General features: G+C 69.9%; 52 protein-coding genes and 3 tRNA genes (2 of these 55 running past the window's edge). 34 read left to right on the top strand and 21 right to left on the bottom strand.

Annotation, left to right across the window (positions count from 1 at the left end):
* The 12 genes from dusB to clpX form a co-directional block, all read left to right on the top strand.
* On the top strand, positions 1-190 hold the 3' end of the coding sequence (gene dusB / locus J4H91_RS05610) for a tRNA dihydrouridine synthase DusB (protein ID WP_208045269.1). 1,007 nt of this gene lie to the left of the window's left edge; the window shows 190 of its 1,197 coding nt (coding positions 1,008-1,197); the start codon falls outside the window, past its left edge; it ends in the stop codon at positions 188-190.
* Complete coding sequence (locus tag J4H91_RS05605; RefSeq protein ID WP_341783452.1) at positions 183-1,442, top strand: deoxyguanosinetriphosphate triphosphohydrolase; 1,260 nt, start codon at positions 183-185, stop codon at positions 1,440-1,442. The genes dusB and J4H91_RS05605 overlap by 8 nt, the downstream gene beginning before the upstream one ends.
* A gap of 193 nt (positions 1,443-1,635) precedes the next feature.
* On the top strand, positions 1,636-3,489 hold the full coding sequence (gene dnaG / locus J4H91_RS05600; RefSeq protein ID WP_208045267.1) for a DNA primase: 1,854 nt from the start codon (positions 1,636-1,638) through the stop codon (positions 3,487-3,489).
* 94 nt (positions 3,490-3,583) lie between these two features.
* The gene (locus J4H91_RS05595) at positions 3,584-4,432 is read left to right on the top strand and encodes an ATP-binding cassette domain-containing protein (protein ID WP_208045266.1); all 849 of its coding nucleotides are present in this window, start codon (positions 3,584-3,586) and stop codon (positions 4,430-4,432) included.
* A gap of 124 nt (positions 4,433-4,556) precedes the next feature.
* Positions 4,557-4,629, top strand: a tRNA-Asn gene (locus tag J4H91_RS05590).
* Positions 4,630-4,682: 53 nt separating this feature from the next.
* Entirely contained in the window at positions 4,683-5,303 is a 621-nt protein-coding gene (locus tag J4H91_RS05585; protein WP_208045265.1) for a DapH/DapD/GlmU-related protein, read from the top strand.
* A gap of 76 nt (positions 5,304-5,379) precedes the next feature.
* Positions 5,380-5,453, top strand: a tRNA-Gly gene (locus J4H91_RS05580).
* A 109-nt stretch (positions 5,454-5,562) separates the two neighbouring features.
* A tRNA-Pro gene (locus tag J4H91_RS05575) sits at positions 5,563-5,640 on the top strand.
* A 53-nt stretch (positions 5,641-5,693) separates the two neighbouring features.
* Complete coding sequence (gene tig, locus J4H91_RS05570) at positions 5,694-7,049, top strand: trigger factor (RefSeq protein ID WP_208045264.1); 1,356 nt, start codon at positions 5,694-5,696, stop codon at positions 7,047-7,049.
* Positions 7,050-7,205: 156 nt separating this feature from the next.
* Positions 7,206-7,793, top strand: a complete 588-nt coding sequence (locus J4H91_RS05565; protein ID WP_208045263.1) for an ATP-dependent Clp protease proteolytic subunit — start codon at positions 7,206-7,208, stop codon at positions 7,791-7,793.
* 27 nt (positions 7,794-7,820) lie between these two features.
* Positions 7,821-8,459 carry an ATP-dependent Clp protease proteolytic subunit gene (locus J4H91_RS05560; protein WP_208045262.1) on the top strand — a complete coding sequence of 213 codons (639 nt, stop codon included), beginning with the start codon at positions 7,821-7,823 and terminating at the stop codon, positions 8,457-8,459.
* Positions 8,460-8,625: 166 nt separating this feature from the next.
* Positions 8,626-9,900, top strand: a complete 1,275-nt coding sequence (gene clpX, locus J4H91_RS05555) for an ATP-dependent Clp protease ATP-binding subunit ClpX (protein WP_208045261.1) — start codon at positions 8,626-8,628, stop codon at positions 9,898-9,900.
* A 29-nt stretch (positions 9,901-9,929) separates the two neighbouring features.
* Here clpX and J4H91_RS05550 read toward each other — a convergent pair whose 3' ends face one another.
* From J4H91_RS05550 to J4H91_RS05540, 3 genes are read right to left on the bottom strand one after another with little or no spacing between them, the layout of a single operon-like run.
* Positions 9,930-10,832: a PfkB family carbohydrate kinase gene (locus J4H91_RS05550; RefSeq protein ID WP_208045260.1), complete on the bottom strand. Its 903-nt coding sequence runs from the start codon at positions 10,830-10,832 to the stop codon at positions 9,930-9,932.
* Positions 10,829-11,851, bottom strand: coding sequence for a class II fructose-bisphosphate aldolase (gene fbaA, locus J4H91_RS05545; protein ID WP_208045259.1), 1,023 nt, complete (start codon positions 11,849-11,851; stop codon positions 10,829-10,831). Before fbaA ends, J4H91_RS05550 begins: the two co-directional genes overlap by 4 nt.
* Before the next feature lie 14 nt (positions 11,852-11,865).
* Complete coding sequence (locus J4H91_RS05540; RefSeq protein WP_208045258.1) at positions 11,866-12,873, bottom strand: LacI family DNA-binding transcriptional regulator; 1,008 nt, start codon at positions 12,871-12,873, stop codon at positions 11,866-11,868.
* Positions 12,874-13,041: 168 nt separating this feature from the next.
* Between J4H91_RS05540 and J4H91_RS05535 the strand changes: the two genes are divergently transcribed.
* The 5 genes from J4H91_RS05535 to J4H91_RS05515 all read left to right on the top strand — a co-directional run bounded on the left by J4H91_RS05535 (position 13,042) and on the right by J4H91_RS05515 (position 17,566).
* Positions 13,042-14,073: a substrate-binding domain-containing protein gene (locus J4H91_RS05535; RefSeq protein ID WP_208045257.1), complete on the top strand. Its 1,032-nt coding sequence runs from the start codon at positions 13,042-13,044 to the stop codon at positions 14,071-14,073.
* 79 nt (positions 14,074-14,152) lie between these two features.
* Positions 14,153-15,157, top strand: coding sequence for an ABC transporter permease (locus J4H91_RS05530; RefSeq protein ID WP_208045256.1), 1,005 nt, complete (start codon positions 14,153-14,155; stop codon positions 15,155-15,157).
* Positions 15,158-15,167: 10 nt separating this feature from the next.
* A complete protein-coding gene (locus J4H91_RS05525; RefSeq protein ID WP_208045255.1) occupies positions 15,168-15,995 on the top strand; it encodes an ATP-binding cassette domain-containing protein in 828 nt (275 codons plus the stop codon).
* Complete coding sequence (locus J4H91_RS05520; protein ID WP_208045254.1) at positions 15,988-16,887, top strand: PfkB family carbohydrate kinase; 900 nt, start codon at positions 15,988-15,990, stop codon at positions 16,885-16,887. Before J4H91_RS05525 ends, J4H91_RS05520 begins: the two co-directional genes overlap by 8 nt.
* Positions 16,888-16,900: 13 nt before the next feature.
* Positions 16,901-17,566, top strand: coding sequence for a nucleoside/nucleotide kinase family protein (locus J4H91_RS05515; protein WP_208045253.1), 666 nt, complete (start codon positions 16,901-16,903; stop codon positions 17,564-17,566).
* 13 nt (positions 17,567-17,579) lie between these two features.
* Here the strand turns inward: J4H91_RS05515 and J4H91_RS05510 are convergent, their stop codons facing one another.
* The 3 genes from J4H91_RS05510 to valS are packed head-to-tail and all read right to left on the bottom strand — an operon-like array spanning position 17,580 to position 20,953.
* Positions 17,580-18,086 (bottom strand): hypothetical protein, encoded by a 507-nt coding sequence (locus J4H91_RS05510; protein ID WP_208045252.1) that lies wholly within the window; start codon positions 18,084-18,086, stop codon positions 17,580-17,582.
* Positions 18,087-18,119: 33 nt separating this feature from the next.
* Positions 18,120-18,314 carry a hypothetical protein gene (locus J4H91_RS05505; protein ID WP_341783451.1) on the bottom strand — a complete coding sequence of 65 codons (195 nt, stop codon included), beginning with the start codon at positions 18,312-18,314 and terminating at the stop codon, positions 18,120-18,122.
* 50 nt (positions 18,315-18,364) lie between these two features.
* The gene (gene valS / locus J4H91_RS05500; protein ID WP_208045250.1) at positions 18,365-20,953 is read right to left on the bottom strand and encodes a valine--tRNA ligase; all 2,589 of its coding nucleotides are present in this window, start codon (positions 20,951-20,953) and stop codon (positions 18,365-18,367) included.
* 200 nt (positions 20,954-21,153) lie between these two features.
* Between valS and J4H91_RS05495 the strand changes: the two genes are divergently transcribed.
* Positions 21,154-22,659, top strand: a complete 1,506-nt coding sequence (locus tag J4H91_RS05495) for an APC family permease (protein WP_341783450.1) — start codon at positions 21,154-21,156, stop codon at positions 22,657-22,659.
* A gap of 63 nt (positions 22,660-22,722) precedes the next feature.
* On the opposite strand, the gene J4H91_RS05490 is transcribed toward J4H91_RS05495, so the two are convergent.
* From J4H91_RS05490 to J4H91_RS05475, 4 genes are all read right to left on the bottom strand, one after another.
* Positions 22,723-23,208 carry a GyrI-like domain-containing protein gene (locus tag J4H91_RS05490; protein WP_208045249.1) on the bottom strand — a complete coding sequence of 162 codons (486 nt, stop codon included), beginning with the start codon at positions 23,206-23,208 and terminating at the stop codon, positions 22,723-22,725.
* 92 nt (positions 23,209-23,300) lie between these two features.
* Entirely contained in the window at positions 23,301-24,200 is a 900-nt protein-coding gene (locus J4H91_RS05485) for a glycine betaine ABC transporter substrate-binding protein (protein ID WP_208045248.1), read from the bottom strand.
* 59 nt (positions 24,201-24,259) lie between these two features.
* Complete coding sequence (locus J4H91_RS05480) at positions 24,260-25,144, bottom strand: ABC transporter permease (protein WP_208045247.1); 885 nt, start codon at positions 25,142-25,144, stop codon at positions 24,260-24,262.
* Positions 25,144-26,502 carry a quaternary amine ABC transporter ATP-binding protein gene (locus J4H91_RS05475; protein ID WP_424960828.1) on the bottom strand — a complete coding sequence of 453 codons (1,359 nt, stop codon included), beginning with the start codon at positions 26,500-26,502 and terminating at the stop codon, positions 25,144-25,146. The genes J4H91_RS05480 and J4H91_RS05475 overlap by 1 nt, the downstream gene beginning before the upstream one ends.
* A gap of 621 nt (positions 26,503-27,123) precedes the next feature.
* Here J4H91_RS05475 and ileS point away from each other — a divergent pair.
* From ileS to ndk, 4 genes are all read left to right on the top strand, one after another.
* The gene (gene ileS, locus J4H91_RS05470; RefSeq protein WP_208045246.1) at positions 27,124-30,465 is read left to right on the top strand and encodes an isoleucine--tRNA ligase; all 3,342 of its coding nucleotides are present in this window, start codon (positions 27,124-27,126) and stop codon (positions 30,463-30,465) included.
* Positions 30,462-31,835 (top strand): bifunctional folylpolyglutamate synthase/dihydrofolate synthase, encoded by a 1,374-nt coding sequence (locus tag J4H91_RS05465; protein WP_208045245.1) that lies wholly within the window; start codon positions 30,462-30,464, stop codon positions 31,833-31,835. The genes ileS and J4H91_RS05465 overlap by 4 nt, the downstream gene beginning before the upstream one ends.
* A complete protein-coding gene (locus tag J4H91_RS05460) occupies positions 31,832-32,296 on the top strand; it encodes a DUF4233 domain-containing protein (RefSeq protein WP_341783449.1) in 465 nt (154 codons plus the stop codon). The genes J4H91_RS05465 and J4H91_RS05460 overlap by 4 nt, the downstream gene beginning before the upstream one ends.
* A 100-nt stretch (positions 32,297-32,396) precedes the next feature.
* Positions 32,397-32,813 carry a nucleoside-diphosphate kinase gene (gene ndk / locus J4H91_RS05455; RefSeq protein ID WP_208045243.1) on the top strand — a complete coding sequence of 139 codons (417 nt, stop codon included), beginning with the start codon at positions 32,397-32,399 and terminating at the stop codon, positions 32,811-32,813.
* A 62-nt stretch (positions 32,814-32,875) separates the two neighbouring features.
* Here the strand turns inward: ndk and ilvD are convergent, their stop codons facing one another.
* Positions 32,876-34,735: a dihydroxy-acid dehydratase gene (gene ilvD, locus J4H91_RS05450; RefSeq protein ID WP_208045242.1), complete on the bottom strand. Its 1,860-nt coding sequence runs from the start codon at positions 34,733-34,735 to the stop codon at positions 32,876-32,878.
* 73 nt (positions 34,736-34,808) lie between these two features.
* Here ilvD and J4H91_RS05445 point away from each other — a divergent pair, with 73 nt between their 5' ends.
* Positions 34,809-35,621, top strand: coding sequence for a helix-turn-helix transcriptional regulator (locus tag J4H91_RS05445; RefSeq protein WP_208045241.1), 813 nt, complete (start codon positions 34,809-34,811; stop codon positions 35,619-35,621).
* Positions 35,618-36,832 carry a winged helix-turn-helix domain-containing protein gene (locus J4H91_RS05440; protein WP_208045240.1) on the top strand — a complete coding sequence of 405 codons (1,215 nt, stop codon included), beginning with the start codon at positions 35,618-35,620 and terminating at the stop codon, positions 36,830-36,832. Before J4H91_RS05445 ends, J4H91_RS05440 begins: the two co-directional genes overlap by 4 nt.
* 126 nt (positions 36,833-36,958) lie before the next feature.
* On the opposite strand, the gene J4H91_RS05435 is transcribed toward J4H91_RS05440, so the two are convergent.
* Complete coding sequence (locus J4H91_RS05435; RefSeq protein ID WP_208045239.1) at positions 36,959-37,516, bottom strand: dihydrofolate reductase family protein; 558 nt, start codon at positions 37,514-37,516, stop codon at positions 36,959-36,961.
* A gap of 205 nt (positions 37,517-37,721) precedes the next feature.
* Between J4H91_RS05435 and J4H91_RS05430 the strand changes: the two genes are divergently transcribed.
* The 9 genes from J4H91_RS05430 (at position 37,722) to J4H91_RS05390 (ending at position 47,417) form a co-directional block, all read left to right on the top strand.
* Complete coding sequence (locus tag J4H91_RS05430) at positions 37,722-38,483, top strand: SDR family NAD(P)-dependent oxidoreductase (RefSeq protein WP_208045238.1); 762 nt, start codon at positions 37,722-37,724, stop codon at positions 38,481-38,483.
* A 127-nt stretch (positions 38,484-38,610) separates the two neighbouring features.
* Entirely contained in the window at positions 38,611-40,149 is a 1,539-nt protein-coding gene (locus J4H91_RS05425; protein ID WP_243752648.1) for a CoA-acylating methylmalonate-semialdehyde dehydrogenase, read from the top strand.
* Positions 40,150-40,154: 5 nt separating this feature from the next.
* Positions 40,155-41,297, top strand: coding sequence for an acyl-CoA dehydrogenase family protein (locus J4H91_RS05420; RefSeq protein ID WP_208045237.1), 1,143 nt, complete (start codon positions 40,155-40,157; stop codon positions 41,295-41,297).
* A gap of 5 nt (positions 41,298-41,302) precedes the next feature.
* A complete protein-coding gene (locus J4H91_RS05415) occupies positions 41,303-42,355 on the top strand; it encodes an enoyl-CoA hydratase/isomerase family protein (RefSeq protein ID WP_243752647.1) in 1,053 nt (350 codons plus the stop codon).
* Entirely contained in the window at positions 42,352-43,257 is a 906-nt protein-coding gene (mmsB, locus tag J4H91_RS05410) for a 3-hydroxyisobutyrate dehydrogenase (RefSeq protein WP_208045235.1), read from the top strand. The genes J4H91_RS05415 and mmsB overlap by 4 nt, the downstream gene beginning before the upstream one ends.
* Positions 43,258-43,311: 54 nt before the next feature.
* Positions 43,312-44,088, top strand: coding sequence for an enoyl-CoA hydratase (locus J4H91_RS05405; protein WP_208045234.1), 777 nt, complete (start codon positions 43,312-43,314; stop codon positions 44,086-44,088).
* Positions 44,089-44,133: 45 nt separating this feature from the next.
* Positions 44,134-44,955, top strand: a complete 822-nt coding sequence (locus J4H91_RS05400; RefSeq protein WP_208045233.1) for an electron transfer flavoprotein subunit beta/FixA family protein — start codon at positions 44,134-44,136, stop codon at positions 44,953-44,955.
* A 34-nt stretch (positions 44,956-44,989) separates the two neighbouring features.
* Positions 44,990-46,009 (top strand): electron transfer flavoprotein subunit alpha/FixB family protein, encoded by a 1,020-nt coding sequence (locus J4H91_RS05395; protein WP_208045291.1) that lies wholly within the window; start codon positions 44,990-44,992, stop codon positions 46,007-46,009.
* Positions 46,010-46,013: 4 nt separating this feature from the next.
* Positions 46,014-47,417, top strand: coding sequence for a cytochrome b/b6 domain-containing protein (locus J4H91_RS05390; RefSeq protein WP_208045232.1), 1,404 nt, complete (start codon positions 46,014-46,016; stop codon positions 47,415-47,417).
* A 19-nt stretch (positions 47,418-47,436) separates the two neighbouring features.
* On the opposite strand, the gene J4H91_RS05385 is transcribed toward J4H91_RS05390, so the two are convergent.
* From J4H91_RS05385 to J4H91_RS05360, 6 genes are all read right to left on the bottom strand, one after another.
* Entirely contained in the window at positions 47,437-48,444 is a 1,008-nt protein-coding gene (locus J4H91_RS05385) for an ABC transporter ATP-binding protein (protein ID WP_208045231.1), read from the bottom strand.
* Positions 48,444-48,665: a helix-turn-helix domain-containing protein gene (locus J4H91_RS05380; RefSeq protein ID WP_208045230.1), complete on the bottom strand. Its 222-nt coding sequence runs from the start codon at positions 48,663-48,665 to the stop codon at positions 48,444-48,446. Before J4H91_RS05380 ends, J4H91_RS05385 begins: the two co-directional genes overlap by 1 nt.
* A 2-nt stretch (positions 48,666-48,667) precedes the next feature.
* Entirely contained in the window at positions 48,668-49,081 is a 414-nt protein-coding gene (locus tag J4H91_RS05375; RefSeq protein ID WP_208045229.1) for a hypothetical protein, read from the bottom strand.
* Positions 49,078-49,962, bottom strand: coding sequence for an ABC transporter permease (locus J4H91_RS05370; protein WP_208045228.1), 885 nt, complete (start codon positions 49,960-49,962; stop codon positions 49,078-49,080). Before J4H91_RS05370 ends, J4H91_RS05375 begins: the two co-directional genes overlap by 4 nt.
* A 97-nt stretch (positions 49,963-50,059) precedes the next feature.
* Positions 50,060-50,740: a hypothetical protein gene (locus J4H91_RS05365; RefSeq protein ID WP_208045227.1), complete on the bottom strand. Its 681-nt coding sequence runs from the start codon at positions 50,738-50,740 to the stop codon at positions 50,060-50,062.
* Complete coding sequence (locus J4H91_RS05360) at positions 50,727-51,179, bottom strand: MarR family winged helix-turn-helix transcriptional regulator (RefSeq protein ID WP_208045226.1); 453 nt, start codon at positions 51,177-51,179, stop codon at positions 50,727-50,729. Before J4H91_RS05360 ends, J4H91_RS05365 begins: the two co-directional genes overlap by 14 nt.
* Before the next feature lie 127 nt (positions 51,180-51,306).
* On the opposite strand from J4H91_RS05360, the gene uvrB reads away from it, so the two are divergent.
* Positions 51,307-53,397: an excinuclease ABC subunit UvrB gene (gene uvrB / locus J4H91_RS05355; protein WP_208045225.1), complete on the top strand. Its 2,091-nt coding sequence runs from the start codon at positions 51,307-51,309 to the stop codon at positions 53,395-53,397.
* A 187-nt stretch (positions 53,398-53,584) separates the two neighbouring features.
* Here uvrB and J4H91_RS05350 read toward each other — a convergent pair whose 3' ends face one another.
* The 3 genes from J4H91_RS05350 to J4H91_RS05340 all read right to left on the bottom strand — a co-directional run.
* The gene (locus tag J4H91_RS05350; RefSeq protein ID WP_208045224.1) at positions 53,585-54,007 is read right to left on the bottom strand and encodes a VOC family protein; all 423 of its coding nucleotides are present in this window, start codon (positions 54,005-54,007) and stop codon (positions 53,585-53,587) included.
* 60 nt (positions 54,008-54,067) lie between these two features.
* On the bottom strand, positions 54,068-54,730 hold the full coding sequence (locus J4H91_RS05345) for a GyrI-like domain-containing protein (RefSeq protein WP_208045223.1): 663 nt from the start codon (positions 54,728-54,730) through the stop codon (positions 54,068-54,070).
* Positions 54,731-54,839: 109 nt separating this feature from the next.
* On the bottom strand, positions 54,840-56,272 hold the 3' portion of the coding sequence (locus tag J4H91_RS05340) for an HNH endonuclease signature motif containing protein (RefSeq protein WP_208045222.1). It continues 259 nt past the right edge of the window; only the last 1,433 of its 1,692 coding nucleotides appear in the window; the start codon falls outside the window, past its right edge — the gene reads right to left on this strand; its stop codon occupies positions 54,840-54,842.

Raw genomic sequence — 56,272 nt, 5'->3', positions numbered from 1 at the left:
GATCTTCGCCACCATGGACGCCTCGATGCCCTACCCCGGCGAGGGCGCCGAGGGCCAGCGCGGCCGGGCGGGCAGTCCGAAGCGCGTGGTGCTGCCCGACGGTTGGCTGAACAGCCGCACGAGCGACAGCGCCGACCGTGCCGCGGTCGCCGAGGGCGAGCGGGTCGACGGTGGCTCCGACGGTGGCTGAGCCGGGGTACGGGCCGCGCGACGCGGAGCGCTTCGTCCCCGAGCACCATCGCGGGCCGCGCAGTGATTTCGCGAGGGATCGGGCGCGCGTGCTGCACTCGAGCGGTTGGCGGCGCCTCGCGGCGAAGACGCAGGTGCTGAGCCCCACGGCCGGCGTCGACTTCGCGCGGAACAGGCTCACGCATTCGCTCGAGGTCGCGCAGATCGGCCGTGAGCTCGCCGCCTCGCTCGGCCTGTCGCAGGACGTCGTCGACACCGCGTGCCTCGCGCACGACCTCGGCCACCCGCCGTTCGGGCACAACGGCGAGAAGGCGCTCGACGAGTGGGCGGCGGGCATCGGCGGCTTCGAGGGCAACGCGCAGACGCTGCGCATCCTCACCCGCCTCGAGCCGAAGCACTTCGGACCGTCCGGGGAGAGCGTCGGGCTCAACCTCACTCGCGCGACCCTCGACGCGAGCTGCAAGTATCCGTGGGCGCTCGAGGAGGCGCAGGCTGGCGGCGCGTCGGGCGGCACCAAGTTCGGCTACTTCGCCGACGACGCGCCCGTGTTCGAGTGGCTCAGGCAGGGCGCTCCCGCGCGGAGGAAGTGCGTCGAGGCGCAGGTCATGGACCTCTCCGACGACATCGCCTACTCGGTGCACGACTTCGAGGACGCGATCGTCTCCGAGCACATCGACCCCGAGCTGCTGACCTCGCGCTCCGGTCACGCCGTGCTGATCGGTTCGGTCGCCGAGTGGGCCGACGGGCGCTTCACCCCCGACGACCTCAGTGCCGCCTACGACCGCATGTCGGCGAGCGAGACCTGGCTGACGCGCTGGGACGGATCCCGCCGCGACCAGGCCAAGCTCAAGAACTTCACGAGCGAGATGATCGGCCGATTCGCGCGCGCGGCGATCGCCGCGACGCTCGAGGAAGCGGACGGGCGGCCGCTCGCGCGCTACGGCGCCGACATCGTGGTGCCGCGCGAGATCCAGGCGGAGATCGCGGTGCTCAAAGGGATCGTCGCCGCCTTCGTGATGCAGAGCGGGCGGCGCCAACCCACCTACCGCAGGCAGCGCGGACTGCTCATCGAACTGCTGCACACGCTGTGGGAGACGGGGCCGTCGGAGCTCGAACCTGCCTATGCGGCCGACTTCCGCTCCGCCGCCTCGGAGGCCGCCGCCCGACGTGCCGTGCTCGACCAGGTCGCCTCGCTCACCGACCAGTCGGCGATCGCCTGGTACCGCCGTCTGTGCGATGTACCTCTGGTCTAGGGGAAAACGCGTCAGCGTTTTCCGACCGGAGGTAGCGGCGCCACTGCGCCGGCTGGTCTAGGGGAAAACGCGCCCTGGATTTCGACTCGCTTCGCTCGATCAATCGGCGGGTGGGCTCGCTCAATCGGCGGGGCCGCTTCGCTCGTTCGACCGGCGGACGGGTGCACCGCCGATGCGGGTAGAGTAGAACGCTATGGCAGGCCGGATCCGAGCGAGCGACGTCGAGGAGGTCAAGCGCCGCACGAATCTCGCGGATCTGGTGGGCGACTACGTCACCCTGAAGAACGCGGGCATCGACTCGATGAAGGGCCTCTGCCCGTTCCACGACGAGCGCAGCCCGAGCTTCCACGTGCGACCGGCGCTCGGCTACTACCACTGCTTCGGCTGCGGCGAGTCGGGCGACGCGTTCACCTTCCTGCAGCGCATGGACCACCTCACCTTCGCGGAGTCGGTTGAGCGTCTCGCCGCTCGCATCCACTACCCGCTCACCTACGAGGAGGGCGGCTTCCAGCGCGAGGACGGGCCGAACCGTGCGCGTCTGCTGGCGGCGAATCAGGCGGCCGCCGCGTTCTTCGTGGAGCAGCTGGCGGGCGACGAGGGGGCGGCGGGGCGGCAGTTCCTCACCGGTCGCGGCTTCGACGCTGCCGCGTGCGAGCGCTTCGGGGTCGGCTACGCGCCGCGCGGCTGGGACGGGCTCGTGAAACACTTGCGCGGCGAGGGCTTCACGCCGCAGGAGCTCGCGCAGGCCGGCCTCGTCTCCGAGGGCCAGCGAGGCGTGTACGACCGCTTCCGGGGACGCGTGGTGTGGCCCATCCGCGACACGAGCGGGCAGACCCTCGGCTTCGGTGCGCGCAAGCTGTACGAGGACGACAACGGTCCGAAATACCTGAACACCCCCGAGTCGCCGGTCTACCACAAGTCGCAGGTGCTCTACGGGCTCGACCTCGCGAAGCGCGCGATCTCGCGCGGCAGGCGCGCGGTCGTGGTCGAGGGCTACACCGACGTCATGGCCTGTCACCTGGCGGGCGTCGAGACGGCGATCGCGACCTGCGGCACGGCCTTCGGCAAGGACCACATCTCGGTGCTGCGCCGCATCATGAGCGACGACGCCGCGGCTGAGGTGATCTTCACCTTCGACCCCGACGAGGCCGGTCAGAAGGCGGCCCTGCGCGCGTTCAGCGAGGAGAAGCGCTTCACGGCGCAGACCTACGTCGCGGTGGCCCCCGACGGGCTCGATCCCTGCGACCTGCGACTGCACCGCGGCGACGAGGCCGTGCGCGAGCTCTTCACGCGCAAGACGCCGCTCTTCGAGTTCGCGCTGCGGCAGGCGGTGTCGCGCTTCGACCTCAACTCCGTCGAGGGCAGGCTGAACGCCCTGCGCGCGGCGGCTCCGATCATCGCCGAGATCAAGGATCCCTCGCTCCGCCCGGGGTACACGCGCGAGCTCGCGCGCATGCTCGGCAGCGACCTCGCAGAGGTGCAGCGGGCGGTGAGGGCCTTCGCGACGCGGCAGCCCTCGCGCGATGCGGTGAGGGATCCCTCGCCCGAGCAGGCGCAACAGCCCGCGCCGGCGCGCATCGGCCTGTCGTCCTTGCCCGCGAACCCGACGACCTGGCTGGAGCGCGACGCCATCATGGCGATGCTGCAGCAGGGCGACGCTGTCGGTATCGAGCTGCTGCAGCAGGCGGTGACGGCGCAGGTGTCGACGCCGGCGCTCCGGGTGGTGCGCGACGCGCTCGCAGCGGCGTTGCCCTCGCTCGGCGCTCCCACGTGGCTCGACGACGTGCTCGCCGCCTCGCCCGAGACGCACCGCGGTCTCGTGCGCGAGCTCGCGATCGCGCCCATGCCCCAGCGGCGCCCCGAGCTGCTCGCCGCATACGCCCGAGACGTGATCGTGTCGCTGCTCGATCGCGATCTGCTCGGGCTGAAGCAGGAGCTGCTCGCGCGCATGCAGCGCATCGGCGACCCGAGCGACGAGGGATCGCGCCGCATCCAGCAGCAGGTCGCCGCCCTCGAGGCCGCCAGGCGGGGGCTCCGCGAAGAGTGAGCCCGCATCGTCTAGGCTGAGTGAGGCCGACGGTGAGGTGGCGGGCGGGAGCGCCGGTCGCCGAGCTCTCGGCGGCAGGCGACGAGGAGGACTGATGGCATACCCCGTGATCGACGCTGACCCCGTGGTCAGCGTCTCCGATCTCTCGCTGTCGTACCCGGCCCACGCCGGGGGGCGCGCCTTCCAGGCGGTCGAGGGGGTCTCCTTCGAGCTGCCCCGAGGCGGCATCACGGCGCTGCTCGGCGAGAGCGGATCGGGGAAGTCGACCCTCGCGAAGTTCCTCGCGGGGCGCGGCTCGGAGGCCGGGCAGAAGGCGGCGCGCGTGAAGTTCGCGGGTGGCGAAGCCCGGGTGATGGATCTGAGCATGCGTCGGCTGGGGCGCCGGGCGCGCGCCAGGCTCACCGCATATGTCGGCCACCTCGCGCAGGACGCGGGTGCGACCCTCACCCCCGAGCTCAATGTCGGCGATATCCTCTTCGAGCCGATCGCCGAGCGTTCGAAGCGCTTCGACCGCGAGGAGCTCGGCGAGCGCATCGCCGAGATGATGGACATCGTTGCCCTCCCGCTCAGCAAGCTGCAGGAGTACCCGTACGAGCTGTCGAAGGGGCAGCGCCAGCGCATCGCGGTGATGCGATCGCTCATGCTCGACCCGGCGCTGCTCATCGCCGACGAGCCGACGCTCGGAGTGGACGCGAACAACCGTCCGCGCATCGTCGAGCTGCTGAAGTGGTACCGGGAGCGCACGGGTGCGTCGATGATCCTCATCAGCCACGACATCGGCATGCTCGAGGCGCTCGTGCAGGATGTGCTGGTGATGCAGCAGGGTCGGCTCGTCGGCGAGGGCGATATCAACGAGATCTTCCGCAACGCCGATCACGGCTACGTGCAGCTGCTCGCGCAGGCGCTCAGAGCGACGGCCTACGACGAGATCGCGGACGAGTAGGCGCCCCGGATTCGGCGCCGACGGGAGACGCGCCCGGGTGGCGGAAGCCGATTTGCGCCGCTTCGAGAGCGCTTGTTAGCATGGAGGGGTTGTCGCGAGACAATGATCTGCCGCAAGGCGATGATCCCCTGTAGCTCAGTTGGCAGAGCGCTTGACTGTTAATCAGGATGTCGCTGGTTCGAGCCCAGCCGGGGGAGCGGCCTGGCCCCCACCTTCGGGTGGGGGCCTTCTGCTATCCGAAGGGGGATTCGTGAGCGAGCAGCGGTCCGCACCTCGGCACGGGGGCTCTCAGCGCCCCGATCCTCAGCGCCCGCCCGCCCCTCGGCACCCCGACCACCACGGCGCGCTCATCGCGGTCGAGCCCTACGGCGCTCCGCGCGTGCACGAGAGCGCCTGGATCGCGCCGGGCGCCATCGTGGTGGGCGACGTGGTCATCGGGGAGGAGTCGAGCGTCTGGTACAACGCGGTGGTGCGCGGCGACTCGGGCGCCGTGCGCATCGGCGCCCGCAGCAACGTGCAGGACGGCGTGGTGATCCACACCCAGCGCGGCGAGGGCGGCGCGGCCGTGATCGGCGACGACGTGTCGATCGGCCACAACGCCGTGGTGCACGGCGCGACGGTGGAGAACGGCTGCCTGATCGGCATGAACTCTACGGTGCTGAGCGGCGCGGTCGTCGGTGAGGGATCCCTCGTCGCCGCCGGTGCGCTCGTGCCGCAGGGCGTCGTGATCCCTCCGCGCTCCCTGGTCGCGGGCATCCCGGGGCGCGTGGTGCGCGAACTGCGCGATGCCGACCGCGAGGCGGTGCGGCAGAATGCCGAGGTGTACGCCGACTACACCGACAACCACCGTGCCGCCACGCGCGAGGCGTGAGCAGAAATACGCGACGGTCCGGGGAATGCACTATGATCGTGGAGGTGCTCAGGCACCGCCCGGCTGTCCGCAGCTCGGGGCTGTAGCTCAATGGTAGAGCCCCAGTCTTCCAAACTGGTTACGCGGGTTCGATTCCCGTCAGCCCCTCCAGGGAAACCCCTCTCCGCAAGGAGAGGGGTTTCGTGCTTCACCGACAGTTTCGGCTAGACTTGCTCGGGTTGCGCGTCACCCGCGCTTCGTTGGTGAAACCCACGGGTTTCGGGGCATAGCTCAGCTTGGCTAGAGCGCCCGCTTTGGGAGCGGGAGGTCGCAGGTTCGAATCCTGTTGCCCCGACCAGGGTCATCAGACCCGAACGGGCAGTAGCACGAACCGACTCATGAGAGGCCAAATTGCCGAAGATCAACGCTGAGAAGCTCACCCCGACCCGCGCCAAGCTGAGCGTCACCGTCGCTCAGGCCGAGCTGGAGCCCTACCTGAAGCAGGCGTACAAGACCATCGCCGAGCAGGTTTCGATCCCCGGCTTCCGCAAGGGCAAGGTGCCTGCGCCGATCATCGACCAGCGCGTGGGTCGCGAGGCCGTCATCCAGGAGGCGGTCAACGCTTCGCTCGACGACTTCTACCGCGCCGCGCTCGACGAGTCGGGCGAGCGCCCGATGGGCCGCCCCACGGCCGATGTCGAGGCGTGGCCCGATGCGAAGGACGCCGACAGCGAGCTCGTGCTCGTCTTCGAGGTCGAGGTGCGCCCCGAGTTCACGCTGCCCGACTACGACGGCATCGAGATCACCGTCGACGACGCCGAGATCGACGATGACGCCGTCGAGGCCGAGCTGACCAAGCTGCGCGAGCGCTTCGGCACCCTCGTCACCGTCGATCGCCCTGCCGCGAAGGGCGACTTCGTCGAGCTCGATCTCATCGCGAAGATCGACGGCGAAGAGGTCGACCAGGCCTCGGGCGTCTCCTACGAGGTCGGCGCGGGCAACCTGCTCGAGGGCACCGATGAGGCCGTCGAGACCCTCACCGCAGGCGAGACCACCACCTTCACCTCGCAGCTGCTCGGCGGCGAGCACGAGGGCAAGGATGCCGAGGTCGAGCTGACCCTCACCGCGGTCAAGGAGCGCGAGCTGCCCGAGGCCGACGACGAGTTCGCCCAGCTCGCGAGCGAGTTCGACACGATCGCCGAACTGCGCGAGAGCCTCAAAGAGCAGGTCGCGCGCGGATCGGTGTTCGCGCAGGGCCAGCAGGCGCGCGACATCTTCACCGAGACCCTCATCGAGCAGGCGGGCATCCCGATCTCGGAGGAGCTCGTCGAGGAGGAGGTGCACCGCCACCTCGAGGGCGAGGGCCGTCTCGAGGACGACGAGCACCGCGCCGAGGTGCGCAAGCAGGCCGAGCAGCAGATCCAGCTGCAGCTGCTGCTCGACGCGATCGTCGAGGCCGAGGGCGTCACCCCCACCCAGAACGAGCTGTCGCAGTACATCTTCCAGTCGGCGCAGCAGTACGGCATGGAGCCCGCGCAGTTCCTGCAGGCGATCAGCCAGGGCGATCAGATGGGCGTCATCCTCGGCGAGGTCACCCGCAACAAGGCCCTGGCCGTGGCGCTCGGCAAGGCGAAGGTCTCCGACAAGTCGGGCAATGCCGTCGACCTGAGCGAGTTCACCGCCGTCGACTCCGATGCCGCGGAGACCGAAGAGGTCGAGGTCGCCGAGGAGGCCACCGAGGCCGAAGAGGCCGCCGAGGAGAAGTAACTCCCGTCGACTCCCGATCCCTCGCCTTCTCGAACGCATCGAGGAGGCGAGGGATCTCGTCGTTTCACGGCCCCCGTGTCGCCGTCAGCGAACACGGCCGCGCCGGTCGCCGCGAGTCGATAGCCTCGAACCAGGTAATGAGGAATGGAGTGCCGCATGGCAGAACAGACGCCGCAGCCGAACCAGGTGTTCGATCGGCTGCTCAAGGATCGCATCATCTGGCTGGGCTCGGAAGTGCGCGATGAGAACGCGAATGAGATCTGCGCGAAGATCCTGCTGCTCGCGGCCGAGGATCCCGAGGCGGACATCTACCTCTACATCAACTCGCCCGGCGGCTCGATCACCGCGGGCATGGCGATCTACGACACCATGAGCTTCGTGCCGAACGACATCGTGACGGTCGGCATCGGCATGGCCGCGTCGATGGGGCAGTTCCTGCTCACCGCCGGCACCAAGGGCAAGCGCTACATCACACCCAACGCCCGGGTGCTGCTGCACCAGCCGCACGGCGGCTTCGGCGGCACCGCGAGCGACATCCAGACGCAGGCGCAGCTCATCACCTCGATGAAGAACCGCCTCGCCGAGATCACCGCGGCGCAGACCGGCAAGACGGTCGAGCAGATCAACGCCGACGGCGACCGGGACCGCTGGTTCACCGCCGACGAGGCGCTGGAGTACGGCTTCGTCGACTTCATCCGCGATTCCGCGAGCGACGTCGTCGGCGGCGGCGGAACGAACAAGTAAGGGCCAGAGAAAGTGAATCAGGGTCAAATGAAGATCGACATGCCCAGCGCCCGCTACGTGCTGCCCTCGTTCGAGGAACGCACGGCGTACGGTTTCAAGCGCCAGGATCCCTATGCGAAGCTCTTCGAGGACCGCATCATCTTCCTCGGCGTGCAGGTCGACGACGCGTCGGCCGACGACGTGATGGCGCAGCTGCTCGTGCTGGAGAGTCAGGATCCCGAGCGCGACATCACCATGTACATCAACTCTCCCGGTGGCTCGTTCACCGCGATGACGGCGATCTACGACACGATGCAGTACATCCGCCCGCACGTGCAGACCGTATGTCTCGGCCAGGCCGCCTCGGCGGCCGCGGTGCTGCTCGCGGGCGGCACCCCGGGCAAGCGTCTCGCACTGCCCAACGCCCGCGTGCTCATCCACCAGCCCTCGACCGGTCAGGCCGGCCACGGCCAGGCATCGGACATCGAGATCCAGGCGCGCGAGATCATGCGCATGCGCGAGTGGCTCGAGGAGACGCTGGCGAAGCACTCGAAGCGCACGCCGGAAGAGGTCAACCGAGACATCGACCGCGACAAGATCCTCAGCGCCCAGGAGGCGCTGGAGTACGGCCTCGTCGACCAGGTGCTGACGAGCCGCAAGAATCCGCAGGCCGCGATCGGCTCGTAGCCGCCGGTCCGGAACGCGCGGCGCAGGATCCCGGGCATCATCGACCCGGATCCGGCGCCGCGCGTTCCGCTCAATCGGAGAGTCTGGGCGCGCCCCGTCCGAGAATGTCGGAGGGTGCGGTTAGGCTCAATGCAGTTGTTCGCATCGAGCGTGAAGGAGCACCGGAGTGGCGAAGATCGGCGAGAGCAGTGAGCTGTTGAAGTGCTCGTTCTGCGGCAAATCGCAGAAGCAGGTGCAGCAGCTCATCGCGGGCCCGCAGATCTACATCTGCGACGAGTGCGTCGCGCTCTGCAACGAGATCATCGAGGAGCGCTTGGCCGAGCATCAGACGGCAGAGCCCGCGGATTTCACGCTGCACAAGCCCCGCGAGATCGCCGACTTCCTCGATCAATACGTGATCGGCCAGGACCGGGCGAAGCAGTCGCTGGCCGTCGCTGTCTACAACCACTACAAGCGGGTGCGCGCGATGTCGGCCCTCACGAGCGCCGAGGCCGCGTCCGAACAGGTCGAGATCGCGAAATCGAACATCCTCATGCTCGGTCCCACCGGCTGCGGCAAGACCTATCTCGCGCAGTCGCTCGCGAGGCAGCTCGGGGTGCCCTTCGCCGTGGCCGACGCGACGGCGCTGACCGAGGCGGGCTACGTCGGCGAAGACGTCGAGAACATCCTGCTCAAGCTGCTGCAGGCCGCCGACTTCGACGTGCAGCGCGCCGAGACCGGCATCATCTACATCGACGAGATCGACAAGATCACCCGCAAAGCCGAGAACCCCTCCATCACCCGCGACGTCTCGGGCGAGGGCGTGCAGCAGGCGCTGCTCAAGATCCTCGAGGGCACGGTCGCCTCGATCCCGCCCCAGGGCGGCCGCAAGCACCCCAACCAGGAGTTTATCCAGCTCGACACCACGAACGTGCTGTTCATCGTGGCGGGCGCATTCGCCGGACTCGAGGACATCATCGCCTCGCGTCTCGGCAAGGGCGGCATCGGCTTCGGCGCTCCCGTCGCGAACAAGCGCGGCGGCGAGGAGCTGATCGCCGAGGTGCAGCCCGAAGACCTGCACAAGTTCGGCCTCATCCCCGAGTTCATCGGTCGCCTGCCGGTCGTGGCGACGGTCAGCCCGCTCGACGTCGAGGCGCTCACCCGCATTCTCACCGAGCCGAAGAACGCCCTCGTCAAGCAGTATCAGCGCATGTTCGAGCTCGACGGCGTCGGCCTCGAGTTCGAGGCGGCGGCGCTCGAATCGATCGCGGAGCAGGCGGTCGCCCGCAAGACGGGCGCGCGCGGCCTTCGCGCTATCATGGAAGACGTGCTCGGGCCGGTGATGTTCGAGGTTCCCTCGGCCGGCGACGTCACGAAGGTCATCGTGACGCGCGAGTCGGTGCTCGGCGAGGCCCCTCCGCGCGTGCTGCAGTCCCCTGCGCGCACCGAGCGCAGCGCCTGAACGCCGCCCTCCGGAGCCTCGAACCCTGCTCAGGCTTCGAGATCGGCGCGGCGCGGCGGGTTCGCGCCGGCGTGCGACACCGCGAATGCGGCGGCCGCGACCGCGCGTTCGAGCACCGGCTTCGCGTCGGCGAGCACGGCGGCCGGCCCTGACTCGAGGAGGCTCGAGGCCACGCTCGCCATGAACGAGTCGCCCGCGCTGATCGTGTCGACGACGTCGACCCGGCGGGCGGGCACCGAGTGCACCGCCTCATCGGTCACTGCCAGCGCGCCCTCGGCGCCGCGGGTCACGATCACGGCACGGGTGCGGCCGCTCTCGCCGAGTGCGAGGATGCGGTGCGCGGCGTCCTCGGGCGGCAGCCCGGGGTAGAGCCACTCCGCGTCCTCGTCGCTCAGCTTGACGAGATCGCTCAGGCCGACCGCGCACTCGAAGCGGGCGATCGCGCGATCCCGGTCCGGGATGAGCGAAGGGCGGATGTTCGGGTCGAGGGTCACGATCGTGCCGCGGTCGGCGCGGCGCATGATCTCGACGACCTCCGTGCCGCCCGGCTCCAGGAAGAGTCCGATGGAGCCCACGTGGAGCAGTGCGAACGGCGAGGGATCGACGCCGCCGGGCACGCGCCACTCGATGTCGAAGCGGTAGCTCGCCGAGCCGTCGGCGGCGAGCCGGGCCAGGGCGGTCGCGGTTCGCGCTCCCGGTTCGGGGGAGACGTGCAGCGCGACGCCCTCCGCCGCGAAGTGCGCGGCGATCCGTCGGCCGCGCGGGTCGTCGCCGAGGTGCGCGAGCAGCCGGGTGCGGTGCCCCAGCCGCGCGAGCCCCATCGCGATGTTCGCGGGCCCGCCGCCGACGAATTCCCGCGCGCCGTCCGCGTCCTCCACGATGTCGATGAGCGCCTCGCCGATGACGAGGGCCTCGGCCGCGTCCGTGCTCATGCCAGCGACCGGCCTGCGGACCCGAGCCGCTCCGCGGCCTCGACCACGCGGGCCGCCATGGCGGTCTCGGCGGGCTTGCCCCAGGCCCTGGGGTCGTAGGCCTTCTTGTCGCCGTAGCCGCCGTCGACCTTCAGCACCCGGTTCCAGTTCGACATCATGTGCCCGGCGATGGAGCTCGTGAACGCGTATTGCGTATCGGTGTCGATGTTCATCTTGACCACGCCGTGAGAGACGGCGGCCGCGATCTCCTCGGGGGAGGAGCCCGACCCACCGTGGAACACCAGGTCGAAGGGCCGGTCGCGCCCCGTCTCGGCGCCGATCTCCGCCTGGATCTCGCCGAGGATCTCCGGTCGCAGGTGCACCGATGCGGGGTTGTAGACGCCGTGGACGTTGCCGAATGTCAGCGCCGTGAGGTAGCGACCGCGCTCGCCGAGCCCGAGTGCCGCGACGGTGGCGCGCGCGTCGTCGACGGTGGAGTAGAGCTCGTCGTTGATCTCGTGCGAGATGCCGTCCTCCTCACCGCCCACGACCCCGATCTCGACCTCGAGAATGGTGCGGGCCCGATGGCTCAGTTCGAGGAGTTCCTCGGCGACGCGCAGGTTCTCGGCGAGGGGGAGCGCGGATCCGTCCCACATGTGCGACTGGAAGAGCGGGTCGAGCCCGCGCTCGCGCCGCTCGATCGCGTCGGCCAGAAGCGGGCGCACCCAGTCGTCCAGGTGTTCGGCGGCGCAGTGATCGGTGTGCAGGGCGACGGTCACGCCGTAGTCGGCGGCGACCTCGTGCGCGTAGGCGGCCAGCGCCTTCGAGCCGCGGGCGCGATCCTGCACCCGCGCCCCCGAGAGGTAGAGCGCGGTGCCGAGCGAGACCTGGATGATGCCGTCGCTCTCGGCATCGGCGAAGCCCTGCAGCGCGGCGTTGAGGGTCTGCGAGCTCGTGACGTTGATCGCGGGGAGGGCGAAGCCGTGCTGCTTCGCGTTGTCGATCATCTCCGCGTAGCGTTCGGGGGTGGCGATGGGCATGGGGATCCTTCCGATCAGGTCGGTGCGTGGCACCCGCAGGAGGTGCGGCGGTGGAACATGGTGTCGATGACGCGGTGCTCGAAGGGCCGGTCGTCGCCAGCGATGCGCGTCATGAGGAGGTCGACGGCTTCGGCGCCCATGCGCGCGACGTCCTGAGCGATCGCGGTGAGGCCCGGCCGGAAGAGATCGCTCCACTCGAAGTCGTCGTAGGAGGCGAACGCGAGATCGTCGGGGATGCGCTTGCCCGCGCGCTGGAGTGCGCGCAGCGCGCCGATGCTCATCGCGTTGTTGAGCGGGATCAGCGCGTCGGGCGTCTCTCCCCGGCCCAGCATCTCGGAGACGGCGCGCTCCGCGTCCTGCTCGTTCGACTCGCCCCGCAGGATCAGCCTCTCGTCGACGGGGATGCCGTTGGCCTCGAGCGCGTCCCGGTAGCCCTCCTCGCGCTGCGTCGTCGAGTCGAGGCCTGCCAGCCCGGTCACGGCCGCGATGCGACGGTGGCCGTGCGAGATGAGGTGCTCCGTCAACGCGCGAGCCGATTCCCGGTTCTCGGGCGTCAGCCGGTCGCAGGGGAACTCGAGGCTGCGGTCGATGAACACGAGCGGCGCGCCGGCCGCGGCGATCAGTCGGCCGGATTGCTCGAGGAATCCGCTCGAGGGGGCGACGATGAGGCCGTCCACCCGCTGATCGAGGAGCGATTCGACGACCCGCCGCTCCATGACCGCCTCATCGTGGGTGTCTCCGAGCACCAGCACGTACCCCGCCGCCGAGACGTGGCGCTCGATCGCGTGCAGCAACGGGCCGAAATAGGGGTGCGTGAGACCGGAGATGGCGAGGCCGACGGTGCGCGAGCTGCCGCCGGCGAGGGTGCGCGCGACGGCGTTCCGGCGGTACCCGAGTTCGGCGACGGCGCGCTCCACGCGCTCTCGGGTGTCGGCGTTGACGCGTCGCGTCCCGTTGAGCACGTGGGAGACGGTGCTGGAGGAGACGCCGGACAGGCGCGCGACGTCCGCCATAGTCGCCATCTCGAGCCTCCCGGAAGGTCCGCCGGGTCGCAGCCCGTCTGGGGTCACGATAACAGATCGGTCACAGCCGGGGAAAGTGCGTACAAGCGCTTGCGCAAGCGCTTTCGCGATGCATATGGTGTGTGCGGACGCAGTCGTCCGCACACACGAGATCGAAGGAGCTCTCACATGAATGCCAAGCCCTCGCAACGACTCCTGCTTCGCGCAGCCGCGATCACGGCCACAGCACTGCTGCTCGGCACCACGGCGTGCAGCAGCGGCGACTCCTCGGGGGACGAGGGATCCGGTGGCTCGGGCGAGGACATCAAGATCGGCCTCATCACGAAGACCGACTCCAACCCCTTCTTCGTGAAGATGCGGGAGTCCGCGCAGGAGGCCGCCGAGGAGAACGGCGCCGAGCTCATCGCCCTCTCCGGCGCTTTCGACGGCGACAACGAGGGCCAGGTGGCCGCGATCGAGAATCTCGTGAGCCAGGGCGTGCAGGGCATCATGATCACGCCGAACTCGTCCTCGGGCATCCTTGCGGCGATCAAGCAGGCGCGCGATCAGGGAGTGCTCGTCGTCGCGCTCGACACCGCGACCGATCCCGAGGACGCGGTCGACGCGACCTTCGCGACCGACAACTTCGCGGCGGGCGTCGCGCAGGGATCCTGGGTGAAGGCCAGCCTCGGCGATACCGAGCCGAAGGTGGTGATGCTCGACGGCACCCCGGGCGGCACCGTCGACACCTTCCGCCACGACGGCTTCCTCGAGGGCATGGGCCTGAAGGAGGACGCGCCCGAGGTGCTTGGCATGGAGAACACCAACGGCGATCAGACCAAGGCGCAGACCGCCATGGAGAACCTGCTGCAGCGCGCCCCCGAGGCCAACGCGCTCTACACGATCAACGAGCCGGCCGCCGCGGGCGGATTCGCCGCCATCAAGGCCGCGGGCAAGGAGGACCAGATCGTGATCGGCTCGATCGACGGCTCCTGCACGGGCGTCGAGAACGTCAAGAACGGCGTGATCGGAGCGACCGTGATGCAGTTCCCGACGAAGATGGCCTCCCAGGGCGTCGAGGCGATCGTCGCCTACGCGAAGGACGGCACGAAGCCCAAGGCGGGCTTCAACGACACCGGCTCGGAGCTCATCACCGACAAGCCCGTCGAGGGTCTGCCGTCGAAGGACACGACCTGGGGCGCGGAGAACTGCTGGGGCTGACCCCTCCGTCGCACAGCGCCGGGAGAGTGCGGGCCGTCGACGCATCGACGGCCCGCATCCGGCAGAAAGACGATCTCTCATGACGACAACACCCACCCAAGCGAGTTCGGTCCCCTCGAAGAAGGGGACGGCGCCCGGCATCTCGCGCATCGTGCAGATGCCGCTCTTCGGATCGACGGTCGCGCTGATCCTGGCCATCATCGTGTTCAGCATCCTCTCGCCGCGGTTCCTCACCCCGGCGAACTTCTCCCTGATCCTGCAGCAGTCCGTCGTGATCGGCATCCTCGCCGTCGCGCAGACGCTCATCATCCTCACCGCGGGCATCGACCTGTCCATCGGGGCGATCGCGGTTCTCGGCACGATCGTGCTGGCGATCTCGGGGGGAGAGACGGGAGCCATCGTCGGTCTGCTGCTCACACTGCTCGTGTGCGTCGCGCTCGGATCCCTCAACGGCGCGCTCGTCACGCTGCTGAAGCTGCCGCCGTTCATCGTGACGCTCGGAGCGTTCACGGCGATCGTCGCGGCGACGCGGCTGTTCGCGGGGTCCCAGACCTTCCCGGTCTCAGACCCTGTGCTGACCTTCCTCGGCACGTCGTTCAAGATCGGCAGCTTCGTCACCACCTACGGGGTCGTCGCGATGCTGCTCGTCTACCTGGTGGTCGGCTACGCGCTGACGCAGACGGCGTGGGGCAAGCACGTCTACGCCGTCGGCGGCAATCCGGTCGCGGCGCGCCTCTCCGGCGTCAAGAGCGACCGCGCGATCTTCTCGGTGTATCTCGTGGCCGGAGTCATCGCGATGATCGCGGCGTGGGCGGCGCTCGGCCGCATTCCGAACGCCGATCCGAACGCGTACCAGAACGCCAACCTCGAGACGATCACCGCGGTGGTCATCGGCGGTACGAGTCTCTTCGGAGGCCGGGGCGGCGTGCTCGGCACGCTCATCGGCACGCTCATCGTCGGCGTTCTCCGAAACGGACTGACGCTCGCGGGCGTCGACAACCTGTATCAGAACATCGCCACCGGCATCCTCGTCGTCGCGGCCGTCGCCGCGGACCAGTTCATGCGCCGGAAGAGCGCCAGGTAGGAGAGGGATCATGAACGAAACCTCAGCAGCAGCGGCCCCCGCAGTCGGGGCGCCCGCTCAGCCGCTCGCGCTGCAGGCGCGCGGGCTCGTGAAGCGCTACGGAAGCGTGACGGCCATCAACGGCGCCGACTTCGATCTCCGCTCGGGCGAGGTGCTGGCGGTGATCGGGGACAACGGCGCAGGCAAGTCGAGCCTCATCAAGGCGCTCGCCGGTGCCGTGGTGCCCGACGAGGGCGAGATCAGGATGAAGGGAGAGGTCGTCCACTTCCGCAACACGGGCGACGCGAGAGCGCACGGCATCGAGACGGTGTACCAGGATCTCGCGGTCATCCCCGCCCTCGACATCGCCTCAAACCTCTACCTCGGTCGCGAGATCCGACGCAAGGGCATCATGGGCAGCCTCTTCCGCCGCCTGGACATGCCGGCGATGCGCGAGGAGGCCTCGAAGCACCTGTCCGAGTTGAAGATCGGCATCAAGTCGGTCAACCAGGCAGTGGAGACGCTCTCGGGAGGGCAACGCCAGGGCGTCGCGGTGTCGCGGGCGGCGGCCTTCGGCAAGGGCGTCATCATCATGGACGAGCCCACGGCCGCGCTCGGCGTGCGCGAATCGGGGCAGGTGATCGAGCTGATCAAGTCGATCAGGGATCGCGGCATCCCCGTAGTGCTGATCAGCCACGACATGCCCCACGTGTTCGAGGTCGCCGACCGCATCCACGTGCACCGTCTGGGGCGCCGCGCCGCCGTGGTCGATCCCAAGCAGCGGTCGATGTCCGAGGTGGTGGCGCTCATGACCGGCGCCGAACGGCCGACGGATCTCGAGGCGGCCGGCGGTGCCTGAGGCGCCTCGCGGAGTCTTCGTAGGCCTCGCGACGCTGGATGTGATCCATCGCGTGCGCGAGCTCCCCGGCCCCAACGAGAAGATCACGGCGACCGCGCAGTTCGTCGCGGCCGGCGGCCCTGCGGCGAACGCCGCGGTGACGTTCGCTGCGCTCGGAGGCGCGGCGACGCTCGTGACCGCTCTGGGACGCGGCCGCGTCGCCGAGACCATCGCGGCCGAGCTCGAGAGCGCGGGCGTCACCGTGATCGACGTCGCCCCGGATCTCGCGGAGATCGCCCCGGTCTCCTCCGTCTCCGTCATCGAGGCCTCGGGCGACCGCTCGGTGGTCGGGGGCGACGCCGCCTCCATCGCCGTCCCCGCCCCCGCCGGCGACGAGCTGCGGAGCATCCTCGCCGACGCCGACGTCGTACTCCTCGACGGGCACCACCCCGAACTCTCGCGAGCGGCAGCGGCGATCGTCGCCGCCGCAGGCCTGCCGTCCGTCGTCGACGCGGGCCGCTGGAAGCCGATCATGCCCGATGTGATCGCAGCGGTGAGCGACGTGGTGGCGTCGGCGGACTTCCGCGTGCCCGGGGCACAGACATCGCACGAGACCGCGCGATCCCTCATCGCATCGGGCACGCCGGTCGTGGTCACCACGGCGGGCGGCGAGCCGGTACGCTGGTCGAGCGGAGGGATCTCTGGCGAGACCCCCGTGCCCGCGGTGGACGTCGCAGACACGCTCGGAGCCGGAGACGTGTTCCACGGCGCCTACGCCTTCGCTCTCGCCACGGGGGCCGCGATCGCCGATCGCGTCGCATTCGCGGCCGAGGTCGCCGCGACGCGCTGCGCCCGCATCGGCCCGAGAAGCTGGCTCGCCGCCATCGCCGAGATCCCGAAACCAGGACGTTGAGAACAGGACGAACATGACCGCCGCCCCCATCGCCGACGTGTCGTACGCGCAACTGCTCGAACGCGCGCGGGGACTCGCCGTGCCCGGACGCCGCACGATCCTCGGGATCACCGGAGCCCCGGGAGCGGGAAAGTCGAGCCTGGCCGAGAGACTGGTCGCGGAGCTGGGCCCCGAGCGCGCGGTGCTCGTGCCCATGGACGGCTTCCACCTCGCAGAATCCGTGCTCCAAGACCTCGGGTGGCGCGACCGCAAGGGCGCCGTCGACACCTTCGACGCAGGCGGTTACGTCGCGCTCCTGCGGCGCATCAGGGAGCAGACCGCGGAGGGCGGGGAACAGGTGATCTACGCGCCGATCTTCCGCCGCGACCTCGAGGAGCCGATCGGCTCGGCGATACCGGTGCGCCGCGAGGTTCCCCTCGTCGTGACCGAGGGCAACTACCTGCTGCACGACTCCGATCCCTGGCCGCGCGCGCGCGAGGCCCTCGACGAGTCGTGGTTCCTCGCCCCGGGCGAGGAGCAGCGGCTCGCCTGGCTGATCGAGCGCCACATGCGCTTCGGCCGCTCCGAAGACGAGGCGCGGGAGCGCTCGCTCGGCAGCGACCAGCGCAACGCCGAGGTGATCGCCGCGACCGCCGGGCGCGCCGACCTCGTGCTCCGGCTCGCCGTGGAGGAGGTCTGAGCCCGCCCGACGCTCAGCTCACCGTGCGCGAGAGCTCGTAGCTCAGCAGCGTCGACGATCCTTCGGCCAGCGACAGCAGCTCGACGCGGAGCCCCGGCTTCGTCAGCACCGTCAGTCCGCTCGCCTCGTCCACGCCCTCGGACTGCAGGTGGTTGAGCGAGCTCACCTGCTCGGAGAGGGCATCGGCCCGCTTCTCGGAGTCGGCGCGGAGCACCACGAACCACTGATCCGGCCCGCGCTCTCCGGTGTCGTCGATGACGGCGCCATCCGGCAGCGCGAACTCCTCCTTCGGGAAGCTCGCGGGCAGCTCGGTGTTCTTCTTCGTGGCCTCCGCGGGCGGCTCGGGGTGACCCGACTCGCCTTCCTCCAGGGTGTTGCCGCCGTGCGTATCGGAGCCGGTCGGGGCCTCTGAGGTGTCGGGCTCGGGGGCGCACGCGGCGAGCGGCAGGGCGAGCAGCAGGGTCGCGGCCAGCGCGAGGCCGCGAGGGATCGCGCTCCGTGAGCGGGGTGTCGGCGCCATGACGGCTCCTCTCGGTAATTACGACTGTGCCCGTCAGTCGAGCCAGTCGTCTTCGGAACTCTCGCTCTCGCTCTCGACGATGGCGAGGCCCGCCCCGTCGAGGGTGACGATCACGAGGTCGTCGAGGGCGCAACGCGGCCGGCCCTCGAGCCAGGTGAGGGTCCAGGAGGCCGCGTCCGGGTGCGCGGCCTCCTGCTCGGCGATGAGCCGGTGGAGCTGCGGCGGCACGGCACGGTGCGGTTCCGCTCCGGCGGCCCAGCGAGACCCCAGCTGCACGATCAGCCCGCCGGCTGCTCGAGACGGATCTCGGCGATCGCGACCGCGTCGACCTCGGCGGCCTCGATGCGCAGTTCCGCGATGCGCCCGACCGCAGCGAGATCGGCGGCGGCGAGCTCGAGGCGATCGCGATCCGCCGCGGGGGCGTGCACGACCGCGAGCTCGACGGGGGTGCGCTGCGAGGCCTTGGCAGCGGTCTTCGCGCCGCGGATGCCGATGAGCGCGCCGCCCACGAGACCGAGCAGGCCCGCGTCGGCCTCGGCTCCGGCGAGCTCGAGGGCCTCACCGGCGACGGGCCAGGCGGCGCGGTGCACCGATCCCTCGCCGAACCACGACCAGACCTCCTCGGTCGCGTAGGGCAGGAACGGCGCGAGCAGGCGCACGAACGCCGACAGAGCTGCGCGCAGCGCCGTCACGGCCGACGCCTGCGACTGGCCGATGCCGTTGTGCGCGCGCTCCTTCACGATCTCGAGGTAGTCGTCGCAGAAGGTCCAGAAGTACGACTCGGTGAGTTCGAGCGCGCGGGCGTGATCGTAGGCGTCGAAGGCGCGGGTGGCGCCCTCGATCACACCGGCGAGGCCGGCGAGCATCGAGCGGTCGATCGCCTCCGTGACCTCTCCTGCGCCAGAGGCGTCGAAGCTCAGCGTGAACTTCGCCGCGTTCAGGAGCTTGATGGCGAGGCGGCGGCCGATCTTGATCTGCGTCGGGTTCTGCGGGTCGAAGGCCGCATCGGTGCCGAGCTTCGCGGACGACGCCCAGTAGCGCACCGCGTCGGAACCGTGCTGGGCGAGCATGCCTGCGGGCGTCACGACGTTGCCCTTCGACTTCGACATCTTCTTGCGGTCGGGGTCGAGGATCCAGCCCGAGATGCCGGCGTTCTTCCAGGGGAGGCGCCCGGCCTCGAGCTCGGAGCGCAGCAGCGTCGAGAACAGCCAGGTGCGGATGATGTCCTGGCCCTGCGGGCGCAGATCGTAGGGGTAGACGAGATCGAAGAGCTCCGGGTCGCGCTCCCAGCCGCCAGCGAGTTGCGGGGTGAGGGAGGAGGTCGCCCAGGTGTCCATGACGTCGACCTCGCCCTGGAAGCCGCCGGGCACGCCGCGCTGCTCCTCGGTGTAGCCGGCGGGCACATCGCTGGAGGGATCGACGGGCAGCTGCTCTTCGGCGGGGAGGATGGGCTCGTCGAAGACCGGGTTGCCCTCCGCGTCGAGCGGGTACCACACCGGGATCGGCACGCCGAAGAAGCGCTGGCGCGAGATGAGCCAGTCGCCCGACAGCCCCTCGACCCAGTTCTCGTAGCGCACCCGCATGAAGTCGGGGTGCCAGTCGAGCTCGCGCCCGTGCGCGAGCAGGCGATCCCTCAGCTCCTCGTCGCGAGCGCCGTTCTTGATGTACCACTGGCGGGTCGAGACGATCTCGAGCGGCTTGTCGCCCTTCTCGAAGAACTTCACCGGGTGGCTGATCTTGCGGATCTCACCGACCAGCTCGCCCGACTCCTGCGCCGCCTCCACGATCGCGGCCTTCGCGCTGAAGACGGTCTTGCCGGCGATCTGCGCGTAGAGCTCAAGGCCGCGCTCGCTCGTGATCGCCTCGGGGGCATCGGCGAGCACGCGCCCGTCGAAGCCGAGGATCGCCCGGTTCGGCAGGTCGAGCTCTCGCCACCAGATGACGTCGGTGACGTCGCCGAAGGTGCAGATCATGGCGATGCCGGTGCCCTTGTCCTGCTGGGCGAGGTGGTGCGCGACGATCGGCACCTCGACGTCGAAGAGCGGGGTGCGCACGGTCTGCCCGAAGAGCGGTCGGTAGCGCTCGTCATCGGGGTGCGCGACGAGGGCCACGCAGGCGGGAAGCAGCTCCGGGCGCGTCGTGTCGATGAGGATGTCGCCCGCGCCGTCGGTGCGGTGGAATGCGAGCGTGTGGTAGGCGCTCGGCTGCTCGCGGTCCTCGAGCTCGGCCTGCGCCACCGCCGTGCGGAAGGTGACGTCCCACAGCGTGGGCGCCTGCGCCTGATAGGCCTCGCCGCGCTCCACGTTGCGGATGAAGGCCAGCTGCGACGCGCGCAGCGACTCCTCGCCGATCGTGCGGTAGGTCTGGTTCCAGTCGACCGACAGGCCGAGCGTGCGCCACAGATCCTCGAACTGCTTCTCGTCCTCGACCGTCAGCCGCTCGCACAGCTCGATGAAATTGCGGCGCGAGATCGGCTGCTGATCCGCGGCCTTGATGCTCTTGCCGTCACCGCCCTCGTGCGGAGGCACGAAGCCCTCGACGTAGGGGAGGGAGGGATCGCAGCGCACGCCGTAGTAGTTCTGCACGCGGCGCTCGGTCGGCAGACCGTTGTCATCCCAGCCCATCGGGTAGAACACGCGCTTGCCCCGCATGCGCTGGTAGCGGGCGACCGTGTCGGTGTGCGTGTACGAGAAGACGTGCCCCACGTGGAGCGACCCCGAGGCCGTCGGCGGGGGAGTGTCGATGCTGTAGACCTCCGCGGCCTCGGCGCCCGCGCGGTCGAAGGCGTAGGTGCCCTCCTTCTCCCAGACGGCGCCCCACTTCTCTTCGAGGCCTTCGAGTGCCGGCTTTTCGGGGATCGTGCTCATGCAGGGCTCCGTTTTCGTTATGGACGGCACCGCGTGGTCGACCGGCGGGGCCGGTCTTGGTGCCTGATGCTCAACCCCTCAAGCCTACCGCGACGCGCCGAGCGCGCCGCGAAGACCCCTGCGTGCCGCGAAGGTCTAGTCTGAGCCTCAGCCGGCCTCCCGGCCGGAGGAATCAGTGCCGATTCGGAAGGAGCACCATCGTGAGTTCCGACACTTCACGGGAGCATCTGGAGGACGACGAGCATCTCGCCGTCCTCGGGTACGAGGGCGAGTTCGATCGCTCCATGAGCCTGTGGGCGAACTTCGCCCTCGGCTTCACCTACCTCTCGCCGCTCGTCGGCGTGTACTCGCTGTTCGCGGTGGCGCTGTCCACCGGCGGGCCGCCCTCGATCTGGTGGATCGTCATCGTCGCCTGCGGTCAGCTGCTCGTGTCGCTCGTCTTCGGGGAGGTCGTGTCGCAGTACCCGATCCACGGCGGCATCTACCCCTGGGCGCGTCGGCTGTGGGGGAGGCGCTACGCCTGGATGGCGGCGTGGGTGTACATCTGGGCGATGATCGTCACGATCACCGCGGTCGCCGAGTTCGGTGCCGGGTTCGTCGCGAGCCTGCTGAACATCGAGCTGACCGCGAACTCGACGCTGGTCATCTCGCTGGGGCTGCTGCTGCTCGCGCTGCTCATCAACTTCACCGGGACGAAGTGGCTCGCGCGGATCGCACGGATCGGCCTCTTCGCCGAGCTCATCGGTGTGATCGGCGTCGGGCTGTACCTGCTGATCTTCCAGCGGCACCACGGCTTCGGGGTCTTCTTCGACACCATGGGCACTGCGGGCGAGGGGTCGTACGTGCCCGTCTTCCTCGCCTCGGCGATCGCGGGACTCTTCCTCTTCTACGGTTTCGAGGCCTGCGGCGACGTCGCCGAGGAGGTGTCGAACCCCGCGCGGCGCATTCCCCGCGCCATGATGATGACGATCCTCGTGGGGGCGGTGTCGGCGCTCTTCTCCTTCGCCGGCTACGTGCTGGCGGCACCGAACCTGGAGGCGATCGTCGCTGGCGAGGAGGGGGATCCGATCCCGGCGATCCTCGAGGCGAGCCTCGGGACCGTCGGCGCGAAGATCTTCCTCGTGGTCGCCGTGATCGCGTTCATCTCGTGCGTGCTGAGTCTGCAGGCCGCCGCGAGCCGCCTGCTGTTCTCCTTCGCGCGCGACGGCATGATCCCGGGCCACCGCTGGCTCTCGCGGGTGACCGCGGGCAGCCGGGTGCCGGCCAACGCGCTCATCGTGGCCTGCACGGTGCCGGCGCTCATCTGCGTGCTGATCTGGCTGAACGACGGGATCCTCGTCGCCGTGACCTCGTTCGCGATCCTCGGGATCTACCTGTCGTTCCAGATGGTCGTGCTTGCCGCGCTGCGGCAGCGCTTCAAGGGGTGGCGCCCAGCCGGGCCGTTCTCGCTCGGCGGGCTCGGCGCGCTGGTGAACGCGCTCGCGCTGGCCTACGGGATCTTCGCGATGGTCCTGCTCGCGACGCCCGGATCGAGCGGCGCGTTCCTCACCGACTACGTCGTGCACATCGGCCTCGTCGTCGTGCTCGTGACGGGCCTGCTCTACCTGTTCGTCGCCCGCCCCGACCGCAAGTCGACGGCGCCCGAGGGCGACGCGGTGCGCGTCGCGGAGGAGATCCGCGCGCGTACCGGACAGCACCGGGTGTGAGGTCCCGGTCCGCGATGCGGGATCGGGATCGCGGCCGGGAGCGCTTCTCGGCCGCGATCCCGATCAGTCCTCCAGATCGACCCCCAGCAGGGTCTCGTTGAGGGCGGGATCGCCGCCCGGCTCGGGCTCGGTGAGGTACTGCTCCCAGGAGATGCCGGCAGGAGTGAGCCCCTGGGCCGCGACCCAGCCGAAGAGGTGCTCGTAGGCGGCCGCGAGCCGCGCGTAGTCGCCCCTGACGAGCAGCGTCGCCGCGCGGCGGGCCGGGAGAGTCTCGGAGCCGACCTCGCCTTCGCCGGGGAAGGGCTCGGCAACGGGCACCGCGACCGAGAGGTCGAGGGTGTCGCCCGGGCTGCCGTGCACGACCCCCATGGGCGGGGCCGCCGGGGACACGCCGGCCCGGCCGAGCGCGCCGAAGATGGCGGGGTAGGCCCGGTCGTAGAGTGCCGGGATCCCGTCGAAGGCGACGGTGTCGCGCACGACCGCGAGATGCCGCTCCGGCAGGGCGACGATCTGGGGGTCCGGGAACTGCTCTGCTTGCTCTGCTGACACGGTGCGCTCCTCTGCTCGACGGGTCTCATGCTCATCCTACGATGGGCCGGCGGAGTGGCCCGCTCGCCGGGCCGGCGGAGCGGTCGGCTCGCTCAGTCGGTCATGAGGCCCTCGTAGGCGTCGCCGTGCTCGGCGAGCCAGGCGTCGACGGCACCCTCGGGGTCGCCCTCGTACTCGTCGCCCGTCACGAGGCTCTCGAGCGCCGCGTAGGCCGCGTCGTCGAGCTTGATCTTCGAGATGTACTCGGCCGCCTCGGGGAACTCGTCGGCGAAGCCGCTCTTGCCGAGGAAGTGCAGCGCCTCCGGGTCGCCCATCGCGCCCTTCGGGTCCTCGAGATCCTTCACCGGGTAGGCGTCGTTCGCCCAGAACGGCCGCCACAGCGTGACGACGACGTCCTCCTCGCGGTCGATCTTGTCCTCGAGGGTGGTGAGCATGGTCGCGGTCGACGAGGTGACGAGCTCGTACTCGTCGTCCAGGCCGTACTCGGGCATCATGACGTCCTGGGTCTGCGCGGTGAGCCCCGCGCCCGGCTCGATGCCGTAGATCTTGCCCTCGAAGCGGTCGGCGGCGCCCTTCAGCTCCTCGATCGAGTCGATGTCGACGTACTCGGGCACCGCGATCGTCAGCACGGCGCCCTCGTAGTAGGCGCCGAGGTCGTCGATCCGGTCGCCGTACTCCTCCATGTAGGAGGCGTGAGTCACCTCGGGCCACGCCGACGGGTAGACGTCGAAGCCGCCCTCCGAGAGGCTCGTGTAGAGCACCCCGGCGTCGACCTGCTCATCCATCTCGACGGTGTAGCCGAGGCGCTCCAGCTGATCCTGGAGCAGGTAGGCGGTGCTCAGTCCGTCGGTCCAGGCGGGCAGATAGCCGAGCGTGATGGTGCCCTTGTCGCCGTCGGAGCCGCCATCGGCCGAGCCGTTCGAGCAACCGGCGAGGGCGAGGCTCGCCGCCGCGCCGAGTGCGATGAGTCCTGCGAGCTTGCGCTTGTGCATGGTGTTTCCTTTCTTCCCGCGGAAGGCGGGGTGGGGTGATGCGGGGGGTCTTCTGCGGATCAGCGGGCGGCGCCGGCCCGCCGCTTGCGGGCCATCCCGAGCAGCGAGCGCCGGTACTCGCCCGGATTGCCGAGCGCGGCGGTGACGCGGTCCAGGAAGACGGCGAGGATCACGACGCTCAGCCCGGCCTCGACGCCCTTGCCGATCTGCATCTGCATGATGCCCGCGACGACCTCCTTACCGAGCCCGTTCGCGCCCGCCATGCCTGCGACGACGGCCATCGAGAGCGCGAGCATGATCACCTGGTTGACGCCCGCCATGATGGTCGGGGTTGCGAGGGGCAGCTGGATCCCTCGCAGGATCTTGCCCGGTGTGGCGCCGAAGGCCTGTCCGGCCTCGACGGTCTCGGCGTCGACTCCGCGGATGCCGAGCTCCGTGAACCGCACGCCGGGCGGCAAGGAGAAGAGGATCGTCGCGAAGACGCCGGGCACGAAGCCGGCGGTGAAGAACAGCACGGCAGGGATCAGGTAGACGAAGGCCGGCATGGTCTGCATGAAGTCGAGCACGGGCCGGATCACGGCGCTGAAGGTGTCGCTGCGCGCGGCGAGGATGCCGAGCGGCACGGCGATGAGGATCGCGATGAGCACCGAGACGAGTACGAGCGCCAGGGTAAGCATGGCGTTGTCCCACTGGTCCATCGCGACGATGAGCAGCATCGTGACCGCGGTGCCGATCGCGAGCTGCCAGGAGCGCACGAGCCAGCCCAGCAGGGCGAACAGCAGGATCAGCACGGGGAACGGCACGGCGGTGAGCACATCGCCGAGACCTCCGACGAGCCAGTCGATGGCGTCGGAGGTGACGTCGAGCGCGCCGCGGAAGCTGCTCTTGAACCAGTCGAGGCCGTCCTTCACCCAGTCGCCCAGGGGGATGCGGATCATCTCCATCAGCGCACCTCCTCCCCGCTCGAAGCGGTCGCATCGACGGAGGGCGAGCCTCCGACGGCGCTCCGCTCGAGCGTCTCGGTGATCGTCGCCGCGGGCACGGCGGGCGCGGGTTCGATGATCGGGATCTCGGTCGTGGTCGCGGGCAGATCGGCGAGCGCCGCGAGCAGGGTCACCCGCGGAACCACGCCGATGAGGCGACCCTGCTCGTCGGCGACCGCGACGGGCAGCGGGCTCTCGACCGCCAGCTCGAAGAGGTCGGCGATGAGCTGATCCCGCTGCACGATCGACGGCGTCGGCCGCAGCCGCTCGGTGAGGTCGGTGCTGCCCTCGCGCACCTGGCGCAGCACGTCCTTGTCGCGGACCACGCCGAGCAGCTTGCGCCCGGCGTCGGTGACGAAGCAGGCCGAGGTCTGCAGGTCGCGCATGGTCTTCAGAGCGGTGCGGGGGCCGGCTGAGGCGAAGACGACGGCGTGCGGCGGCTCCATGACGTCGCCCGCGGTGAGCACCCGGGCGCGGTCCACGTCTTGCACGAACTGCGCGACGTAGTCGTTCGCAGGGTCGGTGAGGATGTCGTTGGGGGAGCCGACCTGCACGATCCGGCCGTCGCGCATCACCGCGATACGGTCACCCAGGAACATGGCCTCGTTGAGGTCGTGCGTGATGAACACGATGGTCTTGCCGAGCTCCTGCTGCAGTTCGACGAGCTGCTCCTGCATCTCGCGCCGGATCAGCGGGTCGAGCGCCGAGAAGGCCTCATCCATGAGCAGGATGTCGGTGTCGGCGGCGAGGGCGCGCGCGATCCCCACCCGCTGCTGCATGCCGCCCGAGAGCTCGCCGGGGTAGCTGCGCTCCCAGCCCTCGAGGCCGACGCGGGCGAGCCAGCCCCTGGCGCGCTCGTGACGCTCCGCGAGGGGCACGCCCTGCAGCTCGAGCCCGTAGGCGACGTTGTCGAGCACCGGGCGGTGCGGCAGCAGCGCGAAGTGCTGGAACACCATCGACATGTGGTCGCGGCGCAGCTCGCGGAGCTCGGCGGCGCTGCGGCCCACGACCTCGCGGCCGTCGACCCGGATCGAGCCGTCGGTGGTCGGGTTCAGCCCGTTCAGCATGCGGATCAGCGTCGACTTGCCGGAGCCCGAGAGCCCCATGACCACGAAGATCTCGCCCTTGCGCACCTCGAAGCTCGCGTCGATGACGGCCGCGGTCCCGTGCGCGCGCAACGCGTCTCGGGACGCGCCCCGTTTGAGCTGCTTCACGACCTCCTTGGGTCGCCGGCCGAAGACCTTGTAGGCCCCGGTCACCTCGATGGCCGGCTCTTCGGGCGCATCGACGCCCGGGGAATATTCGATTGCGGTGTTCACTCGTGACTCCTCATGGCAGGGGAGGCCGGCGTTCGGCGGGTACGCCGAACGCCCACGGCGGCGCCCCGTGGTTCAGGGCGCGCTGGACCGTCGGCCTCCCAACAGGCCGGATCGGGTATTGCGTGGCGGATCGGCCACCTGCCATCGCGCTCGCGCTCGGTTCGCCGTATCTCAGCGGATTTCGTCCCGGGGAACGCGGTGAGCGGCACGGATCCGCGCTCAACGCTGCCAACGACGCTAACAACGCGGTTGCTCGCGCTGCAACCGGAGCATGGCCTCCTCGGGAGGGAATCGAGGGGACATATCGCCTCTCATCTGGGGTTTTGTGATTCGGCCATCGTTACCTGTTCGTTACCCGGCGCCGTGCGGTAGGATCGTGGGCAAGCGACTGCGATCCGGCCATCACCGGGGAGTCTTCGGAAGAACGGCGCTGAGCGGGATCCCCGCGAGGCGCCCATTAGAACCGAACGGGGACGGCCCGTCACAGCCGAACGAAGAGGTCGAGCGCGCCCCGGTGCAGGGGCGGGCGCGGCAAGCGGGGTGGTACCGCGGGTGAGGGATCCGGATCCCTCGTCCCGTCCCGGCAGCAGGAAGCAACAGCCGCAGCCGAGAAGGAACCACATGCCGTACCCTCAGCAGCCCACCGGAGCAGCCTCGTCCCCCGACGAGCAGAGCCCAGCCGGCGTCTCGCCGTCGCCGAAGCTGCCCGCGATCGAGCAGGGCGTGCTCGCATTCTGGAAGTCCGACGACACCTTCCGCGAGTCGATCCGCCGCCGCGAGGGATCCGAGGAATGGGTCTTCAACGACGGACCGCCCTTCGCCAACGGCCTGCCGCATTACGGTCACCTCCTCACGGGCTACGCGAAGGACGTCTTCCCGCGCTTCCAGACCATGCGCGGGCGGAAGGTCGAGCGCCGCTTCGGCTGGGACACCCACGGCCTGCCCGCCGAGCTCGAGGCGATGAAGCAGCTCGGCATCACCGAGAAGAGCGAGATCGAGGAGATGGGCATCGCGGAGTTCAACGCGAAGGCCCGCGAGTCGGTGCTGCAGTACACCCGCGAGTGGGAGGACTACGTCACCCGCCAGGCCCGCTGGGTCGACTTCGAGAACGACTACAAGACGCTGAACCTCGGCTACATGGAGAGCGTCATCTGGGCGTTCAAGCAGCTCTACGACAAGGGCCTCGCCTACGAGGGCCACAGGGTGCTGCCCTACTGCTGGCGCGACGAGACGCCGCTGTCGAACCACGAGCTGCGCATGGACGACGACGTCTACCAGATGCGGCAGGATCCCTCGGTCACCATCACCTTCCCGCTCGCCGGGGAGCGCGCGGCCCAGCTCGGCGTCGAGGGCGTGCGCGCCCTCGCCTGGACGACGACGCCCTGGACCCTCCCGACGAACCTGGCGCTCGCGGTCGGCCCCGCGATCGACTACGCCGTCGTGCCCGCCGGACCTCTCGGCGCGGCCGACGGGGGCGCGGAGGGCGCAAGCGAGTACCTGATCGCGATCGACCTCATCGCGGGCTATGCGAAGGATCTCGGCTACGAGTCGGCCGACGCCGCGCGCGAGGCCGTCGCGCGCACGGTCCCGGGCGCCGAGCTCGCCGGCGTACGCTACGAGCGGGTCTTCGACTACTACGCCGACGCCGAGGTCTGGGGCACCGAGCATGCCTGGCAGATCCTCGTCGACGATTACGTCTCGACGGCAGACGGCACCGGCATCGTGCACCAGGCGCCCGCCTACGGCGAGGACGACATGCGGATCACCGGCGCCGCGGGCATCCCCGTGATCGTGAGCGTCGATGACGGCGGCCGCTTCCTGAAGTCGGTCACCGATGTCGCGGGCGAGCTCTGGATGGATGCGAACCGGCCCCTGATCCGCCTGCTCAAGCAGCGCGGGCGCCTGCTGCGCGAGCAGAGCTACGAGCACAGCTACCCGCACTGCTGGCGCTGCCGCAACCCGCTCATCTACAAGGCGGTGTCGAGCTGGTTCGTGCGCGTCGACCCGATCAAGCAGCGCATGCTCGAGACGAACGAGCAGATCACGTGGGTGCCCGAGAACGTCAAGCACGGCCAGTTCGGCAAGTGGCTCGAGGGCGCGCGCGACTGGTCGGTGAGCCGCAACCGCTACTGGGGCAGCCCGATCCCGGTCTGGAAGAGCGACGATCCCGACCACCCGCGCGTCGACGTCTACGGCTCGCTCGAGGAGCTCGAACGCGACTTCGGTGCGCTGCCGAGGAACGCCGCGGGCGAGGTCGACCTGCACCGGCCCTACATCGACTCGCTGACGCGGCCGAACCCCGATGACCCCACGGGCCGCTCGACCATGCGGCGTATCGAGGACGTGTTCGACGTGTGGTTCGACTCGGGATCGATGCCCTTCGCGCAGGCGCACTACCCGTTCGAGAACCGCGAGTGGTTCGACACGCACCAGCCGGCAGACTTCATCGTCGAGTACATCGGGCAGACCCGCGGCTGGTTCTACGTGCAGCACGTGCTCGCGACCGCGCTGTTCGACAGGCCCGCGTTCACGAACGTCATCAGCCACGGCATCGTGCTCGGCTCGGACGGCAACAAGATGTCGAAGTCGCTGCGCAACTACCCCGATGTGAACGAGGTGTTCGACCGCGACGGCTCCGACGCGATGCGGTGGTTCCTGATGGCGTCGCCCGTCGTGCGCGGCGGCAACCTCATCGTGACCGAGGAGGGCATCCGCGAGGGCGTGCGCCAGTTCATCCTGCCGCTCTGGAGCACCTGGTACTTCTTCAGCCTGTACGCGAACGCCGACGGCGTCATGGGGGAGCGGCGCACCGACTCGAGCGATCCGCTCGACCGCTACATCCTCGCGAAGACCGGCCGGCTGATCCGAGAGGTCGAGGCCCACCTCGACGGCCTCGATACGACCTCGGCGGCGGAGGCCCTGCGCGCCTACGCCGAGGTACTCACCAACTGGTACGTGCGCCGCTCGCGCGACCGCTTCTGGGAGGGGACCTCGGGCGCGAACGGCAGGGCCGAGAACCGGCAGGCCTTCGACACCCTCTACACGGTGCTCGAGACGCTCGCCCGCGTCGCGGCTCCTCTCGCCCCGCTCGTGACCGAGGAGATCTGGCGTGGCCTGACGGGCGGGCGGTCCGTGCACCTCGAGGACTGGCCCGACGCGGGCGAGTTCCCCGACGACGCCGAGCTCGTGGATGCGATGGACGAGCTGCGGCAGATCACCTCGCAGGCGCTCGCGCTGCGCAAGGCCCGCCGTCTGCGCGTGCGCCTGCCGCTCGCGGAGCTGACGGTCGTGACTCCGCGCCCCGCCGCGCTCGAGCCCTTCGCGGACATCCTGCGCGAGGAGCTCAACGTGAAGTCGGTGCGCCTCGTGCAGCAGACCGAGACGAGCGCGGCGGAGCACGGCATCGTGCACTCGCTCACGGTCAACGCTCGCGCCGCGGGCCCCCGCCTCGGCAAGCAGGTGCAGCAGGCGATCAAGGCCGCGAAGTCGGGCGATTGGAACGAGGAGGGCGGAGTCGTCGTCGCAGGCGGCATCGCGCTCGAACCGCAGGAGTACGAGCTCACCCTGCGCGTCGGCTCGGCCGACGAGGACGATGAGGGATCGGCCCTCGCGCTCATCGCTGGCGGCGGCTTCGTGCTGCTGAACACCGAGACCACGCCCGAGCTCGAGGCGGAGGGCATCGCCCGCGACGCGATCCGTGCGGTGCAGGAGGCGCGGAAGAACGCGGGGCTCGACGTGAGCGATCGGATCTCGCTCACCCTGAGCGCGGCTCCCGAGTACGCCGCGGCGCTCGAGACGCACGCCGAGCTGATCGCGGGGGAGACGCTCGCGACGAGCTTCGGTCTCGGCGAAGGCGCGGGCGCGGCTCCGGACGAGACGCCCGACGGCGTCTTCGCGACCGCGGCCTCCGCACTCGGCGTCGACAAGGCGGCCGTGCAGATCGTGATCGAGGCGGCGCGATGAGCCCCCTGATCACCGGCGGTGTCGGCGCGGGCGGCCCCGAACCCGCCGAGCGCGTCTACGAGGAGCTGCTGACTCGCGTCGGAGAGGCGAACCCCCGCCCCCGAATCGAGCCGGTGCGCCGCCTCGCCGAGCTCGCGGGCACGCCGCAGCTCTCGTACCCCGTGATCCAGATCGCCGGAACGAACGGCAAGACGTCGACGAGCCGCGCCATCGAGTCGCTGCTGCGCGCCCACGGCCTGCGCACGGGCCTGTTCACGAGCCCGCACCTCGTCGACTTCACCGAGCGCTTCCAGATCGACGGCGAGCCGATCGACGGGGAGGTGCTCGCGTCGTCGTGGGACGAGCTGCAGCTGCCGCTCCAGGTGGTCGACGCGGAGCTCGAGGCCGCGGGGCAGGGACCCATCACCTTCTTCGAGGCGCTCGCGGTGCTGGCCTTCGCGGCCTTCGCCGACGCCCCCGTCGAGGTCGCGGTCGTCGAGGTCGGCATGGGCGGCGAGTGGGATGCCACCAACATCGCCGACGCGCAGGTGGCCGTGTTCACCCCGATCGACCTCGACCACACGGCGATCCTGGGCCCCGACATCGAGACGATCGCGCGTACCAAGTCGGGCATCGTGAAGCCGGGCAGCACGGTCGTGACGGCCGAGCAGGCGCCGGCGGCGCTCGCCGAGCTCGAGGCGGCTGCCGAGCGCAACGGCTCGCGGTTCGTCGTGCAGGGCCGCGACTTCCGCCTGGTCGAGGATCGCCTCGCGGTCGGCGGGAGGCAGATCGATGTGGTCGGTCTTTCCGGCGATGCCTACGATCCGGCCTTCGTGCCGCTCTTCGGCCGCCACCAGGCCGAGAACACCGCGCTCGCGATCGCCGCGGTCGAGGCCTTCTTCGACCGGCCGGTGCCCGAGGAGGTGCTCGACGAGGGACTGGGGCAGCTGACCTCGCCGGGGCGCCTGCAGCTGATCGGCAACGACCCGATCGTCTACGTCGATGCGGCCCACAACCCGCACGGCGCGGAGGCGCTCGTGCGGGCGGTGGCCGAGTCGTTCGCCTTCGGGGAGCTCGCGCTCGTCGTCGGCGTGCTCGAGGAGAAGGATGCCGCCGGTCTGCTCGCAGCGCTCGCCCCGATCGCGCACCGGGTCACCGTGACCCCGGTCGACTCGCCGCGCAGCACCGACCCTGAGCGGCTGTACGAGCTCGCCGAGCGCGCCATCCCCGCGACGCCCATCGAGGTCGCGGGATCCCTCGCGGAAGCGCTCGACGACGCCCGGGGATGGGCGAGCGGCGCCGAGGGTCGAGCGGTGCTCGTGGTCGGCTCGGTGGTGCTGGCCGGCGAGGCCATCGCGTTCTCCCGCGCCGAGGGCTGGGGGATCGCGTGAGCGGGCAGCCTCAGGGCGACGACGAGGAGCTGGTGCTGTCGCCGTCGGAGACGATGGCCCACAACTCGGCGATGCGCATCTCGGGCGCGGGCCGCGGTGAGCGCTCGACGCAGAAGGCGCTCGCGTCGATCGTGCTCGGCTTCGAGCTCATCATCGTCGTGCTGATCGGCCTGACGGTGTTCGGGCTCGGCATCCTCGAACCGCGCGAGCTCGGGCTGTACCTCGGCGGAGGGCTCGCGGTGCTGATCATCGCCGGTCTCGGTCTCATGCGCGCGGGACGCGCGGGCATCGTCATCGGCTGGGTCGTGCACGCGCTGATGCTCGCTACGGGCATCGTGCTGCCGATGGCGGTGTTCGTCGGGCTGCTGTTCACGGCGCTCTGGATCTTCTGCATGGTGAAGGGCGCGCAGATCGACAGGGCACGGATCACTTGGATGGAATCGCGAAGCGATTCCATGTGATCCGTGGCGGCGCCACCGCGCCGCCGCGGCCTGGATGACCGAGCGCGCCCAGTAGACTGCTGGGCGGGGTTTCCCGACTTTCCGATTCGAAGGAGCGTGCATGTCCGCTGAAGAGACTCTCATCCTGGTGAAGCCCGACGGTGTCGCCCGCGGCCTGACCGGAGAGATCCTGCGCCGCATCGAGGCGAAGGGCTACACCATCACCGATCTGCGCATGGTGCGCGCCGACCGCGAGCTGCTCACCGCGCACTACGCCGAGCACGAGGGCAAGCCGTTCTTCGAGCCGCTCGTCGAATTCATGAGCTCGGGCCCCGTGGTCGCCGTGCGGGCCAGCGGCCACCGGGTCATCGAGGGCTTCCGATCCCTCGCCGGCGCGACCGACCCCACCGCGGCCGCCCCGGGCACCATCCGCGGCGATCTCGGCCGCGACTGGGGGCTGAATGTGCAGCAGAACCTCGTGCACGGCAGCGACTCGACCCTCTCGGCCGAGCGCGAGCTGGGCCTCTGGTTCTCGTAGGAGCAGAAGCGAAAGGCGGTGAGGGATCGGCCGATCCCTCACCGCCTTTCGCGTGTCGCGGGCTACACGGTCTCGGGCACCACCCGCACCGCGCCCTTGTCCGCCGACTGGGCGAACGCGGCGTAGGCGCGCAGCGCATCCGAGACGACGCGCTCGCGGTTCTTCGGACGGTAGCCGCCGTTCGCCTCGAGCTCGGCGCGGCGCCGATCGAGCTCCTCCTGCGGCACGTCGAGCGTGAGGGCGCGCGTGGGGATGTCGATCGAGACGATGTCGCCGTCCTCGACGAGGGCGATGACGCCGCCCGCCGCCGCCTCGGGTGAGATGTGCCCGATCGAGAGCCCCGAGGTGCCTCCCGAGAAGCGGCCGTCGGTGATGAGCGCGCAGGCCTTGCCGAGGCCGCGACCCTTCAGGAACGAGGTCGGGTAGAGCATCTCCTGCATGCCGGGGCCGCCCTTGGGGCCCTCGTAGCGGATGACCACGACGTCGCCCTCGACCACCTGCTTGTTCAGGATCTTCTCGACGGCTTCGTCCTGCGACTCGCAGACGACCGCGGGGCCCGAGAAGGTCCAGATCGACTCGTCGACGCCGGCGGTCTTCACGACCGCCCCGTCGACGGCGATGTTGCCGCGCAGCACCGCGAGGCCGCCGTCCTTCGAGTAGGCGTGCTCGACCGAGTGGATGCAGCCGTTCTCGGCGTCGAGATCGAGATCGCGCCACCGCTCGGACTGCGAGAACGCGGTCGAGGACCGCACCCCGCCGGGCGCCGCGTGCCACAGCTCGAACGCCTCGTCCGAGGCCTTGCCGCCGCGCACGTCCCACTCGTCGAGCCACTCGCCGAGGTTCTTCGAGTGCACCGTGTGCACGTTCTCGTCGAGCATGCCGCCGCGGCGCAGCTCGCCGAGCAGCGCGGGGATGCCGCCGGCGCGGTGCACGTCCTCCATGTAGTAGGTCTTGCCGTTCGCGACGTTCGGGGCCACCTTCGCGAGGCAGGGCACGCGGCGAGACACGGCGTCGATCTCGTCGAGGCCGAACTCGACCCCGGCCTCGTGGGCAGCCGCGAGCAGGTGCAGGATCGTGTTGGTGGAGCCGCCCATCGCGATGTCGAGGGCCATGGCGTTGCCGAACGCCTGCGGGGTTGCGATGCTGCGGGGCAGCACCGAGGCGTCGTCCTCGTCGTAGTAGCGCTTGCAGATGTCGACCACGAGCGCGCCCGCGTTCTCGTAGAGAGCGCGGCGCGCGGTGTGGGTCGCGAGCGTCGATCCGTTGCCGGGGAGCGACAGGCCGATGGCCTCGGTGAGGCAGTTCATGGAGTTCGCGGTGAACATGCCCGAGCAGGAGCCGCAGGTGGGGCAGGCCGACTCCTCGATGCGCTGGATGTCCTCGTCCGAGACGTTCTCGTTGACGGCCTCGGAGATCGCGTCGACCAGGTCGAGCGTCTTCACCATGCCGTTCGCGAGCACGGCGCGCCCCGACTCCATCGGACCTCCCGACACGAACACGGTCGGGATGTTGAGACGGAGGGCCGCGAGCAGCATGCCCGGGGTGATCTTGTCGCAGTTCGAGATGCAGATGAGGGCGTCGGCGCAGTGCGCGTTCGTCATGTACTCGACGGAGTCGGCGATGAGGTCGCGCGAGGGCAGCGAGTAGAGCATACCCCCGTGGCCCATCGCGATGCCGTCGTCGACCGCGATCGTGTTGAACTCGCGGGGGATGCCGCCCGCCGCCGTGATGGCGTCGGAGACGATGCGGCCCACCGGGGCGAGGTGCGTGTGGCCGGGCACGAACTCCGTGAAGGAGTTCGCGACGGCGATGATCGGCTTGCGGCCGAGATCGGCGCCGGGGACGCCGGCGGCTCGGAAGAGCGCGCGGGCGCCGGCCATGTTGCGGCCGTGGGTGACGGTGAAAGAGCGATAGGCGACCATGCTCCCATTCAGTCAGGCGGGTCCCGGCGGCGGAAGGGAGTGCTGGTACTGGTACTGAGGGTACAATGATCTGATGATCAGGCCCCGCACTCCACGGCGCGTGCAGCTCGGCGAGTTCCTCGCGGCACGGCGCCGCGCGCAGCCGCGCGCCGCGCTCGGCCTGCCGCCGGGCAAGCGGCGCAGCGAGGCCGGGCTGAGCCGCGAGGAGGTGGCGACTCTCGCCGGCATCAGCGTGAGCTGGTACACCTGGCTCGAGCAGGGCAGGGAGATCAACGCCTCCCAGCAGGTGCTCACGGCCGTTGCGCGGGTGCTGCAGCTCACCGACGCCGAGACCGAGTACGTCTTCGCGCTGACCCAGCCGGGCCGCGAGACTGTGTCGCCCGGCCCCGAGCGCGCCCCCGAGCACCTGCTCCGGCTCGTGGAGGCGCTCCCGTTCCCCGCTTTCATCGTCGCGACCGACTGGGCGATCGTGGGCTGGAACCGCGGCTACGAGTGGCTCTACGGGCCGATCGCCACCATCCCGCAGGAGGAGCGCAACCTGCTGCGGCTCGTCTACACGGATCCGAGGCTGCGCGAGATGCTGCCGGACTGGGAGCGCGACAGCCGCAGCTTCCTCGCGGAGTTCCGCGCGGAGTCGGGTGTGCGGCTGAGCTCCGAGCGGCACCGCGCGGTGATCGGCGATCTGCTCGAGCGCAGCCCGGAATTCCGCGCGCAGTGGGCGGAGCACGCGGTCGGCCGCTTCGCCTCGCGCCGACGCGTCTTCGTCCACCCCGAGGCGGGGCGGCGGGTCTACGAGCATCACCGGCTGGTGCCCTCCGACGCCTCCGACCTCCACGTCGTGATGTACGTGCCGGTGTCGGAGGCCGACGCTAGCGTGGAGCCATGATCCCTCGAGACACCCTGAGTGCCGCGGAGGCCAGGCGCATCGCGCTCGCCGCGCAGGGCTTCGCGAACGCGCCCCGCCTCAGGAAGCGCAGGCCCTTCGACCCCGCCCTCGAACGATTGCACGTGCTGCAGATCGACTCGGTGAACGTGTTCGCGCGCAGCCACTACCTGCCCGTGTTCTCGCGGCACGGCGGCTACGACCGCGAGGCGCTCGACCGGCTCCTGTGGCGCAGCGGCGAGTTCACGGAGTACTGGGCGCACGAGGCCGCGTTCATCCCGGTCGCCGATCGCCCCCTCTTCGCGTGGCGCATGCAGGAGTACCGCGAACGTCACCTGCGCGACGAACGGTTCGCGGGCATGCGCGATGCCATCGCGAGGGTGAGGGATCGGCTGGCGGAGGGCGGCCCGCAGCTCGTGCGCGAGCTGGAGGACGGGCCGCGCGGTTCCCGCGGGCCTTGGTGGGATTGGAGCGACACCAAGCGGGCGGTCGAGCTGCTCTTCGCGGAGGGCGAGGTGGTGTCGGCGGGCCGCGAGGGGTTCCAGCGCAGGTACGCGCTCGCCGAGCAGGTGCTGCCCGCGTTGGCCCTCGGAGCGGCGCCGCGCGCGGAGGCCCAGCGATCCCTCATCGAACGGGCGGCCAGATCGCTCGGCGTCGCGACCCACGCCGACCTCGCCGACTACCACCGCTTGAAGGCGGCCGACGCACGGGTCGCCGTCGCCGACCTCGAGGAGGCCGGCGTGCTGCTGCCCGTGCGGGTCGCCGGCTGGACCGGCGCGGGCGGGCGCCCCGAACCCGCCTGGCTGCACCGCGACGCGCGGGTGCCCGCGCGGCTCGCGCCCGACGCGCTGCTCACGCCGTTCGACCCGCTCGTCTGGTTCCGCCCCAGGGCCGAGCGCGTGTTCGACTTCCACTACCGCATCGAGATCTACACGCCCAAGGCGGAGCGCCGCTACGGCTACTACTGCCTGCCGCTCATGGTCGGCGGCCGCATGGCGGGTCGCATCGACCTCAAGGCCGAGCGGCCGAGGCGGGCGGGCGATGAGGGATCCCTGCTCGTGCAGGCGGCCTGGCGCGAGGAGGGGGCTCCCGCGCGCACCGCTGAGGCGGCCGAGCGGCTGCTCGCCGAGGCGGCGGCGTGGCAGGGGCTCGGCGAGGTGCGGGTGAGCGGCGTCGGCAACCTGTCGCTGCCGGCGCGGTTCGCGGCGGCGTGAGCGGGCTCGTGTGAGCGGTCTCGTGCGAGCTGAGCATGGGTGTGCGCAGCTCGCACGAACAGCGGCGGGGCGAGGAGCGCGACCGGAGCCGCCGCGCGAAATTGACGCCCCTGCCCGCGGCCAGTCTCAGTCGGCTCGGCGGTAGTGCATCGCGACCGCGCCGTTGTCGAACGGGGCGGCCGAGATCAGTTCGAGGCGCCTGCTGCTGGGCAGGCCGCTCTGGTACAGGGTGGGCCCGTGGCCCGCGAGCACCGGTTGCACGACGAATCTGTACTCATCGATCAGGCCGAGCCGCTCCAGTTCGGCGGCGAGGGTGACGCTCCCGACGAGCACTCCCTCGGGCGTCGCGTTCTTGAGCTCCTCGACCGCGGGGCGCAGCTCACCCGTGAGGTGGTGACTGCCCGTCCAGGGGAAGTCGCTCCGCGTCGACGACACCACGTACTTCGGCTTGTCCTCGAGCTTCACCGCCCACTCGCGGATCGCGGGCGGGGCGTCCTCCTCGCCGCGTGCGACCGCCGGCCAGTAGCTCTCCATCATCTCGTAGGTGGTGCGACCCCAGAGCATGGCTCCGCTCTCGTCCATGAGCCGGGTGAAGTAGGCGTGCGTCGTCTCGTCGGCGACACCCTCCCGGTGGTCGACGCAACCGTCCAGTGTGACGTTGATGCTGAATGTCAGGAGCCCCATATCGCGAGTCTAGACTCGCCTCCTCCGCGGGTCCATCGCTTTCGCGGCGCCGGTCGCCGGCCATGGTGCGCAGCCGGTGCTGCGGCGAGGGCGGCTCCACGGCGAACACTGTGCGAGGCTTGACGGACACCGTATCAGGTCGGCACTCGCAGGCGCGGCTCGGCCCGCATCGCGAGAATGCCGGTCGTCGGCGCAAGGAGGAGCCATGGATATCATCGATGCGAGCGCAATCGTGACCGGCGGGGCCAGCGGTCTCGGGCTCGCGACGGCGCGGCTTCTCGCCGAACTCGGGGCGCGGGTGACGATCGTCGATCTCCCCTCGTCTCCCGGCGTCGAACACGCAGCCGAGATCGGAGGCGGCTTCGCAGCGGCCGATGTCACCGACTCCGAGGAGGTCGCCGCGGCGATCGCGCAGGCCGCCGCCACGGGTCCTCTCCGCGTCGTCGTGAACTGCGCGGGCATCGCGCCCCCGGCGAAGGTGCTGCAGCGCTCGGGCGATCCCTCTCCCCTCACGGCATTCGACAGCGTGGTGGGCGTGAACCTGCTCGGCACCTACCGGGTGACCGCTCTTGCCGCCGCCGAGATGGCGCGAACCGATCCCGCCGAGGGAGGCGACCGGGGGGTGATCGTGAACACCGCGAGCGTCGCCGCGTTCGACGGGCAGATCGGCCAGGCGGCCTACTCGGCGTCCAAGGGCGGCGTGCACGCCATGACGCTGCCGATCGCGCGGGAACTCGCGCGTCACGCTATCCGGGTCTGCACCATCGCACCGGGTGTGATGGAGACGCCCATTGCGCAGGGGCTGCCCGAGGCTGCCCGTGTCTCGCTGGCGCAGCAGGTGCCGTATCCGCAGAGGCTCGGCCGACCTGAGGAGTACGCGGGACTGGTCGCCGAGATCGTCCGCAACGGCTACCTCAACGGCGAGACGATCCGGCTGGATGGCGCGATCCGCATGGGACCCCGCTGAGGCGCGTCGGCGAGACGAGGGGGATTCGCTTGGCGAATCGGAGGAGTGCAGATATAGTTTGACATCATAATAAATACTTGGACGCAAAAATATGAGCGGCGACCGAGCTGTCGAGGAAGGGCCTCAGATGACCAACGGAACCGAACAGGCGCCGCAGGCGGTGGGCGAGATCAGAACCCTCACCCATTTCGTCGGTGGCGAGCGCGTCGCCGGCACCTCCGGGCGCTTCGGAGACATCTACGACCCCAGCACGGGGCGCATCCAGTCGCGTGTGCCGCTCGCCAGCGCCGCCGAGGTGCAGGCCGCGATCGCGAACGCGCAGGAAGCGCAACTGGAGTGGGCGGCGACGAACCCGCAGCGCCGTGCCCGCGTGCTGCTGAAGTTCCTCGATCTGATCGCGCGAGAGACCCCCGAACTCGCGCGTCTGCTGTCGAGCGAGCACGGCAAGACCGTGGCCGACGCCATCGGCGACATACAGCGCGGCGTCGAGGTCATCGAATTCGCGGCGGGCGGACCGCATCTCCTGAAGGGCGAGTACTCGACGGGGGCCGGAACCGGCATCGACGTCTACTCGATGCGGCAGCCGCTCGGCGTCGTGGCCGGTATCACTCCCTTCAACTTCCCGGCGATGATCCCGCTCTGGAAGTGCGGCCCGGCGCTCGCCGCAGGCAACGCCTTCATCCTGAAGCCATCGGAGCGCGATCCCTCCGTGCCGCTGCGCATCGCCGAACTCTTCGTCGAAGCGGGGCTTCCGGAGGGGGTTTTCAACGTCGTCAACGGCGACAAGGAGGCCGTCGACGCCATCCTGCGCGACGATCGGGTGCAGGCGGTCGGCTTCGTCGGTTCTACGCCCATCGCGCAGTACATCTACGAGACGGCGGCTGCCAACGGCAAGCGCGCCCAGTGCTTCGGCGGGGCGAAGAACCATATGATCGTCATGCCCGACGCGGATCTCGATCAGGTCGCTGACGCGCTCATCGGTGCGGGATACGGTTCAGCGGGTGAGCGGTGCATGGCCATCTCGGTGGCGGTGCCCGTGGGAGAGGAGACCGCGGACCGCCTCGCTGCAAAACTGACCGAGCGGGTGGGACAGCTGAGGGTGGCACCGGCGCTCGACGAGAGCGCCGACTACGGCCCGCTCGTCTCAGCCGAAGCGAAGGCGCGAGTCGAGCACTATATCGGCCTCGGCGTCGAAGAGGGGGCGGAGTTGCTCGCCGACGGACGCGGGTACTCGGTCGAGGGCCACGAGGGCGGCTACTACCTCGGCCCGACCCTCTTCGACCGGGTCGCATCCGACATGACGATCTACCGCGAGGAGATCTTCGGACCGGTGCTGATCATCACCCGCGCCGATGACTACGAGCAGGCCCTCGCCCTCGCAACCGACCACGAGTACGGCAACGGCGTCGCGATCTTCACCCGCGACGGCGACACCGCGCGCGACTTCACCGCGCGGGTGAACGTCGGCATGGTCGGCGTGAACGTGCCGATCCCCGTGCCGATCGCCTATCACACATTCGGCGGTTGGAAACGATCGGGCTTCGGCGACCTCAACCAGCACGGGCCGGATGCGTTCCGCTTCTACACGAAGACGAAGACCGTCACGAGCCGCTGGCCCTCGGGAATCAAGGAAGGAGCCAGCTTCGTCATCCCGACGATGCAGTGATGATCATGATCGAAACAGCGGAGGAACGACAGGCGCTGGTCGAGGCGGTCCGGGAGTTCTCGGATGCCGAGCTGGCCCCGTTCGCGGGCGAGCGGGACGCCGAGAAGACATTCCCCGTCGAGACGCTGCGTGCGGCGGGGGAGATGGGGCTCGGCGGCATCTACGTCGGTGAGGAGTACGGATCGGGGCTGTCCAGGGAGGATGCGGTCGCGATCTTCGAGGAGCTGGCCAAGGGCGACACCGCGGTCGCCGCCTACATCTCGATCCACAACATGACGGCGTGGATGGTCGACACCTTCGGCAACGCCGAGCAGCGCGAGAGATGGCTTCCCGGCCTCACCTCGATGAGGGATCTCGGCAGCTACTGCCTCACCGAGCCCGGTGCGGGCTCGGACGCGGCCGCGATCACGACGAGCGCTCGCCGCGAGGGAGATGAATACGTCGTCAACGGCACGAAGCAGTTCATCTCGGGGGCCGGCGCATCGTCCGTCTACATCGTGATGGCGCGAACAGGTGAGCCCGGTTCGAGGGGCATCAGCGCCCTCGTCGTTCCGGGCGACGCCCCTGGGCTGAGCTTCGGACCCGACGAGAGGAAGATGGGCTGGAACGCCCAACCCACACGGCAGGTGGTATTCGAGGACGTGCGGGTGCCCGTCGCGAACCGCCTGGCCGAGGAGGGCGACGGGTTCCGCATCGCGATGAAGGGCCTCAACGGCGGACGCGTCAACATGGGGGCCTGCTCGCTCGGCGGCGCGCAGTGGGCGCTCGAGAAGGCGCTGGCGTATGTGCAGGAGCGGCACGCGTTCGGCGCGCCGCTCTCGGCGAACCAGACCGTCGTCTTCGCGCTCGCCGACATGGAGACGGAGCTGCAGGCGGCGCGAGCGCTGCTGCAGCGTGCGGCGAGGAAGATGGACGAGGGTGCCGCGGACGTCGCGGCGGCGTGCGCGCTCGCCAAGCGCTTCGCGACCGACGCGGCCTTCGAAGTCGCGAACCGGGCGCTGCAACTGCACGGAGGCTACGGCTACCTGCACGAATACGGTATCGAGCGGGTGGTGAGGGATCTGCGCGTGCACCAGATTCTCGAGGGCACGAACGAGATCATGCGCAGCATCGTCGGGCGCTCGCTGCTGAGCGGGGTGCCGCGATGAGCGGGATGGAGCCTCTGCGCCCGCCCGCCGAGACTGCCCCGCCTGTGCTGACGGAGCGTCGCGGCCGACTCGGGCTGATCACTCTCAACCGTCCGGGGGCGATCAACGCGCTGACGCACGAGATGGTCGGACTCATATCGAACGCGCTCGATGCCTGGCGTGACGACCCGGAGATCGCCACGGTCGCCGTGGACGGCGTCGGCGATCGCGGCCTCTGCGCCGGCGGCGGCGTCGTCTCGCTCTACGAAGACGCCAGGCAGGGTGATGGGACCGCCTCTGCGGCCTTCTGGAGGGACGAGTACGCGATGAACGCCGCGATCGCCTCATACCCCAAGCCCTATGTCGCGCTGCAGCGCGGCCTGGTGCTCGGCGGAGGCATCGGCGTCTCGGCGCACGGCTCGCACCGCGTGGTGAGCGAGACGTCCCGGCTCGGATTCCCCGAGGTGACGATCGGCTACATTCCCGACGTCGGCGCCTCATGGCTGCTCTCGCGGGCGCCGGGCGAACTCGGGACGCGTATCGCTCTGACGGCCGAGAGCGTGAGTGCGGCCGACGCCATCCTCCTGGGCCTCGCCGATGTCTTCGTCGCGGCCGATCGTATCGAAGGGTTGCTCGCCGCGCTGGAGACCGAGGACGTCGACGACGCGATCGCGCGCTTCTCCCAGGATCCGCCTCCTGGCCGATTCGAACACGAGCGCACCTGGACCGACGCGGCGTTCGCCGCGGATACCGTGCCCGAGATCCTCGCCGCGCTGCGCGCCCTCGGCGACGACGGCGCGGACGCGCTCGCCGCGATCATCGACGAGAAGTCGCCGACGGCGCTCGCGGTGACGCTGGAATCGCTGCGCCGGGCCCGCGACCTGCCCGACCTCGAAGCCGCGTTGCGCACCGAGTTCCGGGTCTCGATGCACGCCCTTCGAACCCACGACTTCGCCGAGGGCATCAGGGCTCAGCTCATCGAAAGGGATCGTAACCCGCGCTGGATCCCGGCCGTGCACACCGATGTGACGCCGGAGATCATCGGCGCGTACTTCGTCGAAGGAGAGAAGACATCATGACCACCATCGCATTCATCGGACTCGGGCATATGGGCGGCCCCATGGCGGTGAATCTGACGAGAGCCGGCTTCGACGTCACCGCCTTCGACCTGGCCCCGGCGGCCCGCGAGGCGGCCGGGGCGTCAGGGATCCGCGTCGCGCCTTCGGCGTCCGCGGCCGCGCGCGAGGCCGACGTCGTGCTCACGATGCTGCCCGCCGGGCGGCACTTGATCGCCGCGTACTCCGGCGACTCGGGTGACGGACTGCTCGCAGCCGCGCGGCCCGGCACGCTGTTCCTCGACTGCTCCACGATCGCCGTCGACGAGGCGCGTCGGGCGGCGGAACTCGCTGCGGCGGCGGGCCACCGCGCGCTCGACGCGCCCGTCTCGGGCGGAGTCGTCGGGGCCGAGAACGCGACGCTCGCATTCATGGTCGGCGGCGAGGCCGACGACTTCTCGGCGGCCCTCCCGCTGCTCGAGGCGATGGGCCGCCGCATCGTGCACTGCGGCGGTCACGGCCTCGGACAGGCGGCGAAGGCGTGCAACAACATGGTGCTCGGCATCACCCAGATCGCCGTGGCCGAGGCCTTCGTGCTCGGCGAGCGTCTGGGCCTCGAGCACGGCGTGCTCTTCGACGTGATGAACAACGCGTCGGCGCAGTGCTGGGCGCTGAGCACGAACTGCCCCGTACCGGGCCCGGTGCCGAGCAGCCCGGCGAACAACGACTACCGGCCGGGGTTCGCGGGCCCGCTCATGGCGAAGGATCTCGGCCTCGCCGAACAGGCGATCGCCTCGACGGGCGTCGACGCGAAGCTCGGCCTGCTCGCCCGAGAGATCTACGCGGCCTACGCGGCGGGCGAGGGATCCGACCGAGACTTCTCGGGCATCATCGACACCATCCGCGAGGCGGGCCCGGCGCGGTAGCGTCGGTCGGGCACGGCCGACCGGCCGAGCCGTACCAACAAGAAAGGCGACACGATGTCGGAATACGAACTGATCCTGACCGAGACCCGAGGCCGGGTCGGCCACATCACCCTGAATCGTCCCGAGGCGCTCAACGCGCTGAACCGGCAACTGATGCGCGAGATCGTCTCGGCGGGCAGGGCCTACGACGCCGACCCCGACATCGGCGCCATCGTGATCACGGGTTCGGCAAAGGCCTTCGCGGCGGGCGCCGATATCAAGGAGATGGCCGAGCGCGACTACGTCGACATGTACCTCGATGATCCGTTCGCGGAGTGGTCGGAGTTCTCGCGGCTGCGCACACCGGTGGTCGCCGCGGTCGCGGGCTTCGCGCTGGGCGGGGGCTGCGAGCTCGCGATGATGTGCGACATCATCCTCGCGGCCGACACGGCCCGGTTCGGGCAGCCCGAGATCAAGCTCGGCGTGATTCCCGGCATGGGCGGCACGCAGCGGCTGCCGCGCGCGGTCGGCAGGTACAAGGCGGCCGAGCTCGTGCTCACCGGGCGCACGATGGACGCGGAGGAGGCCGAACGGGCCGGGCTCGTCTCGCGCGTCGTCCCCGCCGACGAGTTGCTCGCGGAGGCCGCGGCGACGGCCGAGACCATCGCCTCGATGTCGCTGCCCGTGGTCTACGCCGCGAAGGAGGCACTGCAGGCCGCGGAGGAGACCGTGCTCGCCGAGGGGCTGCGCTTCGAGAAGCAGGCGTTCACGGCGACCTTCGCGCTCGATGACCAGACGGAGGGCATGCGCGCCTTCCGCGACAAGCGCTCGCCCGACTTCGGGCACCGCTGATCCCTGTAGCCCCCGTACCCCCAGGAATTCCGCGAAGGAGCAACGATGCGGATCATCGTTCTGATGAAGGAGGTCCCCGACACCTACGGTGATCGGGTGCTGGACCTCGAGACCGGGCTCGCCGCGCGAGCGGCCTCGGAGGCAGTGCCCGATGAGATCTGCGAGCGAGCGCTCGAGGCGGCGCTGGCCTATGCGGATTCGGCCGAGAGCGATTCGGCCGGGGGTGATTCGGCCGGGGGCGATTCGGCCGGGGGCGTGGAGGTGACGGTCGTGATGATGGCGCCGGCGGGCGCTGCCTCCACCCTGCGGAAGGTGCTGGCCGTCGGAGCCGACTCGGGCGTGCAAGTCGTGGGTGATGCGCTCTCGGGCGCCGACGCGGGACTCACCGCTGAGGTGCTCGCCGCCGCTGTACGCAGATCGGGGGCGGACCTCGTGCTCGCCGGGAACGCCTCGACCGACGGCGCCGGCGGAGTGGTTCCGGCCATGCTGGCCGAGCTGCTGGAGATGCCGCTGCTGAGCGGGCTGTCCGAGCTGAGAATCACCGCCGACGCGGTCTCGGGCGTGAGGCCGGTCGAGGGCGGCGTGCAGAAGCTGACGGCCCCGCTGCCCGCGGTGGTCTCCGTGACGGAGGCGCTGCCCGCGGCGCGCTTCCCGAACTTCAAGGGCATTCTCGCGGCGAAGAAGAAGCCTGTCGAAGTGCTCTCTCCGGAGGACCTCGGCGTTGATGCAGGTGACCTCTCGGTGCCGAGATCGATCATGCTGTCCATCGCCGAGAGGCCGCCCCGGGCCGCGGGCCTGAGGATCGTGGACGCGGGCGATGCCGGCGAGCAACTCGCGGACTTCCTGATCGAGAACCGGTTGGTGTGAGGCCTGAGGCATGAGGAGCGGAACGATGAGCGAGATGAGCGGCGAGTACGCCGACGATGCGATTCTGGTCGTGCTGGAGGCGCAGTCCGGGGGAGCGCTCGGTGCGAGTGCGGCCGGCCTGCTCGGAGCCGCTTCGGCGGTCGGCACCCCCGTGGCGCTGGTCATCGGAGCCGGAGCTGGGACCGGTGCCGGAGCCGGGAGTGCGGCGGTGGGCGATCTCGAGGAGGCGGCCGCCGCGGCAGCGGGCCTCGGCGCGGCCTGTGTGCTGACGGCCGAGACTGATCCCTCGCTGCTGGGAACTCCGGCGGTGGACGCCGTCGCGGCCGCGGTCGAGCGCGTGCAGCCGGACGCGGTGCTGCTGCCGCACTCGGTGAACGGCCGCGATATCGCGGGCCGCTATGCCGCGCGGGCTCGCGCTGTCATCGCCGTCGATGCGATAGGGATCGAGCGCGACGCCGAGGGGATCGCGGTGCGGCACTCCGTGTACGGCGGGAGCTACACGGTCGTATCGGCCGCGACGCTCGGCCTCATCGTGGTCACGGTGCGCGAGGGCGCGGTGCAGCTGCGGGCCGAGTCTCGCGCACCCGTCGTCGAGTCGCTGCGGGTCGAGGCCTCGGGGAGACCGGCTGCCAGTGTCGAGTCGTTCGAGCCGGTGGCCGCGGTGTCGTCGCGACCGGAGCTGCGCGGTGCCGAGCGGGTCGTCTCGGGCGGCCGCGGGCTCGGTTCGCAGGAGGGGTTCGCGCTCGTCGAGCAGCTCGCCGACGCGCTGGGAGCGGCGGTGGGGGCGTCTCGCGCCGCCGTGGACGCGGGGTGGGTGCCGCAGTCGTTCCAGGTCGGCCAGACGGGGGTTGCGGTGTCGCCGCAACTGTACGTGGCGCTCGGGATCTCGGGTGCGATCCAGCACCGGGCGGGTATGCAGACCGCCAAGACGGTCGTCGCGATCAACAAGGACGCGGATGCCCCGATCTTCGAGATCGCCGATTTCGGCGTCGTCGGAGACGTGTTCCAGGTTGTGCCGCAGCTGATCGCGGCGCTCGAAGGCCGGGGGCGGTAGCGCGATGGCGACGTACGGACACTCCGTCAGGCGGGGTCTGCCGCGGGTGCCTGGCGGAGAGCCGTGGCCGATGGGGGCCTCGCGTGTCGCTGACGGGGGCGGCATCGCGGACAGGACTGTCGTGACGGAGACCGTCGTGGCTGCCGAGCAGACGAGGGGCTCCTCCGTTGCCGTCCTGGCTTCCGTCGCCGCTGCTGCCGTCTCTGCTGCTGAGACCGCCGCGGTGAGGCTCACCGCTGCGAGTGGGACGCCATTGCGGCGGGGGCTGCCGCGGGTGCCGGGCGGAGAGCCGTGGCCGCCGGTCGGTTTCGCGCTCGCCCCCGCGCGTCTACCGGAGGTGTCGGCGGGGGCCGAGCCCTCGGCCGTGGAGAACCCGGTCGTTGTCCCGATGAGTGCAGTCTCCGAACCAGATGAGCTCAAACCCGAGCCCGCTTCCGCGTCCGAGGTTCCGAGCCCCATCACACGGGCGGCCCCGGCCGTGCAGGCCCGCCCGCGGCGCGCTCCGCTCGTGCTGGGTTCGCGGTCGCTGGCCCGGTGGGTGCGGGTCGTGCTGCTGTTCGGCGGGGGTGCGGTGGTCGCGGCGGGGATCATCGTGCTGGTCGCGCGCGGGGTGACGACGTTGCCGGGGGTGCCGGGGTTCCTGGCCCGGTATCCGGGGGAGTACCACCTGCCCGAGTTCGTCGAGGATGGGTTCCCCGCGTGGGCGCGGTGGAGTCATTTCCTGAACTTCTTCTTCATGGTGCTCATCGTGCGCACGGGTCTCTTGGTGCGGCGTCAGCGGAAGCCGGATGCGTTCTACACCCCGAAGCGGGGCGGGAAGAAGGTGTCCCTGTATCTGTGGCTGCACACCTTGCTGGATGTGCTGTGGCTGGTCAACGGGGTGATGTTCGTGGTGCTGTTGTTCGTGTCGGGGCACTGGGTGCGGATCGTGCCGACGAGCCTCGAGGTGTTCCCGAACGCGCTCAGTGCGGGGTTGCAGTATCTGACGTTGGAGTGGCCGGTCGAGGATGGGTGGGTGAACTACAACAGTCTGCAGCAGCTGATGTACTTCACGGTCGTGTTCATCGCGGCGCCGCTCGCGGCGATCAGCGGGGTGCGGATGAGTGAGTGGTGGCCGCAGGGCGCGGAGAAACTGAACCGGGTGTATCCGGCGCCGGTGGCGCGGGCGCTCCACTATCCGACGATGCTGTTCTTCGTGGGGTTCGTGGTGGTGCATGTGTTCCTGGTGTTCGCGACGGGTGCGTTGAAGAACCTGAATCACATGTTCGCGGGCACGCCCGGGGTGTCGTGGGTGGGGTTCTGGTGGTTCGCGGGCGGTCTCGTGGTCGCGGGTGTCGCGTTGTGGGCGGTGCGGCCGCTGGTGCTCGCATCCATCGCCGGGATCGCGGGGCGGGTCTCGGAGCGATAGGGGTCCCTCGCTGAAGCACTCAGCCCCCGGAACGGGGCGCTCCGGTCAGCCGCAGATAGGCTTCTTCGAGCGTTCCCCGGCGCGCCGTGAGACCGGAGGCCCGGAGGCCGCGCGCGAAGGTCACGGCGCGGAGCACGGCGTCGGGGTCCGCGCAGCTCACCCTCACGACGAGCCGATCGCCGATCGGCTCGATCCGCGGAGGAGCGGCGATGAGCGGGGGAGCCGGGGCGGCCGGTGCAGTCGGGGACGCGGGCCGCTCCCCGCCGAGCGCCGCGGCCAGCCGATCCCTCGCCCCGACCTCGTCGGGAATCGAGAACACGACCTCGGCCAGGCCCGAGAACCGTCGGGTGAGCTCGTCGGGGGAGCCGAGCGCGACGAGCCGTCCCTCGCTCAGGACGCCGATGCGGTCGCACAGCTCGGCGGCCTCATCGAGGTGGTGCGTGGTGAGCAGAACCGTGGATCCCTCGTCCCGCAGGGAACGGATGAGACCCCTGAGCTCGCGCCGGCCCGCGGGATCGAGCGCGGCCGAGGGCTCGTCGAGCACGAGCACGCGCGGCCGCCCCACGAGTGCGACGCCGATGAGCAGCCGCTGCCGCTGCCCGACCGAGAGCCGTCCGACTCGGGTCGCCGCCGCGCCCGCGAGGCCCACGGTCCGCAGCACCTCGTCGGGGCGCACGGGGTCGGTGTGGAACGAGGCGAAGAGCGCGAGCGTCTCGCGAGCGGTCAGGGTCGGGAACAGTGCGGAAGCCTGCGGCTGCACCGCGAGAACGGACGTGATCTCCTCGCGCGCCCGCGAGGGATCGAGGCCCGCTACCCGCACGGTGCCGAAGCGCGGGCGACGCAACCCGGCGATCGTCTCGGCCAGCGTGGTCTTGCCTGCCCCGTTCGGGCCGAGCAGGCCGAAGAGCTCTCCGGGGGAGATCGAGAGGTCGAGGCCCGCGAGCACCTCGTGATCGCCGTATCCCGCCGACAGACCCTCCACGACTATTCCGCGGTCGAGCTCGGCCGACGTGCGAGCGCGAGCCATCAGCGGCCCCCGCTGGGCGGCGCGTCGTCGGCGTCGGCGAAGAACACCTGCTCGATGGGCACCTCGAAGAGGCGCGCGATGCGGAAGGCGAGGGGCAGCGAGGGATCGTAGCGCCCCGTCTCGAGCGCGTTCACCGTCTGCCGTGAGACGCCGAGCAGCTCGGCGAGCGCGGCCTGCGACCAGCCGCACGCCGTGCGCATGGCCCGGATGTCGTTCCGCACGGTCAGCGCCTTCCGAATGAGACCGCGAGCGCCAGCGACCAGCCGACCATGCCTGCGAGGAAGGTCCACATCGTCGGCACGGGAGGGCGGAATCCCTGGCCCCAGAGCATCGTCAGCACGACCGCGGCGAGCGATGCCGCGGCGAAGCCGAACCCGAAGCTGCGGAAGAGCAGTTGCCGCTGCATCTCGTCGGTGCTCGCGACGTGGCGAGCGATCGCGACCGCCGCCCACAGCAGCGGCAGCACCGGGAGCAGCGCCTGCAGCAGGGCCGGGCCGCCGCCCGGTTCGACCGGCCAGAGCGCCGGGAGGCCGAGGAAGAGCGCGAGCCACAGGACGATGGCCGCGCCGAACTCCCGCGTGTATCGGCGCCCCGCCCGGCGCTCGCGTTGAGTGTACCTGGGGTCGTCGATGCTCATGGGCGAGGCTCCGTTCGTGCTGGTGCTGGTGCTGGTGTGTGTTCCGTCTGATCCCACCTGAATCGGCGGGTGGCAGCGATCCCTATGGCCCCTGTCGTCACCGCCATCATCAGCCACAGCAGCGGCAGCGGGAGCAGCGGTGACGCGGCGCCGGTCAGATCCGCACCGAGGGCGGTGGCGAACCAGACGGGAGGCAGCGTATGGGCAGCGGTGAGGAGCGGGTCGGGGAGCGTCGCGATCGGCACGATGCCGCCGGACGCGAAGAGCAGTGCGACGCACAGGAAGGTCGTCGCATGATGGGCGGCCTCGGAGCTGCTCGCGCGCGCCGCGAACAGGAACGCGAAGGCGAAGCACATCGCTGTGCCGAGCACGAGCGTCACGGCCAGACGCAGCGGGTCGAGGTCCTCGGTGAAGCCTCGCAGCTCCGCGATGCCGACGGCGACGGCCGTCTCGACCGCGACGAGGATCAGCCTGACGGGCAACTGCGCGGCGAGGAAGACCGGGCGGCGCAGCGGCGTCGTCCCGAGCAGGCGCAGCATGCCGCGCTCCCGCATGGCGACGATGGGCACGGTGGTCCCCATGAATGCGATCGCGGCGATGCCGGTCAGGAGCACACCGGGGAGAGCCGACCGCAGTGGATCCCTCGCCTGCGATGCCTCGTCCGTGAGCGACCAGCCGCCGGTCATCAGCGACATGACGACGTAGAGCGCGATCATCCACGCGAACATGAACAGGGCGGCGAAGCCGGTGAGACGGTGGCGCAGCATGTCTCGGCCGCTCATGGCCGAGAGCGCGAGGAGGGCCGAGAGATCGCGCGGGGCGAGGAGGCGTTTCGAGCTACCGGGATCTTTCGCGCGCCCCGTGCGCCCCGTACGCGTCATGGAAAGTCTCCTTTACTCGCCCCGCGGCAAGTATCGCCTCGACTTTCACCGTGTGTCAAGTGTGCTTGTCATCTGCTCGGGTAGTTGACGTCCGGTGTCACTCGGCGAGGCGCGCGTTCAGCTTCGCGAGCTGTTCCTCCACCGCGTCCATGAGAGCCCGCGGTTCATCGGCGTGGAGGCGCAGTGCGGCCACCTCGTGCTCGCCGCCCTTGGGGAGCCGCCCCGGTAGCCGGATGCGCACGGGTCGTTCGAACTCGATCTCCAAGTTCGTCTCGCCGCCCACCCAGATCGCGCAGACCCGCCTTCCCTCGTGCTCGAAGACCCGCCCGGGCTTGTCGGTGCTGGTGGGGTCGATGCTCTCCTCCGTGACCGTCAGTCGTCGGATCGAGGCGAAGTCCTCCCACGGCACGGGAATGTCGAGTTCGAGCCCCTCCCGCACCCGGATGCCCTTGGGCCCGACGGTGTGCGGTCGAGTGAGATAGGCGCACAGCAGGCCGATCATCCAGGTCAGGCCCCAGATGCCGAGCAGGAGCACGGCGATGCGCACCACGGGCCAGCGGTGCACGATCAGGTCGAGAATGGGGATCTCGAGCGCCGAGAGCACCATGAAGATGATGAGGATCGTGAGCACAGGGCGGTGGTAGCGGAATCCGCGCGCGCCGGGTGCGATCTTCGGCCGGCGTGCGGCGGCGCGCCACAGGCTCTCGTAGATGCGCAGCTCCACCCGCAGGGCGCGGACGGCGAGGTCGCGGAACGCGGTGAGGTCAACGGTCGCCATAGCGCACCTGCTCCTCGGCGACGAGTTCGGTCAGTGCGCGGAGCACCGCGTCGACTCCTCGTTCGAAGGCTGCCCGATCCTCGGCGTCGACGGCGGAGAGCAGGCGATCGGAGAGGTGTCGGTGATCCTCCTGCATGCGGGTCATCATCCGTTCGGCGGAGGGGGTGAGGGCGACGAGCACCGCTCGTCGATCGTCGGGGTGGGGGAGGCGCTTCGCGTAGCCCGCCGATTCGAGCGCGTCGACGAGGGCGGAGATGCTGCGAGGAGTGACCCGCAGCGCTTCCGCGAGGCACTGCTGCGTCGCGGGTCCGGAGTGCTGCAGCACCCAGAGCGCGTGGACTCTGCTTTCAGTGAGCGAGGTCCCGGCGAATGCGCGCTGCATGTCGGTCTGGAACAGTGCACCGATGGCGAGGAGGCGGTCGAGCAGGGTGGTGTCCATGATTATTACATTACCACTTAATTACAAAATGTAACTATCTGGGCGAGGTGCGAGACGGCCACTCCCCGGTGTCCGCCCAGGGCTGATCCGGGCGCGTTTGTCAGAGGGTCGGAGTACCCTCGTGACCATGGAACCCACACGCTCCGTCCGTCCCTTCGAGGTCGTCTCAGAATACGAGCCGAGCGGTGATCAGCCGCAGGCGATCGAGGAGCTCGCGAAGCGGATCAACGCGGGCGAGACCGACATCGTGCTGCTCGGCGCGACGGGCACGGGCAAGTCGGCGACCACGGCCTGGCTCATCGAGCAGGTGCAGCGGCCGACGCTGATCCTGGCGCACAACAAGACCCTCGCCGCGCAGCTCGCGAGCGAGTTCAGACAGCTGCTGCCCAACAACGCCGTCGAGTACTTCGTCAGCTACTACGACTACTACCAGCCCGAGGCCTACGTGCCCCAGACCGACACCTTCATCGAGAAGGACTCGTCGATCAACGCCGAGGTCGAGCGCCTGCGTCACTCCACCACCAACGCGCTGCTGTCGCGGCGCGACGTGGTCGTCGTCTCCACCGTCTCGTGCATCTACGGCCTCGGCAAGCCCGAGGAGTACTACGAGGCCATGGTGCCGCTCGCGGTGGGGGACCGCCTCGACCGGGACGTGCTGCTGCGGCGCTTCGTCGACATGCAGTACCAGCGCAACGACATCGAGTTCGTGCGCGGCAACTTCCGCGTGCGCGGCGACACGGTCGAGATCATCCCCATGTACGAGGAGCTCGCGATCCGCATCGAGTTCTTCGGCGACGAGATCGAGGCTCTCTACTACCTGCACCCGGTCACCGGCGACGTGATCAAGCAGGTCGAGACCGTGTCGGTGTTCCCCGGCTCCCACTACGTGGCGAGCCGCAACGTGATGAACCGTGCGATGGGCACGATCCAGGACGAGCTCGACGAGCGTCTGCGCGAGCTGAAGCAGCAGAACAAGCTCGTCGAGGAGCAGCGTCTGCGCATGCGCACAACCTTCGACCTCGAGATGATGGAGCAGATCGGCTTCTGCTCGGGCATCGAGAACTACTCGCGGCACATCGACGGCCGGGCCCCGGGTGAGGCGCCGCACTGCCTGCTCGACTACTTCCCCGACGACTTCCTTGTCGTGATCGACGAGTCGCACGTGACGGTGCCGCAGATCGGCGCCATGTACGAGGGAGACGCATCGCGCAAGCGCACGCTCGTCGACCACGGTTTCCGCCTGCCGAGCGCTCTCGACAACAGGCCACTGAAATTCTCGGAGTTCAAGGAGCGCGTCGGTCAGACGGTCTACCTCTCGGCCACGCCGGGCAGCTACGAGATGGAGCTCGCCGACGGCGTCGTCGAGCAGATCATCCGACCCACCGGCCTCATCGACCCGGAGATCGTGGTGAAGCCGTCGGAGGGGCAGATCGACGATCTGCTCGAAGAGGTGCGCGCACGCGCGGAGCGCGACGAACGCGTGCTCGTCACGACGCTCACCAAGAAGATGGCCGAGCAGCTCACCACCTTCATGGAGGAGGCGGGCGTGCGCGTGCGCTACCTGCACTCCGACGTCGACACGCTGCGCCGCGTCGAGCTGCTCACCGAGCTGCGCGCCGGCGTCTACGACGTGCTGGTCGGCATCAACCTGCTGCGCGAGGGCCTCGACCTACCCGAAGTGTCGCTCGTGTCGATCCTCGACGCCGACAAGGAGGGTTTCCTGCGCTCCTCGACCTCGCTCATCCAGACCATCGGCCGCGCGGCCCGCAACGTCTCGGGTCAGGTGCACATGTACGCCGATACCATTACGCGCTCCATGCGCGAGGCGATCGACGAGACGAACCGCAGGCGTGAGATCCAGCAGGCCTACAACGCCGAGCACGGCATCGACCCGCAGCCGCTCCGCAAGAAGATCGGCGACATCACGGAGATGCTGAACCGTGAGGCGGCAGACACCGAGGAGGTGCTGTCGCATCGTGTCTCGCAGCACGCGCAGAAGAAGGGGTCGCCGCAGCGGGCCAAGGGCAAGGCGGCGGCGCGTGCCGGCGCGATCGCCTCGGAGGGCGCCGCGAAGCTGGAAGAGCTGATTTCCGACCTCACCGAGCAGATGCTCGTCGCGGCCGAGGAGCTCAAGTTCGAGCTGGCCGCCCGCCTGCGCGACGAGGTCGCGGAACTCAAACGCGAACTGCGCTCGATGGACGCCGCGGGGCATCTCTGAGCGCCGGGTTCGCGCCGGCACAGGCGGCGGGGGCTTCGGCTCAGACAGGTGCGGATTCGGCTCAGCGGAGGGATGCCGGGGCTCAGTCGAGGGATACCTCTGCTCAGCCGGCGGATGCCTCGGCTCAGCCGAGGGAGGCCTCGGTTCAGCCGAAGGATGCCTCGGTTCAGCCGAAGGATGCCTCGGTTCAGCCGAGGGAGGCAGCAGCACCGTCGGAGGTGAGCGGGGCGTAGAGATCGATCGAGTTGCCGTCGGGATCGAGCACGGTCGCGTAACGCTGCCCCCACGGAGCGTCCCAGGGCGCTGTGTGCGCGGCTGTCGCGAACCTCTCCACGATGTCCGCATAGGCGCGGTCGACCTCGGCCGGGCTCTCGGCTCTGAATGCGAATCCGATGCGGTTGCCACCCTCGGGAAGTTCGAAGTCGGGCATGAAGCTCCGGATGGTCGAGACGGGATCCCAGGCGAGCGTCATGCCGCCCGGCAGCTTCGCCTCGACGTGGGGAGCATCGTCCTGCCCGGTCGGAACGTCCACGCCCAGAGCGCGGTAGAAGTCGAGCGAGGCCCCGAGGTCGGCCGTCACGATGGCGATGAAATCGAATGAGAGTGTCATGGCTCGAGCCTACGGGGGTCCGAAGAACAGGCTCGAACGGAACGGACCCCTCCGCGCGACTCAGCTCTCCCGATCGTCGGCCACGGGCTGGCGCAGGATCGTGCGCTGCTTCTCCGACGCGACCCGACGGATATCGCTCAGGTAGATCTCGTGATGCGTGCCGGCCAGGCGCAGCCCGCGCTCGGGGATGATCCCGTGGTGCAGACGGTCGAGCACCTCGGTCTCGTCGTCGAATGAGCCGACGTGCAGCGTCTGCAGGCAGGGACCCTCGGAGAGCGCATCGAGGCGCACCCGCGGCAACAACGACGTTCCGCCCTTTGCGCGCACTCGCTCGATCGCCGCCTCGAACTCCTCGTCGCCCAGCCAATCGGGCACCATGAGCATGAGAGTCCAGTCCCACGCCGACTTGTCGCGCGCCTCGGTGAACACCGCCATGTCGTCGGCCCACCACAGGCCCTCGAGCGGCGGAACCACGTAGTCGCGTCCGAGTCGCGTCTTGCTCGCGAATTTCATCGCGTACGCGACGGGGTACAGCGACTCGATCGCCTCCCCGAAACCCCGAGAGGTGTTCGGGTCGCCGTGCCCATCGATCATCAGATACTGCAGCCGCGGCACCTCGACCATGCGGAACCCGCCACGGCGGGCGCGGTAGACGTCGAGCTGCTTCTTGAAATCGATCTTGTCGGAGGCTGGCCCGACTCTCCGCGTCCGCTGACCCGTCATGGTCTCAGCGTAGACGCCGGGTGACGGCGCGGGAGAAGGAAAAGGGGAGGAGAGGAGGAGAGAGTAGCAGGAGAGGCTGACGCGGGATCCCCGTACCTCGCCGCTGCCATCACGCCGCCCGAGGTCGTGCTTCGGGCACCTCCGGATCACCGGGCCCGATCTCCGCGCCGGGCCCGACCTCCGCGCCGGGCCCGATCTCCGCGCCGGGGTCGAGCTTCGTGCGGGGTCCGAGACCCACGCCGGGGTCGAGTCCTGCGCAGGAGTCGAGTTCTGTTCCAGTCCTGGGCCCGACGTCGGGTTCTGCTCCGGATCCGAGTCCGGCATCGGGCTCCCCGCGCGTCGCGGCGGCGTTCCCTTGAGCCGTCGGCTCGGCTTGCGGCGCAGCACGGGTCGGCTCGAACATCACGCGCGAAGCCGGACGATCCCGAACCCTCCTTCCGAGCGTGCTTCGCCACTCGATATCGCCTCTTTTTAGTTGGGTCATGCCGAGCCCGGTGTGGTGCTTCATCATGTGGTGTCGCCTGCAGAGCACGGAGAGGTTGCGGGTCGAAGTTTCGCCACCGAGGGCCGCGTCACGGGTGTGATCGCGGTCGGCTCTGAAAGGTGGGACCGTACATCCCCAGAATCTGCAGTGCTGGTCGCGGACCTCGAGGAACCGGATGATCTCGGCGGAAGGGCGATAGCGGTCGACTTTGAGCAACTCGCCGGTTTCCGTGTCGAACATCGCGCGGTCCCAACCCGTCGTGATCGCGGCCAGCCGTCGAGCGGTGGCCGCGTCGATGGGGCCGAACCCGGCCAGCACGGCCGCGCCGGCTCCGTAGCCGGGGTTCCTGTGCCCGGAGCTCCCGTGCCGGGAACCCTCGTGCCCGGAGGTTTCGCGGGAATCGGTGGAGAGCAGTACCGCGGCGGGTACGATCACCTGCACTCGTGCGTCGATCCGCCCGAGGCCGATGGCTCCGTTCTCGTTCGAGGGCGATCCGTTCAGCAGTACGTCGAGGGCGAGGTCTGCGCGGGCCTGGTCGAGCGAGCGCGGCTGCGGCACGCCGGGTGCTCCGGACTCCACCGCCGCCTGTTCCGCTCGCCGGTCGGTGCGCTGTATCTCGTGAGCCTGCCTGCTCAGGCGGTCGTAGGCGGCGTGCACCGACACCGCATCGGCCACGGCGTGCAGTTCGGCCATGCCGTCGCCGAGCTCCGTCACCCAGACCCTGCGCTCTGCATGGGCGCGTTCGAAGCGTTGCTCGAGGGTGCGGGATGCGTGCCTCTCCGCGATCGTCTTCGACAAACGGCGTGTCCTGTTCGGAGTCTCGACCTCCGCGACAGCCAGCGCCTCGGCCTCGTACGCGGCCCGGATATCGGCTTCCCCCGCTTCGGAATCAGAGGCCGTCCCGGCATCCGCCCCTGCCCGGGTCTGCGCTCCGGTTGTTCCGAGGATGTCGCCGGCTTCCACGATTCCAACGGCGTGCGCGAGGGCGATACGACCGGCGGCGAGCGAGGCCTGCACCCGCGGATACCGCTCGTGCAGGCGCCGGGCCCGTTCGATGA

The sequence above is a fragment of the Leucobacter ruminantium genome (genome assembly GCF_017565705.1).
GTDB classification, from domain to species: Bacteria; Actinomycetota; Actinomycetes; order Actinomycetales; family Microbacteriaceae; genus Leucobacter; species Leucobacter ruminantium.
This window is presented reverse-complemented; position numbering and strand designations above follow the sequence as displayed.

Excerpts from the sequence above, each read along its gene's own strand:
- dnaG (WP_208045267.1), top strand. The coding sequence starts at position 1,636 with ATGGCAGGCCGGATCCGAGCGAGCGACGTCGAGGAGGTCAAGCGCCGC.
- J4H91_RS05595 (WP_208045266.1), top strand. The coding sequence starts at position 3,584 with ATGGCATACCCCGTGATCGACGCTGACCCCGTGGTCAGCGTCTCCGAT.
- J4H91_RS05565 (WP_208045263.1), top strand. The coding sequence starts at position 7,206 with ATGGCAGAACAGACGCCGCAGCCGAACCAGGTGTTCGATCGGCTGCTC.
- J4H91_RS05560 (WP_208045262.1), top strand. The coding sequence starts at position 7,821 with ATGAAGATCGACATGCCCAGCGCCCGCTACGTGCTGCCCTCGTTCGAG.
- J4H91_RS05550 (WP_208045260.1), bottom strand. The coding sequence starts at position 10,832 with ATGAGCACGGACGCGGCCGAGGCCCTCGTCATCGGCGAGGCGCTCATC.
- fbaA (WP_208045259.1), bottom strand. The coding sequence starts at position 11,851 with ATGCCCATCGCCACCCCCGAACGCTACGCGGAGATGATCGACAACGCG.
- J4H91_RS05540 (WP_208045258.1), bottom strand. The coding sequence starts at position 12,873 with ATGGCGACTATGGCGGACGTCGCGCGCCTGTCCGGCGTCTCCTCCAGC.
- J4H91_RS05535 (WP_208045257.1), top strand. The coding sequence starts at position 13,042 with ATGAATGCCAAGCCCTCGCAACGACTCCTGCTTCGCGCAGCCGCGATC.
- J4H91_RS05530 (WP_208045256.1), top strand. The coding sequence starts at position 14,153 with ATGACGACAACACCCACCCAAGCGAGTTCGGTCCCCTCGAAGAAGGGG.
- J4H91_RS05525 (WP_208045255.1), top strand. The coding sequence starts at position 15,168 with ATGAACGAAACCTCAGCAGCAGCGGCCCCCGCAGTCGGGGCGCCCGCT.
- J4H91_RS05515 (WP_208045253.1), top strand. The coding sequence starts at position 16,901 with ATGACCGCCGCCCCCATCGCCGACGTGTCGTACGCGCAACTGCTCGAA.
- J4H91_RS05510 (WP_208045252.1), bottom strand. The coding sequence starts at position 18,086 with ATGGCGCCGACACCCCGCTCACGGAGCGCGATCCCTCGCGGCCTCGCG.
- valS (WP_208045250.1), bottom strand. The coding sequence starts at position 20,953 with ATGAGCACGATCCCCGAAAAGCCGGCACTCGAAGGCCTCGAAGAGAAG.
- J4H91_RS05485 (WP_208045248.1), bottom strand. The coding sequence starts at position 24,200 with ATGCACAAGCGCAAGCTCGCAGGACTCATCGCACTCGGCGCGGCGGCG.
- J4H91_RS05480 (WP_208045247.1), bottom strand. The coding sequence starts at position 25,144 with ATGGAGATGATCCGCATCCCCCTGGGCGACTGGGTGAAGGACGGCCTC.
- ileS (WP_208045246.1), top strand. The coding sequence starts at position 27,124 with ATGCCGTACCCTCAGCAGCCCACCGGAGCAGCCTCGTCCCCCGACGAG.
- J4H91_RS05465 (WP_208045245.1), top strand. The coding sequence starts at position 30,462 with ATGAGCCCCCTGATCACCGGCGGTGTCGGCGCGGGCGGCCCCGAACCC.
- ndk (WP_208045243.1), top strand. The coding sequence starts at position 32,397 with ATGTCCGCTGAAGAGACTCTCATCCTGGTGAAGCCCGACGGTGTCGCC.
- ilvD (WP_208045242.1), bottom strand. The coding sequence starts at position 34,735 with ATGGTCGCCTATCGCTCTTTCACCGTCACCCACGGCCGCAACATGGCC.
- J4H91_RS05445 (WP_208045241.1), top strand. The coding sequence starts at position 34,809 with ATGATCAGGCCCCGCACTCCACGGCGCGTGCAGCTCGGCGAGTTCCTC.
- J4H91_RS05440 (WP_208045240.1), top strand. The coding sequence starts at position 35,618 with ATGATCCCTCGAGACACCCTGAGTGCCGCGGAGGCCAGGCGCATCGCG.
- J4H91_RS05435 (WP_208045239.1), bottom strand. The coding sequence starts at position 37,516 with ATGGGGCTCCTGACATTCAGCATCAACGTCACACTGGACGGTTGCGTC.
- J4H91_RS05430 (WP_208045238.1), top strand. The coding sequence starts at position 37,722 with ATGGATATCATCGATGCGAGCGCAATCGTGACCGGCGGGGCCAGCGGT.
- J4H91_RS05425 (WP_243752648.1), top strand. The coding sequence starts at position 38,611 with ATGACCAACGGAACCGAACAGGCGCCGCAGGCGGTGGGCGAGATCAGA.
- J4H91_RS05420 (WP_208045237.1), top strand. The coding sequence starts at position 40,155 with ATGATCGAAACAGCGGAGGAACGACAGGCGCTGGTCGAGGCGGTCCGG.
- J4H91_RS05415 (WP_243752647.1), top strand. The coding sequence starts at position 41,303 with ATGGAGCCTCTGCGCCCGCCCGCCGAGACTGCCCCGCCTGTGCTGACG.
- mmsB (WP_208045235.1), top strand. The coding sequence starts at position 42,352 with ATGACCACCATCGCATTCATCGGACTCGGGCATATGGGCGGCCCCATG.
- J4H91_RS05405 (WP_208045234.1), top strand. The coding sequence starts at position 43,312 with ATGTCGGAATACGAACTGATCCTGACCGAGACCCGAGGCCGGGTCGGC.
- J4H91_RS05400 (WP_208045233.1), top strand. The coding sequence starts at position 44,134 with ATGCGGATCATCGTTCTGATGAAGGAGGTCCCCGACACCTACGGTGAT.
- J4H91_RS05395 (WP_208045291.1), top strand. The coding sequence starts at position 44,990 with ATGAGCGGCGAGTACGCCGACGATGCGATTCTGGTCGTGCTGGAGGCG.
- J4H91_RS05390 (WP_208045232.1), top strand. The coding sequence starts at position 46,014 with ATGGCGACGTACGGACACTCCGTCAGGCGGGGTCTGCCGCGGGTGCCT.
- J4H91_RS05385 (WP_208045231.1), bottom strand. The coding sequence starts at position 48,444 with ATGGCTCGCGCTCGCACGTCGGCCGAGCTCGACCGCGGAATAGTCGTG.
- J4H91_RS05375 (WP_208045229.1), bottom strand. The coding sequence starts at position 49,081 with ATGAGCATCGACGACCCCAGGTACACTCAACGCGAGCGCCGGGCGGGG.
- J4H91_RS05370 (WP_208045228.1), bottom strand. The coding sequence starts at position 49,962 with ATGACGCGTACGGGGCGCACGGGGCGCGCGAAAGATCCCGGTAGCTCG.
- J4H91_RS05365 (WP_208045227.1), bottom strand. The coding sequence starts at position 50,740 with ATGGCGACCGTTGACCTCACCGCGTTCCGCGACCTCGCCGTCCGCGCC.
- J4H91_RS05360 (WP_208045226.1), bottom strand. The coding sequence starts at position 51,179 with ATGGACACCACCCTGCTCGACCGCCTCCTCGCCATCGGTGCACTGTTC.
- uvrB (WP_208045225.1), top strand. The coding sequence starts at position 51,307 with ATGGAACCCACACGCTCCGTCCGTCCCTTCGAGGTCGTCTCAGAATAC.
- J4H91_RS05350 (WP_208045224.1), bottom strand. The coding sequence starts at position 54,007 with ATGACACTCTCATTCGATTTCATCGCCATCGTGACGGCCGACCTCGGG.
- J4H91_RS05345 (WP_208045223.1), bottom strand. The coding sequence starts at position 54,730 with ATGACGGGTCAGCGGACGCGGAGAGTCGGGCCAGCCTCCGACAAGATC.